Genomic DNA, 57,671 nt, shown 5'->3' with positions numbered 1-57,671 from the left:
ATCGACCTGGGCTGCGGCATCGGCGTGACCACCATCGGTCACGCGCATCCCGCAGTCGCAGCTGCCGCGGCCGAGCAGGCGTCGAAGCTCACCCACACCCTCTTCACCGTCACCCCGTACGAGAACTACGTGCGGGTGGCCGAGAAGCTCGCCGAGATCACCCCCGGCGACTTCGACAAGCACAGCATCCTGGTCAACTCGGGAGCAGAGGCGGTCGAGAACGCCGTCAAGATCGCTCGCAAGTTCACGGGCCGGCGGGCGATCGCCACGCTCGACCACGCGTTCCACGGCCGCACCAACCTCACCATGGCGATGACCTACCGCCCGTGGCCGGAGCGCGCGGGCATGGGTCCGTTCCCCGGAGAGATCTACAGCGTGCCGATCAGCTACCCCTTCCGCGACCCGGAGGGGATGACCGGCGAAGAGGCCGCCGAGCGCACCATCGACTACATCAACACCCACATCGGCGCCACCGAGCTCGCCGCCCTGTTCGTCGAGCCGATCCAGGGCGACGGCGGCATCATCATCCCGGCTCCCGGCTACTTCAAGCGGCTCTCCGAGTTCTGCACCGAGAACGGCATCGTGTTCGTCGCCGACGAGATCCAGGCGGGCATCGGACGCACCGGCACCTGGTACTCCATCGAGCACCACGGCGTCGTCCCCGACCTGGTCACGAGCGCCAAGGGCATCGCCGGCGGCTTCCCGCTGGCCGCCGTGACCGGCCGCGCCGAGATCATGGACGCCGTTCAGCCGGGCGGCATCGGCGGCACGTTCGGCGGCAACCCCGTCTCGACGGCGGCCGCACTCGCCGTGTTCGACGTGTTCGAGCAGGAGAACCTGCTCGAGGAGGCCAAGCGCGTCGAGAAGGCCCTGTGGGCCCGGATCGGCGACTGGGCCGAGAAGTTCCCGGTGGTCGGCGAGGTGCGCGGCAAGGGCGCGATGTTCGGCATCGAGCTCGTGAAGCCGGGCACCAAGACCCCCAACCCGGATGCCCTCAAGGCCGTGCTCGCCCACGCGACGGCCAACGGTGTCATCCCGCTCGACGCGGGCAGCTGGGACAGCGTGCTCCGTCTGCTGCCGTCCGTCATCATCAGCGACGAGCTGATCGACGACGCGGCGACCGTTCTCGAAGAGGCGCTCGCGCGCGTCAGCTGAGCGCGGCGTCGAAAGAATGCGGATCAGGCGCTGGCGGCTGCTCGTCGGGGTCGTGGCGGTCGCCACGGCCCTGTCCGTGCTCCCCGCGATCGGTGTGAGCGCCGGCGAGAAGGCGTCGTTCGACCCGGGCGACATCATCAGCGACGACAGCTTCTTCAATCCGAACGCGATGACAGAGGCCGATATCCAGCAGTTCCTCGACGACCGGACCTGCACTCCGAAGGACGGGGTGCCCTGCCTCGCCCGCTACCGGATGGACACGCCGGACACCCCGGCGTCGAAGGACCGCTGCACGGCGATCCGCGGCGAACGGGATGAGCGTGCGAGCAGCATCATCGCCCGCGTCGCGGCGGCCTGCACGATCAGCCCCCGGGTGCTGCTGGTGCTGCTGCAGAAGGAGCAGTCGCTGCTGACCGCGCCCAGCGCATCCGGTTATCAGAAGGCCACCGGCTACGCCTGCCCGGACACCGCGGCCTGCGACCGCAAGTACTTCGGATTCTTCAACCAGGTGTACCGGGCGGCCTGGCAGTTCAGGGAGTACACCGTGCATCCCACCGACTGGCGGTATCAGGTCGGCGAGAACCGCATCCAGTTCCATCCCGACGCGACGTGCGGCACGAGCCGCGTCACTGTGGTCAACCAGGCGACAGCGAACCTCTACAACTACACGCCGTATCAGCCGAACGCTCAGACGCTGGCGCGTCCGGCCGGCAAGGGCGGCGCCTGCGCGACCTACGGCAACCTGAACTTCTCGCGGCTCTACAACCAGTGGTTCGGCTCGCCGCTCGCCGTGCGCTTCGCCGGCTGGCTGCCCTCGTGCCTCACGTACGTCGGTGGGTTCGGTTGCCCTCCGATCGCCCCCTTCGGCCGGATGTGAGCGCGCACATACCCACCAGGGAATACGCACGCGACTAGTCTCGTACGCGTGACGAAGACCGAACCCGACGAGGGGCCGAACGCAGTGAAGCGTCCGGGCTTCACGTATCTGTTCGGTCGAACGGTCATCGGCCCCATCGCCAGGCTCGTCTACCGGCCCACCGTCATCGGTCGCAAGAACGTGCCGCGGGAGGGGGCGATCATCCTCGCGAGCAACCATCTGTCGTTCATCGACAGCATCGTCATCCCGCTGATGGCGCCGCGCCGGGTGCAGTTCCTGGCGAAGTCGCACTACTTCGAGGGCACCGGCTTCAAGGGGTGGCTCTCGCGCTCATTCTTCACCGCGATCGGCGCCGTCGGCGTTGAGCGCGGAGCCGGTCAGGCTGCTCAGGACGCCCTCGACCAGTCGAAGCGCATCCTCGATACCGGCGCTGCGTTCGCCCTGTATCCCGAAGGAACGCGCTCGCTCGACGGCCGCCTCTACAAGGGGCGGACCGGTGTCGGCTGGCTCGCGCTCACGACGGGCGCCAAGGTCGTGCCCGTCGGCCTCATCGGCACCGACCAGCTGCAGCCCGTGGGAACCAAGATCCCGCGGGTCAGGAAGTTCACCGTGGCATTCGGCGAGCCCATCGACGTCAGCCGCTACGGGCCGGCCGAGTCCGGTCGCGCTCGGCGTCAGGCCACCGACGAGATCATGGCCGCCATCCACGGCCTCACGGGCCAGGAGCTCGCGGAGAAGTACAACGAGGCTCCCCCGGCCGGCGCGGTCGAGCGCGTGAAGCGCGCCCTGCGTCCCGAGCGGCTCTAGCGGGTCTAGCGGGCTTAGCGGGCCGCTGCGTCTCGCTGCTGGTCCACCGGTTCGGCGTCGTCCTGCTTGGCGCGGTAGGTGCGCGCCTTCTGCCTGTTGCCGCAGACGCCCATGCTGCACCAGGTGCGCGAGCCGTTGCGGGACACGTCGTAGAACGCCCAGCGGCAGTCCTCCGCCCCGCACAGCTTCACGCGCCCGAACCGGCCCTGGATGCTGAGGATCAGGGACGAGGCGACCGCGGCCTCCGCTGCCGTGTGGGCCGCGAGTCCGACGCTGCGCTCTCCGCAGGTCGTCTCCAGCCCGACGGACGGGAGGTCGGCCTCTTCACCGTCGACGACGGCTCGCAGAGCATCCCGCACGCGCTTCGCCTCGGTGCGGTCGCCCGCGTCGACCCCGTGCTGCTCGGCCCAGGCGGCGAATCCCGGGGCGTCGTCGATCGCGTCGATGCCGTCTTCCACGTCGAGCGTGTTGAGGAAATCGACGAGCAGGTCGGCGCCCAGCTCGGGAGCATTCGTACGCATGTAACCATTGTAACTCAATAGCGGGTTACGGTAAGCTCTAACCATCAAAACAAGTTAGGTGGTTATCATGCATCCGCTCACACTGTGGCTGACGAGCATCGCCGAACTGGGCGAGCGCGAGCGCGACCGTGCGATGGAGCGCCGTCAGCGCGAGTCGCGCGGCGACGAACTCACTCCCCTGGCCCGCGACGGCCGCTGGGCAGCCGCCATGCACCGCTGGGCAGAACGCTCGGGCGTGGCGGAGGCCGCGGCTCCCGCCGCCACGGCGCAAGCTCCGCTGGCGCCGATCTCCGCCGCCCCGATCTCCACGGTGCCCACGGCGCGTCTAGGCTGCGCCTGACCCACGCCCACAACAATCGAGTCCGGGAGAAATCGCCGGCGCCGCGAGGCGGACCGCGATTTCTCCCGGACTCGATTGCGTCGGCCGCCGGTCAGGCGAGGACGAGGATCTCGGGGGCGTGCTCGACGGTGAAGTTCATCGACGCGGCGATGAAGCACTTCTCGGCCGCGGGTGCGTGCAGCGCTGCGGCGAGCTCCGCCTGAGCGGGGTCAGCGACCGTGACTCTCGGGCTCAGCAGCACGCTGGTGAAATGGCCGCCGCCGTTCGAGGTCTGCTCCATGACCCCGGTCGCCGCATCCGTGTATCCGACGACCACGACGCCGGCCCGCGCCGCCTCGGCGAGGTAGCTCAGCATGTGGCACTGGCTGAGGGCGGCGAGCAGCAGCTCCTCGGGGTTCCAGCGGTCACGGTCGCCGAAGAAGACGCGGTCGGCCGACCCCTCGATCGGATGCTTGCCCTCCACCGAGACCACGTGGTCGCGCCCGTAGTCCTTGTAGCCGCTCGTGCCGCTGCCGCGGTTCCCTGTCCACTGAAGGTCGATCGCATAGCGGTGGTCGAGGTTCATTCTTCGATTCTCGCACCCCGGCTAAACTCGAGTCATCATGACTGACACTGTGAGCACCGCTGCGCCCGTTTTCTCCGTCGCGCAGGAACGTCGAATCGTCACCGCCATCCCCGGCCCGAAGTCGCAGGAACTGCACGCGCGACGCCTGGCCGTCGTGCCCGGCGGGGTGTCCTCGACCCTGCCGGTGTACATCGCCAAGGCGAACGGCGCCGTGCTCGTCGACGTCGACGGCAACCAGTTCGTCGACTTCGGCGCCGGCATCGGGGTCACGACGGTCGGCCACACCGAGACCGCCGTCGTCGAGGCCGCCGCGAGCCAGCTGCAGGACGTCATCCACACGCTCTTCACCATCACTCCGTACGAGGAGTACGTGCGGGTCGCCGAGCTGCTCGCCGAGCACACCCCCGGCGATCACGCCAAGAAGACCGTGCTCGTCAACTCGGGCGCCGAGGCGGTCGAGAACGGCGTCAAGATAGCCCGCAAGCACACCGGTCGTCGCGCCGTCGCCGTGCTGGACCACGCGTACCACGGTCGTACGAACCTCACGATGGCCATGAATTTCAAGGCCATGCCGTATGCCACCGGCTTCGGTCCGTTCGCCGGCGATGTGTACCACGCACCGAGCTCCTACCCGTACCGCGATGGGCTGAGCGGCGCGGAGGCGGCCGCACGCACGATCGGCTACCTCGAGAAGGTCATCGGCGCATCCGACCTCGCGTGCCTCGTCGTGGAGCCCATCCAGGGCGAGGGCGGCTTCATGGTCCCGGCCGACGGCTACCTCCCGGCCCTCCAGGAGTGGTGCACCGCCAACGGCGTCGTGTTCATCGCCGACGAGATCCAGAGCGGGATGGCCCGCACCGGCGCCTACTACGCCAGCGAGCACTTCGGTCTCGTCCCCGACCTCGTGCTGAGCGCGAAGGGCATCGCCGGTGGCCTGCCGCTCGCCGCCGTCACGGGACGCGCCGAGATCATGGACTCCGCCCAGCCCGGCGGTCTCGGTGGCACGTTCGGCGGCAACCCGGTCGCCGCGGCGGCCGCCATCGCCGTGTTCGAGGAGATCGAGAAGAGCTCGCTGCTCGGCGAGGGCGCACGCATCGAGAGGGCGCTGAAGCCGGCCCTCTTCGAACTTCAGAAGAAGTACGACATCATCGGCGACGTGCGCGGGATCGGAGCGATGCTCGCCATCGAGCTCGTGCAGCCCGGCACCGCCTCCACGACCAAGGAGCCGAACGCGGCCGCCGTCTCGGCCATCGCCGCGTACGCGGCCGAGCAGGGGCTGCTGGTGCTCACCGCCGGAACCTGGGGCAACGTGCTCCGGTTCCTGCCCAGCCTCGCGGTCTCCGACGAACTGATCGCCGACGCCGTCTCGGTGCTCGACGACGCCTTCGCCGCCCTGTGAGCGCCGCCGTCTTCAGCGCCGCCGACGCCGTCGAGCTCGCGGTCGTCGAGCGCAGCGGTTTCGTCGAGTCGCGTCACGTCGGCTCGGCGATCGTGCTCGGACCCGACGGCTCCGTCGCCCGCTCGCTCGGGGCGCCGTCGGCGCCGGTCTTCCCGCGCTCCAGCATGAAGCCGTTCCAGGCCATCGCGATCATGGGTTCCGGGGTCTCACTCGACGGCGCCGCCGCGGTGCTGGCCACCGCGAGCCACGCCGGCACGCCTGCCCACCTCTCGGTCGTCCGCGGACTGCTCGCCCAGGCCCAGCTGCCGGAGAGCGCGCTCAAGTGCCCGAACGACTGGCCGCTCGACTCGGCGTCGCGCGACGACGTCATCCGGGCGGGCGAGCACCGGCAGCCGATCTACATGAACTGCTCCGGCAAGCATGCGGCGATGCTGCTGGCCTGCGTCGTGAACGGCTGGCCCACCGAGAGCTACCTCGACCCGCAGCATCCGATGCAGCAGCAGGTGCGCGACGTCGTCGAGCGCCTCACCGGAGACAAGGTCGTGGCGACCGGCGTCGACGGATGCGGTGCTCCCGTCCACGCGATGGCGCTCTCGACGCTCGCCCGTGGCATCCAGCGCATCGCCACCGCCTCCGACGGTTCGCCCTTCGCCCTGTACCGCAACGCCGCGCTGCTGAAGAACGCCGTGCTGGCCAACGGCTGGGCGATCGACGGCCCTGGACGCGCGAACACCGTGGTGATCGACGAGCTCGGCGTCTTCGCCAAGCTCGGGGCCGAGGGCGTCATGGTCATGGCCGCGCCCGACGGCACCACCGTCGCACTCAAGGTCCTCGACGGCAGCCTGCGTGCGGCGACCATCGTCGCCCTTTCGCTGCTGGCCGACGCCGGCGCCGTCGACCGCAGCGCCGTCGACGCGGTCGCACCGCAGCTCGACCTCGCCGTGCTCGGCGGCGGCGAGCCGGTCGGAGAGATCCGCGCGACCTACGCCGCCTGACGGACCCGACCGCAACGGCCCGGCACTGAACGTGCCGGGCCGTGCGGTTTCGGGGGTCTACCGGATGCGCGCGAGCCGTTTCGCGCGGGCCGCCGAAGTGAGCTGCGTGATCAGCACGACCAGGATCGTGATGATGAAGACAGCCGACGCGATCACGTTCGCCTGCGCCGGGATGCCGCGCGACGCCGCGATGTAGATGTACATCGGGAAGGTCGTCACCGCCCCCGCGTTGAAGTTCGTGATGATGAAGTCGTCGAAACTCAGCGAGAACGACAGCAGCGCCGCCGCCAGGATGCCCGGCAGCAGCAGCGGGAAGGTGATGCGCCAGAACACCGCGATCGGCGAACCGTAGAGATCGCGTCCCGCCTCCTCGAGTGCCGGGTCGAGGCTGGCGACGCGGGCCTTCACCGTTACGACGACGAAGCTGATGCAGAACATCACGTGGGCGATGACGATCGTGCCGAAGCCCTTGTTCACGCCGAGGCTGAGGAACTGGGCGGCCAGACCGGCGCCGAGCACGACCTCGGGGCTCGCCATCGGCAGGAACAGCAGCAGGCTCGTCTGCGAGCGGAACCGGAACCGGTACCGCATGAGCGCGATCGCGATCATGGTCCCGAGAACGGTCGCGATCACCGTGGCGATGATGCCGATGATGATGCTGGCCGCGAACGCGTCGCAGATCCCGGCCGCGTCGCACACGTTCGTCCAGTTGTGCCAGGTGAACCCGCGCCACGCGATGTTGTTCTTGAGAGACGCGTTGAACGAGAAGATGAACGTGTAGATGATCGGGATCATCAGGAACGTCAACGCCAGGAAGGCGTAGATGCCGAGACCGAGACCCTTGAACCGGAAGCCTTTCACAGCAGGTCCTCCGTTCCGCTGCGCTTCACATAGAAGCCCACGATCACCAGGATGACCGCCATCAGCACCACGGACATCGCGGCCGCGGTCGGGTAGTTCTGCAGCACCAGGAAGTTGCTCTCGATGACGTTACCGATCATCGACGTGTCCGCACCGCCGAGGAAGTCCTGCGACGCGTTGATGTAGTCGCCGGCCGCCGGGATGAAGGTCAGCAGGGTGCCCGAGACGATGCCGGGCAGCGACAGAGGCAGCGTGATCTTGCGGAAGGTGGTCCACGAGCTCGCGTACAGGTCGGATCCGGCCTCGAGGTACCGGGTGTCCAGGCGCTCGAGCGTCGTATACAGCGGCAGGGTCATGAACGGGATGAAGTTGTAGGTCAGACCGAAGATGACCGAGAACGCGGTTCCGGTGACGTGTGCATCCGGTGGCAGGATCGAGAGCGCCTTCAGCGTGCTGGTGAAGAACGAGTCGTCGGAGAGCAGCTGCTTCCAGGCCAGGGTGCGCAGCAGGAAGCTGATGAAGAAGGGGGCGATGACCAGGGTCATCAGCAGGTTCTGCACCAACGGGAAGCGCCGCACCTTGACACCGATGAAGTACGCCAGCGGATAGCTGATCAGCAGGGCGGCCGCGGTGGCGATGGTCGCATACACGAACGACCGGATGATCTGCGGCCAGTACTCGGCGATCGACTCGGTGTAGTTCTCCCACCGGAACGCCGCCTGATACTGACCGATGTCGCCGTCGACCACGGGGGCCTGGAACGAGGTGATGATCAGCGAGACGAGCGGCGTGAGGAAGAACAGCACCAGGTAGAGCACGCCGGGCAGCAGGAGCACGAGTGCGATCCCGCTCCGGCGACGCTGCGCCGGCTCCTGCTCCGTTCCGGGCGGGGCGGCGGTCGTGAAGGCGGCGAGGGCCATCCTCAGGCCTCCTCGAGCTCCGAGAGAAGGCGTTCCTTGGCCTGCGTGGCGATCATGTCCGTGTCGGTGTCGTCGGAGAAGCGCCCGTCGGCCGGCGGCTCGTCGGCGAGCACGAAGGTGTGCTGCGCATCCCAGGCGACCCACACCTCGGTTCCGAGCGCGACGACCGGGCCCGACGCCATGTTCTGGGCGAAGACGACGACGCTGCCGAGACCGGGGATCGCGACGATGTACTGCGTGCTCACTCCGCTGAACGAGACGTCGATCACGCGGCCGGGGCCGAGCTGGTTGCGGCCGGCCGGGACGGCCTCCGCGGTTTCGTGCAGGGTCAGCTTCTCGGGGCGGACGCCCACCGTCACCGAGCCCGTCGTGCGCTGCGCGCGGGCCTTCGGAACGGAGATGCGCTGGCCGGCCACCTCGACTCCGATCGTGTCGCCGCCGCCGTCGAGCACCGGTCCGACGAAGAGGTTGGACTGTCCGAGGAAGTTGGCGACGAACACCGTGGCCGGCAGCTCGTACAGCACCTCGGGCGCGCCCATCTGCTCGATCGAGCCCTTGTTCATCACCGCGACGGTGTCGGCCATGGTCATGGCCTCCTCCTGGTCGTGGGTCACGTGCACGAACGTCAGGCCGACCTCGGTCTGGATCGACTTGAGTTCGAGCTGCATCTGGCGGCGAAGCTTCAGGTCGAGCGCGCCGAGCGGCTCATCGAGCAGCAGCAGGGCCGGGCGGTTGACCACGGCCCTCGCGAGCGCGACGCGCTGCTGCTGACCGCCGGAGAGCGACGCGGGGCGGCGCGCGGCGAGATGGTCGAGCTCGACCAGGCGCAGGGCCTCGTGCGCCTTGGCGACCGGATCGCTGATCCTGCGCCGCCGCAGCCCGAAGGCGACGTTCTCGAGGATCGTCATGTGCGGGAAGAGCGCATAGCTCTGGAACACGGTGTTGACCGGCCGCTGGAACGGCTTCGTGTTCGTCACGTCCTTGCCGCCGATCAGGATGGAGCCCTCCGTCGGCTCCTCGAGTCCTGCCACCAGTCGCAGCGTTGTCGTCTTGCCGCATCCGGACGGCCCGAGCAGGGCGAAGAACGACCCGGCCGGAATGGTGAGGTCGAGGTTCTCGATCGCCGTGAACCCCGGAAAACGCTTCTTGATCCCGACCAGCTGCAGGTCGGCGCCGGACTCGGCGAACACTCCCCTGGCCATCAGGCGCCCAGGATGACTTTCTGGAACGCCGTCTGATACTTCTGCTCCTCGGCCGGGGTGAGGGTGCGGAAGATGTGCGCGTTCGCCAGCGTGGAGTCATCGGGGAAGATGAGTTGGTTGTCCGCGAGGTCGGGGTCGATCTTGACCGCCGCCTCCTTCGCGCCCACCACCGGCGTGATGTAGTTCACCCAGGCGGCGACCTCGGCGGCCACCTCGGGCTCGTAGTAGTAGTTGATCAGCTCTTCGGCGTTCGACTTGCGGGTCGAGCCGATCGGGATGACGAAGTTGTCGCTCCAGAGGGTTCCGCCCGCCTCCGGCAGGATGAACTCCCAGTTGTCGCCGGCCTCGGCGTTGAGCTGGGTGATGTCGCCCGACCAGCAGATCGCGGCGAGCGTGTCGCCGCTCTTGAGGTCGTTGAGGTACGAGTTGCCCTTGATGTTGCGGATCTGGCCGTCGCTGACCTCTTTGGTGATCTTGTCGATGGCCTTGTTGTAGTCGTCGTCGCTGAACTTCTTCGAGATGTCGACGCCCTGCTGCAGCATGAGCAGGCCCATGGTGTCGCGCATCTCGCTGAGCACGCCCACCTTGCCCTTGAGCTCCGGCTTCCAGAGATCGTCGACCGACTTCAGGCCGCCGGGGACCTTGCTCTTGTTCCAGCAGATGCCCGCGAACCCGCTCTGCCAGGGCAGCGACTTCTTGCGACCGGGGTCGAAGTCCGCGTCCTGCAGCGCCGGCGTCAGGTTCTTCTTGTTGGGGATCTTCGCCTCGTCGAACGACTGCACATAGCCGAACCGGATGAGACGCGCGATCATCCAGTCGGTGAGGCAGACCGTGTCGGCGCCGATGTCCTTGCCCAGTGCGAGCTGGTCTTTGACCTTCGCGTAGTAGGTGTTGTTGTCGTCGACGGCGACGTCGTACTTCACCGAGATGCCCGTCTTCTTCTCGAAGGCCTCGAGCGTCGGGTACTTGCCCGCGTCGTCCTGGTCGAGGTAGGCCTGCCAGTTGGCCCAGGTCATGGACTTGTTCGACGACGACTGGTCTTTGGCCGCGGTGGGCTTGCTGGACGCGCCACCGGTCGAGCAGGCAGCGAGGGCGAGGGCCGCCGCGCTCGCTCCGGCGCCGGCCAGAATGCTGCGTCGCGTCACCTGCGACTGCGCAACCTGTACGAGCTTCTGGATCATCGGGTCTTGCGGAAGCTGCCTGGGTTTCACTGTGGTGCTCCTTCGGGGTCGAACACGATCACACAACATTCGCTCTGACGAGGGCCCGCGCCGTCGCGGTGGGATGATCCTGGCATACGACGAAGCGATGCGCAGCAGTTAGGGAGCAAATCGGCCATTTGGAAACACAATCTTTACGAAATCCGTTCCGTTCCGCCCATTCCGCGCGGGAAACCGCAGAACGGGCAGTCCACTGGGCGGCAGTACCGACCTCCACTGCCGAGTGCGCTGGCGAAATCGACGATTTCGTCACACGGAATTTACGAAATCAGCAGCCGATTGCACGAAATCCGGTCGAAATCGTCGGTCGGTTGCGGCTAGGGTGAGGTGCGAACCACCCACGTCGACGTGTTAGGAGCCTCATGAAGGTCGCGATCCCCCGCGAAATCAAGAACAACGAGTTCCGGGTGGCGATCACACCGGCCGGGGTCCACGATCTGGTGGCGAACGGTCACGAGGTGTTCGTCGAGACGGAGGCCGGGGTCGGCTCGTCCATCCCCGACGAGCTCTATGTCTCCGCCGGCGCGACGATCCTGCCGGATGCCGCGAGCACCTGGCAGATCGCGGATCTCGTTCTGAAGGTCAAGGAGCCGATCGAGAGCGAATACGGCTACTTCCGTCCCGGTCTCGTGCTGTTCACCTATCTGCATCTCGCCGCGGAGGAGTCGCTCACCCGCGCCCTCATCGACGCTCAGGTCACCGCGATCGCCTACGAGACGGTGCAGCTTCCGAACCGCGCCCTCCCCCTGCTCGCTCCGATGAGCGAGGTGGCCGGCCGGCTCGCGCCGATCGTCGGCGCCAACACGATGCTGAAGCCGAACGGCGGCCCCGGGCTGCTGGTGCCCGGCGTCCCGGGAACCCACCCCGCCGTCGTCACCGTGCTCGGCGGCGGTGTCGCGGGCACGAACGCCATCGGCGTCGCCGTCGGCCTCGGCGCCGAGGTCACCGTGCTCGACACCAACATCGCGCGGCTGCGTGAGCTCGACGCTCTGTACGCGGGCCGCATCAAGACCATCGCCTCGAACAGCTTCGAGATCGACAAGGCGGTCGTCGCCTCCGACCTCGTGATCGGTTCGGTGCTGGTGCCCGGCGCGAAGGCGCCCAAGCTGGTCAGCAACGAGCTGGTGTCGCGCATGAAGCCAGGGAGCGTGCTCGTCGACATCGCGGTCGACCAGGGCGGCTGCTTCGCCGACTCGCACCCCACGACGCACGCGGACCCCACGTTCACCGTGCACCAGTCGCTGTTCTACTGCGTCGCGAATATGCCCGGCGCGGTCCCGCACACCTCGACCTACGCGCTCACGAACGCCACGCTCCCGTATGCGCGCGCGATCGCGAACCGCGGCTGGCGTGACGCGCTCGCGGCGGACCCGTCACTCGCACTCGGGCTCAACACCCACGCGGGCCGGGTCACCAATGCCGCGGTGGCCGACGCGCACACCCTCACGGCGGCGACCCTGGAGTCAGCGCTCTCCTGAGCGGCTCAGCCGGGATGCCCGGGCGTCCGTCGCCCGTTCGTCAGCTGACATCGAACCACTGATCGCCGATCTCGACCCGCGTCCCGCGCGTCACCCGGTACCGGCGTCCGGCATCGCATTGGCGCGCCTCTGCACCGAGCGGCCGGGCGACCGTGCCGTTGCCGGAGTATCGGTCGCAGATCCAGAGCTCCCCCGCCTCGATCCCGAACTCGAGATGCGTCTTCGAGACCGATCGCGTCGGGTCGTTCACTGCGACGAGCTGGTCGACCTGCTCGCCCGGCTGGGTGATCGGGCGTCGGCCGATCAGGCCGGACCCGCCGACCTCGATGCTGTCGCCCGTCGAGAAGCTGAGCGTGTAACGCGCCGGCGGGGCTTCGACGGGCGGCGCCGACTCGATCGGCACGATCGTCATCGCCTGGGTCTCCGGCAGACCGTCGTCGTCGAGGAAACGACCGGCGACGGCCGGCTTCGGCAACGGCTCGACGATGGTCGTGTCCGACGGCCGCGAGTCCGCGATCGACGGCGGGCGCACGCGCGTCGCCGTCACGGAGCTTCCACACGATGGGCAGAACAGCGTGCCCTCGGCCAATTCGCTGCCACACACCCGACAGGTCACGGTCTGCCTTTCTTTCTGTTGGTACCCCACCCACGGTAGCCGAGGGATCGCAGGGAGATCGCAGCGACGAACCGTTTCCAGCGGGTCTCCCGCTTGGCCAGCGCATGTCGCAGATCGTCGACGGCACGCCAGACGGAGTCGGCCTCGGCCGGTGACGGAGCCGTCGGGCTGAACACCGCGCGGTCGGCGACGCCGGCGAGGGCCGCGGCCCGGGAGCCGCCGATCGTCGTCGCCATCTCACGGCGGGTCGCCGCCGGCGGAGGATCGTAGCCGTGGTCGAGCGCGGCGTCCGCGAACTCGCGCCAGCCGCCGGAGATCCGCTCCAGCGCCGTCGGGGCCGACCGCCGCAGCGTGCGACGCCGCCATTTGGCTCCGATCACCGCGAGGAACGGCGCGGCGAGCACCGCGAGCACCAGCAGCACCCAGCCGACGATGACGAGCACGCCGAGGATGGTGTCGAGAACGGGATTGGGGGGTTGCTGATCCGACGTGTCGACCTGCGCCTGCGGCGGCTCCTCGCGCTGGGTGGGCGTGTCGTCGACCGGGGGCTGCACGTTGGTCTGGGGGCGCGAGATCTGGGTGGGCTGATCCGGCTTCTTCGGAGGCACGGGCCGCACCGGCGGCGTGGGATCGACAGTGACCCAGCCGCTCTGCCTGGTCTGCACCTCGATCCATGCTGAGACGTCCGACCCGGTGAGGGTCGCCGACTGTCCGGCGGCGGTGACCTCCGGGGCGACGAAGCCGATGACGACGCGCGCCGGGAAGCCGAGCTGCCTCGCCATCAGCGCCGCGGTCACCGCGTACTGCTCCTGGTCGCCGAGCATCGGGATGTCGGTCAGCAGCTCCGTGATGCGGTCGGCGCCGTGGCCCGAGCGGCTCGGCGGCTCGTCCGGAGCGATCCCGTGGCTGATGTAGCCGTTCTCGGCGAGGCCCTTCAGCGCGGCAGCGAGACGGGCGCCGGTGCCGGTCACTCCTGCGGTGTACTTCTGCAGGGTCTGCTGCAACTCGTCGGGGACGACCGTCGGCTTCGGCACCTCCGCGCTGCCGGGGGTGGTCTTCGCCAGCTGATCGCCGGTGAACTGCGGCTTCACGACGGTGTCCAGCGTGTAGCTGTCGCCGGCGCGGAGCCCGCGGGTCACCGCGGCGGTCCCGGTCACGTCGTTGTAGAAGAACGAGTCGGTGAGGTCGCTCGCGTCGGACCCGGCGAACGTCACCTGCTCCAGCTGGCCGCTGCCGGGCACCCAGGGGCCGGTGTAGCCGCGCACCGTGACGTCGAGGCGGTAGGCGGTGCCGCCGGCCCTGGGCTGATCGAGCCGGTACGGCATCCTGGTGAACGATCCGGACGCGCTGGTGACGTCGTCGGTGCCCACCGAGTACGTCACGCCGTCGTAGGTGTCGAGAGTCGCGATCCGGATGCGCCGGTCGGCGGGGATGCCCCGAACGGTCAGCATGGGCTCCTCGGCCTTCGCCGGCTCGAGATAGGCACGGAATCCGCTCAGCGGGCTCGGATAGGCGCGCGGGTCGAACGGCTGCTCGACAGCGGTGCGCACCACCTGCCGGTCGTTGTGCGCGGGCAGCAGCACGCTCGCAGCGGTGCCCGCGACACCCGCGACCACCAGGATGACCGCGGCCCCAGCGACCGTGCGCGCGCCGACGAAGCGACGCTCGCGCGGCGACTCGACCGCCATCCCGCTCTGTTCGGCGAGACTCCTGATCGCCTCCGACCGCCGTTGCCAGCGCAGCCACATCGTCCAGGCCAGCAGCACGGCCAGCAGAGTGAGGCTGAGCCAGAGCGGCACGGGCGCGGTCGCCGAGCCGAGCAGCACCCCGGCGAGCAGCAGCACCATGGGCGGGATGGCGCCGAGCTCTCCGTGCCGAGCGCGCAGGCCGATGGACGCCGAGACGACGATCGAGAGCAGTGTCAGGATGAACGCCGGCACCAGGAGCGCCTGGTACGACCCGACGGGCAAAGAGATCGTGACGAGCTGCTTCCAGCTGAGCCAGGTCGCCTGCACCAGATCGACGAAGCCCGGCCAGGTCGGAAGCAGGCCGCCGGTCGAGGCCTGCCCTGGCACCGCGAGCTGCACGCCGGCGCCGAGGAACACGACGACCACGAGGAGGGCGATCACGATGCTCGGCCACCGGAAGACGGCCCCGAGCACGGCGATCGCACCGCCAAGCAGCAGGGTCCCGCCCAGCATCACGACGAACGCGGCCGACTGGTAGACGCCCCAGAACGACCAGGCGGCGAGCGCGGTGGCCGCGAGGGAGAACAGCATCGTCACGACCGCGGGTCGCACGCGCATCCGGTTCATCTCAGGCCGCCATCCGCTTGGCGAGGCTCTTCTGCAGGTCTTCGAGGAACCCGATGGTGAGCACGCTCAGCTCCGTGACGCGGCGGAGAGAGGGAACCGCTCCGGCCGAGCAGACGACGGCGACGACATCCACGCCGAGCGGGAAGTGCAGGGAGGCCGCGCGCAGCTGGGCGGCGGTGACGCTCGAACCGCAGATCAGGAAGGCGATCGAGATTCCGGCGGCGCCCTCGGAGGCGACACGGGCGAGCTCGGTGATGCGCAGCGCGGTCTGCGCCAGCTCGACGCCGGCGAGGTCGTCGAGGAGCCGCCCGCGGTTGACGGTGCTCACCCGCCGCACGCTGTGCACCGCCCGCTTCGCGAAGTCGGGCGTGAGAGCGCTCGCCACCACCGAGAGGGTGCGCGAGTCCGTGAGAGCGCGGACGCCGAGGGAGCCGGTGGCACTCACGGCGAGCTCGAACTCCTCCTCATCCGCGTAGTCCGACGCCGACAGGCTGAGCGCGACCAGCAGGTGGCTGCGCCGGGTCTCCTCGAACTGCCGCACCATGTAGCTGCCGGTCTTGGCCGTGCTCTTCCAGTGGATGTTGCGACGCTCGTCGCCGGGGACGTACTCGCGCAGTGCGTGGAAGGCGACGTCGCTCGCGGTGAGGTCGCGCGTCGGTGCGCCCTCGAGGTCGCGTACGAAGCCCGTGCTCATGCTCGGGATGGCGATCGTGCGCGGATGAACGAAGAGATCGAGCGACTCGGCCCAGACCACCTCGCGCCGCAGCAGTCCGACGGGGTCGGCGCGAACGGTCCGCACCGGTCCGATCGGCACGATGCCGCGACGCGTGGTCGGCACCAGGAAGACATCGGTGTGCTCGTCGCCGCGTCCCAGCGACGGCGAGGCGAACTCCGCGAGGCCGTGACCGACGGGCACCTCGACGCGCACACCGGGGAGCCGCCGCCTGGTGGGGTTCCTGACGGTCACCTCGCCCGGCGCCTTGTCGCCGACAACGACTCTGTTCGCGGGCAGAGCCAGATGCACCTGATAGGCGTTGCGACCGGCCAGGTAGACCGTGGCGACGACGATCATCGCGACGGCCGTCCAGCCGATCACCACGGCCTCGGTCCAGCCGAACAGGTAGCCGGAGAGAAGGGCGAGCACGGCGACGGCGATCATCGACCAGCCGAGGGCGGTGATCAGGCCGCTCAGCCAGCGCCAACCGGTGGCGACCGCCGACCACAGCACGCGCGTCGAACGCACCAGCCACACGATGGCGTCCGCCAGCCTCCCGTCGCGGGTGCCGACGATACGTGCGCGTGCGTTGGTGAGCTCGACCTGGGTTCGACTGACGGTGTTCGTCACACGGCGGGCCGATCAGTCGGCGGCGGTGTCTCGATGAGGATCTGGGCCACGACGCTCGAGGTGGTGACACCCTCGAACTCCGCCTCGGGGTCGAGCACGAGGCGGTGCGCGAGCACCGGCTCCGCGAGGGCCTTCACGTCGTCGGGCGTCACGTAGTAGCGGCCCAGCGACGCGGCCATCGTCTTCGACGCGCGCAGGAGCGCGAGCGCGCCGCGCACGCTCACGCCGAGGCGCACCTCGTCGGCCGTGCGGGTGGCGTCGACCAGCCGGGAGACGTAGTCGTTGATGCTGGCATCGACGTGCACGGTGCGCGCCATCGTGCCCATCTCCACGACCGTCGTCGCCCCGATGACCTCCGGCACGATCACTTCGTGCGCCTTGCGGTCGGAGCCTTCGAGGATGCGCAGGGTGGCCTCGTGGTCGGGGTAGCCGATCGAGGCCTTCATGAGGAAGCGGTCGAGCTGCGCCTCCGGCAGCCGGTAGGTGCCCGCCTGCTCGATCGGGTTCTGGGTCGCGATCACCATGAAGGGGGCGCCCACCATGTGGCGCACGCCGTCGACGGTGACCTGCCCCTCTTCCATGACCTCGAGCAGGGCGGACTGCGTCTTCGGGCTCGCCCGGTTGATCTCGTCGGCCAGCACGATGTTCGCGAACACCGGTCCGCGGTGGAACTCGAACGCCCCGCTGCGCTGGTCGAAGATGTTGACGCCGGTGATGTCGCCGGGCAGCAGATCGGGCGTGAACTGCACGCGGTTGCTCGTGCCGCGCACGCTCTCCGCGATGGCGCGGGCGAGGGAGGTCTTGCCGGTCCCGGGGAAGTCCTCGAGCAGCAGGTGGCCCTCGCTGAACAGCGCCGTGAGCGCCAGCCGGATGATGTGGCTCTTGCCGAGCAGCACGACATCGATGTTCGACACGAGACGGTCGAACACACCGGAGAACCAGGTGGCCTGCTCAGGGGTCATGGTCATGCTCTGGTTTCTCTCCGTCGTCTGCGTGAACGTCTCCACACTCACCTCACTCGTCAAGGTTGCTGTCCATCAGTATGCCGGGTCGGCGGCCCGTCACCCTGTTGGTCCGTAGTCGCGGGTGTAGGTCTGCCCGTTCGCACCGACGGAGATCCGGAGCACCGGCTGCACGCCGTCCGGGACGACGCAGCTCGCCGTGCTGCCGGCCGCCGGCATCGGATACTGCACGCCGTCGCCGCAGGTGTAGGTGACCGAGTCGTACGAACCCGTCGGCCACCCGGTCCAGGTGAACGTTCCGAGGTTCGTGACGGGGTCGGGGGCGAAGTTGAAGCCGTCGATGTTGGCGCTGGCCGCAACTCCCAGATGCTGGCTGTACGTATCGCCCTGCGGGCTGCAGAGCCGTGACCCGCCCTCGTAGACCTCGCAGATCCGGTCGATCCGCAGGGTGAGATCCACTCCGTAGTGGCTGTTCGTGCCGCTCAGCACACCGTTCGTGGCGTTCAGGGAGCCGGCCTCGCTGCTGCCGTCGGCGCCGAGCAGGTGGTAGAACACCTGGGTCGTGCCGCTTCCGCTCCCCGCGGCGTAGGCCAGGTTCTCGAGGTTGAAGTCCCAGATGCCGGTGCCGTTGGCCACCAGCTGCCCGGAGACGGTGGCGCCGGTGGCCATCGCGGGCGCTCGGCGCGGGGTCGCGCTGACGACGGCGCTCGGCGTGCAGCCCTGTCCGTTGTAGGCGTAGACGATGAACGAGTAGTTGTGGTTCGCGCTCAGATTCGAGAACGACATCGAACTGCCGTCGGTGCCGGTCAGCCCCGAGCCGACCTGAAGCTGAGGGTTTCCGCTCTCGACACCCGTGACGGTACACGAGGGTGCAGTTCCGCCCTCGTAGTAGCCGGCGAAGTAGCGCGAGATCGACGCGCCGTTGTCCGAGAAGACGCCGGGCCAGCTGAGGGTGGCCGTGGTTCCGTCCGTCATGCTCGGCGTCGCCACCGGCGCGGTGCCCGTCTGCTGGGGCGGCCCGGCAGGCACGCCGCTCCCCTGCGTCTGGTTCCATGTCGTGCGGCCAGCGTAGAAGTCGTTGCGCGACGAGATCGCGTAGCCGATGGACGCACCGTTGGCGATGCCCGCATCCGTGACGTTCAGCGAGTAGGCGGTGCCGACCGCGTCCCCGCGTGCGACCGAGAGCGACGAGGTCACGCCGCCGACCGAGACCAGGTACGAGGTGATCGGGCTCGAACCCGGGACGGTCGCCGGCTTGGTCCAGGTGAAGCGCAGCCCGTGGTCGAGCGGCTGGGCGGAGACACCGCTCGGCGCGGCCGGGATGACGTCGGACCACACGCTCTCGGCGTACGGCGTCGGATCCGACAGCCCGAGCGCGTTGCGCGCGGAGACGGCGACGGTCACGGCGTTGTCAGGACCGTTGCCCGGCGTCGGGATGGCGCAGGTGGTGGTGGTGCACGTGGTCGTCGAGACCAGCTGACCGGTGGCGCTGCGGGTGACTGTGACGTCGAAGCCGGTGATCGGCGAGTTGTTGAAGGCGCCGGGGATCCAGGAGAACGTGAGCGAGCGGTCGGCGAAGTTCAGCACCTGCACGTTCGACACCGGCGCCGGCCGGTCCTGCACCGAGATCGCGACCGTCCCCCAGGCGTATCGGTCGGGATCGCCCGTCGCGTCGGCGACCTCGTACTGCAGAGTCGTGTCCGCCGGCTCGGCGTCGGCGGCGACCGTGACGCTCAGGGTGGACTTGTCCGCGCTCGGCGTGATGACGACACCGGCCGGCACGTTACCGCTGCCCAGGCCGCGCACTCCGATCACGCGCAGCGGCTTTCCGGGGAACGGGTTCGTCGCCTCGTCGTTCGCGAGCACATCGACGACGGTGGTCTTGCCGCGCGGCGCGATGACCTTGTCGGCCGCCGGGCTCGCGATCGGTCGCGTCGACGGCACGACGTTGAGGTCGATGCGCCCGGCCTGTCCGGTGTTGACCGCGTCCTTCACCCCGATCGCGATCGAGGGATGCGCGCCCTTCGCCGTTCCCTCGTCGACCGAGATCGTGAGCTTCTGCCCAGTGAGCGTCGCGCTGGCGCCGACCGGCTTCGGGTCCTGAATGGTGAACTCGAGCTCGCCGCGATCCTTCTCGTACGGGTAGCTGGTCAGCTTGGCGAGGTCGACCGTCTTCGACTGGCCCGGCTCGAAGTCGATCAGCGCCCCTGTGAACACCGGTGGCTGGTTCTGCCGCGCCGTCACCGTGATCGGCAGCACGATCGTCGCGACGTTGCCCTTCGGATCGGTCGCCGACGACCCGTCGGTCACCTGGAACGAGATGGACGCCGGCCCGAAGTACCGTGAGCTGCTCGTGAACTGCAGCGTGTCGTCGTTCACGACCAGGTCGTCGCCGTTGGCGTGCGTCGCGCGCACGGTCGCGGCGTCCGTCAGTCGTACCGAGCGGTTGCCGACGGCGACGATGTAGTCGTTCAGATGGATGGTGAGCGTCTTCTCACTGGCCACCTGGAGCCGGGTCGTGCCGCGTTTCACCTGCGGCAGGGCGTCGTCGTAGCCGGGCACCCGCACGAACGCGTAGCCGGAGATCGACGCGTCGTCCGGATTGGAGACCTTGAACGGGATGATCTGGCTCTTCGCCGTGACCGCGACCCGGATGCGCTTGCCGGCCGTCACCTCGGCATTGTGACCGTAGCCGGGCACGACCTGGAGGTCGAGCGTCGACACCGGACCGTCGGCGAAGAACACGTTCGCGAGCACGTTGACGTTCACGTGGTCTTTGCCGAGGATGTCGGAGAGCCCGAGCACCGTGTCGTCGGCGACAGGGCGCGCGAGCGGGGCATCCGCGCTCACCGTGACCCTGATGAAGTTCTCGCTCGATCCGCCCCGCTCGTTCTGGATCGTGTAGAGGAAGCTGTACGTGGCCTCGGCCTTGGGCGCCGTGACCACCACGAGGTCGCCCTTGATCGTCGCCTTGGCCTTGCCGTCGAGCGACCGCACCTGGGTCACGCCGAGCGGGCTGCCGTCGGGGTCGCTGTCGTTCGCGAGAACCTGGATGGAGAGCGTCTTGCCCGGTCGCACCTTCACGTCGTCCTCGACCGCGACCGGGTTGCGCGCGCCGTCGACCCGCGACGCGATGCCGACGCGCACCGTGCCGGTCGCCCTGGCGCCGAGCGCGTCGACCACGGCGTAGGTGAAGGTGTCGGTCCCCGCGGCGTAGTCGCCCGCCTGGTAGTCCATCCAGTCGGGTCCGGATGCGATGACGGCGCCCTTCTGCGGGTTGGTCTCCTGCCCGATGAACTGCACCGAGTCGCCATCCGGGTCGATCCCGGAGAGCGGGACGGTCACCCGCACCACGTCGCCCGCGAGGACGCGGGAGGTCACCGTCTTGGGAACGGGCGGATTGTTCGTCGCCTCGTCGCGCTCGCGCACCGAGAGCGTGACGTCGGCCGTCGCCCACTGGCCGTCCTCGCCCACCACCCGGTAGGCGGCCGTGAAGTTGCCCGGTTTCGACGGCGCCAGGTAGCGGAGCGAGTCACCGCTCGCGAACAGCAGACCGGCGCCCGCCGGCAGCGGCGTGGCCAGCTTCGGGTCGAGGGTCAGCTTGTCGCCGTCCGGCTGCACGTCGTTGGCGAGCACCGGGATGTCCACGACGTCGCCCACCCGCACCGAGACCGCGTCGGGCGCGGCGATCGGCGGCTGGTGCACGGTCAGGGGAGGCAGCTGTACGACCGTGACCGTTCCGACGGCCTCGGCGAGACCGTTGCTGAGCCGGTAGTGGAAGTCGATCGGTCCGTCGAGCGGACGGTTCAGCGTCACGCGGAGGGTGCGCTGACCGAGGATCTCGACGCGCACACCGGCCGCCACCGGCGGCGGCGTGACGCCCGTGACCAGGAGGACGCCGCCGGAAGGGTCGATGTCCGTGGAGAGCACATCGACGTCCTGGGTCGTCTGCTCGCGGATGAAGGCGGTGTGCGGCACGGCGATCGGCGCCGTCTTCGCCCCCGGAGGCGCCTTGACGTCGATGCGCACGGTGCCCGTCGTCGTGATCACGCCGTCCGTCACCGTGTACTCGATGTTGTGCGATCCGACCTGGGCGCTGTCGAACCGGAAGCTCCCGCCCTGGTAGTCGGGCGTGAGCGTCGCGTCGGCCTTCGTCGGGACATTGCTCAGTCGCACGGTGCCGGTGCCGCCGCGCACGTGCGCGAGCGGCTGCACGGTCACCTCCTGATCCTGGTACGCCAGCACGGCGAACGGATCGGCGATGATCGGCACCTGGCCGGGCGGCCGCACGGTGACCGCGAGGCTGCCCGTGCCCTGGGCACGGGCGTCCGAGACGATCAACGAGACGTCCTTGAGGCTGCCGCCCTGCGCGTGGTCGGAGAAGGCCACCTGACCCTGAGGGGTGAAGGTCACCGTGTCTGGCGCGGCGACGGTCGCGCCGGCGAGGAAGAACGAGTCGCCATCCGGGTCGTAGCAGTCGCCGAGCACCTGGCTGCTCACCCGTCCTCCCGACTGCACGACGGCCTTCGCCGTCCTCGCGCAGACCGGGGGCGAGTTCTCGGTCGGCGTGCGCACCGAGACGACCACGTGGGCCGAGGCCGTTCCGCCTCGGCCGTCGGAGATGGTGTAGTCGAAGGCGATCGATCCGTGTGCGGTGTCCGGCAGCGTGATCTGCAGCTGCTGGTTGCTGTTCGTCAGCTCGATCGTGCCCTGCTCGGCCGGGATCGCGGTGAAGGAGTCGATGACCAGCACGTCACCGTTGGGGTCGTAGTCGTTGAGGAGCACGGGGAGCGGAGTGACGCGTCCCGGCCGTGCTCCGAACGCATCGGCGACCGCGACGGGCGGCTGCTGCTGCTTCTGATACTGCGGCGCCGTGTCCTGCTTGCGCTGGTCGACGAGCTCCTTCGTGGTGTTCTTGGTGACGAGTTCGTCCCAGTTGTCGATGCGGGCGTTCCCGCTCTGCACCGCCCAGGCGACGCCCGACTTCGTGTCGTTCACCACGACGCGGTCGCCGTTCGCCCGGAAGGTCAGTGCTGCGGCGCTCGGCACCTGGCTGAGCGTTCCCGGCTCGTCCGATCCGCCCCCGGTGCAGGTGCGCCAGGTCTCCCCGCCCGTCCACGCCGTGTACGTGCAGTTCCCGACCGTCACCGGGGCGGCGGGCGCACCGGTGGCCGCCGTGAATGGTTTGGACGGCTTGCTCCCGTCGAGCGGCACGCGGACGGCGCCGGAGGTCGTGGCCAGCCAGACCGCGCCGTCGGAGACGCCGGACTGCTGCAGCACGGCGGTCTCCCCCGTGGCGATCAGCGACGAGAGGTCGACGGAGCGACCGGGCAGGTAGAGCATCCGCTGGTCGGGATCGAACACCGCCCAGGTGGTCCCGGCCACTGTGATGGCATCGTTGGCGCCGTCACCGCGCGCGGGGACGGCCACCGACGTCGTCGCCGGCTCGTCTCCGCTCGTGTCGATGCGGGTGAGCTTGTTCGTGCCGGGGAGGAACGCGTAGAGCACACCGTTGCGATCCATCGTCGTGACCGCCTCGCCGCCCAGGTCGATCGTTGCCGCTGAGCCCGCGTTGAAGTCGCCGAGCTGCTTCACGGTGGTGAGCCAGAGCTGGCCGGTGGTCTCCGAGACGAGGGCCACATGGTCGCCGGCGAGGTGCACCTGGGGATCGCGTGGCGGAAGGGCGACGCTCTTGCCCGCCTCGCTGGTGGCCGGATCGACGACGGCGACGGTGTTCGTCTCCTTGTCGATGAGAAGCACGTTCGCGCCGTCCTGCGCGACATCGAGAGCCTCCCCCGTTCCCGAGACGACCGAATTGAGCTTGTCGATCTCGGTGTTCGCGCGGCCGAGGGACTTCTTGGCGTCGCTCGCCACCCACACCGCCGCGTCGTTGAGGTCCATCCGCTGCGCGCTGTAGCCACCGGAGACGACCGCCAGCGTGGTGAGGAGGGCGACGACGGCCGTGCCGCTCGTCGCTGTGGCGACGAGCGATTTGTGGGCGGCGAGCCAGGACATCACTGCCCGGCCGCCCTCTCCACGCATTTCTGGCCGCTCGGCTGCCCCGTCTTGCCGTCGCGGTTGACCGTCACCGTCACGCAGACGGTCTCGCCGGGCTTCGCGTCCACACGGAACTCCGTCGCGTGCTGCACGCTCGGCGGCTGGTCACCGACCGCCACCTGGTACGTGTCGTCGGCCTGGAGACCGGGATCGGACCAGGTGAACACGATCGTCTCGCTCGACACACGCCCGGAGAGGTCGCGCACCGTGGGGATCTCGGAGTTCGCCGACACCTTCACGAGCACCAGCACCGCCGTGATCGCGAGGGCGACCACGAGCACCGAGCAGACGACGACCGAGAGCACCAGCGCCCTCGACCAGCGCGCGGGAGGCGCGGCGGCGACCACGCCGGGAGAGCTGCCGAGGCTCTCGCGCACGACCGTGCGGGTGGGCGCCCGCGTGACCGTCTGCGAGGAGGACTGCCGGCGCCGGCGACGGCCGCCGGCCGGGTCGACGGAGACGACGCCCTTGATGCGGGTGCGATCCTCCGGGTCGTCGGCGGTGGCGAGCGCCCAGTCGTCCATCGCCACCTCGATCGGCGTCTGCGGCAGGCCCAGCTCGGTCTCGACGCCCTGCAGTTCGCGGATGAACTCCAGCACGGTGCGCTGCCGGGCGGAGGGCTTCTTCGACATGGCGCGCATCAGCACCTGCTCGAGGCGCGGGGGCACATCCGGTCGACCGATCGGCTGCGGCCGACCCTTGGTGATGCGCTGGATGAGCTCCGACGAGGTGTTCTCGCGCCCGGCGAGCTCGAACGGCGAGCGACCGGCCAGCAGGGAATAGATCGTGGCGCCGAGGGCCCAGACCTCGCTCGCGATGGTCCCGCTCGTCTCATCGAGCAGCACCTCGGGAGCCGACCACGGGATGGAAAGGCCGATCGCCTCGGTGACGTCGGCCTCGCCGAGCGTCGCGGCGATGCCGAAGTCGCTGAGCACGGGATGCCCGTACGCCGTCGTCAGGATGTTGGACGGCTTGATGTCGCGGTGCAGCACGCCCGCCCGGTGCGCCGTCTCGACCGCGCTCGCGATGCGCACGCCGACGCTGAGCGCCTCGGGAACGGAGAGCGGCTCGGTGCGGTAGCGCTGGCCGATGGCGGCGGAGCACAGCTCCATCACCAGGTACGGCCGCCCGTCGGCCGAGACGCTCGCCTGATAGACGGTGAGGATCGACGGGTGGGTGCTGAGCTGGGCCATCAGGTTGGCCTCGGCCTGGAACATCTGCTTCACATGGCTGGTGACCACTTCGGCCAACATGACCTTGACGGCGACCTGGCGACGCGGCATGTTCTGCTCGTAGAGGAAGACGTCGGCGAATCCGCCGGAGCCGAGAACGCGCACGTAGGAGAAGCCGGGGAGATTCGGCGGTTGTGAGGGCAGGCGCCGCGCCATATCGCCTCCCGGTTCGACTCGTGCACCCGCAGATGCTGGTTTCGTGGTCTCAGGTCCGCCTCGCGCCGCCGCACGGGCCCCTCGGCAATCGTTCCCCTATTCTAGGCAGCGCTCCCTGGGCATCCGGGGCTCTGGGCCCGGACTGGGGGCACCACGGAGACCCCCAACTCGGGGGCCATGAAGGGTCGTCTCAGTGCCGGCGCGCTGCTCGACGCGCGACGCCGAGACGGTGCGAACCGCTCTCCGGGGTGGCGAGCACATCGACGACGACCACGGTCACATTGTCGCGGCCGCCGTTGCCGAGAGCGGCGTCCATGAGCTGCTGGGCGGCGTCGAGCGGCGACGACCCCTCGCCGAGGAAGTGCCGGATGCCGTGCTCGGTCAGCTCCTTGGTGAGTCCGTCGGAGCAGACCAGGAGGCGGGAGCCGGCGACGATCGGGAGCAGGAAGTAATCGGGGACGGGGTCTTCGTTGAAGCCGACGGCGCGGGTGATCACGTTGCTGTGCGGATGGACCTCCGCCTCGGCGGGCGTGATGGCCCCGGCGTCGAGCAGCTCCTGCACGATCGAGTGGTCGAGCGTGAGCTGCTCGAGGGTGCCGTCGCGGTAGCTGTACACCCGGGAGTCCCCGATGTTGAACACGAGCCAGTACGGGTTGCCGTCGACCAGGGTGAGCGCGATGCCGGTGACCGTCGTGCCGGTGCCGAGGTCGGTGTGCCCGACGCCCCGGCCCATGTCGTCGACGGCCGCCCGCAGTGCCGAGGTCAGCGCCTCCTCGTCGACGAAGTCCACCCGCACCCGCTCCGCGAGCCTGGTCACGACCGCGGCGCTGGCGAAGTCGCCCGCCTTGTGGCCGCCCATCCCGTCGGCGACGGCGAAGATCGGCGACCGGGCGACGAGGCTGTCTTCGTTGACGGACCGCCGGTAGCCCTTGTCGCTCAGCGCCGCCCACGCCAGGCTGATGCGCGCGTCGGGGTCACCAGGCACGACCACGGTGTGGCGTCTGTTGCTGCGACCGATCTGGGTCACTCGCGTCCTCTTCTTGTCGAGTCAGGCGAATCGTCGATCACGGTTCGTCCCTGGCGGCAGTGATCTCGATGATATTACCGTCGCCGATCTCGACCTGCGTGCCGGGCAGCACGACCACGGACTCGCCCGGACGCACCCGTGAGGCCTCTCCGCCGGCCGGAGTCACGGTCGTGCCGTTCGTGGAGCGCAGGTCGGTGACGACCACGGCGTCCCCCACCTGCTCGATCTGCACGTGGGTCGACGACACCTCGTGCGCGGGCGAGACGACCGCGACGAGCCGCGGTTCCTCCCCGCTCGAGACACGGAGCATGGCCGGTCGCCGGCCGACGAGCACGGGCCGGTCGAGGGTCAGGATGTCCCCCGATCCGACGCGGACGGCGAAGCGGCCCGGCGCCCGCACCTCGACATCCGGATGGTCGGCGACGGTGTCGTCGACGACCCCGGACTGCGCTTCCCCGTTCGGCGTGTCGGATGGCGCTTCGATGTCGAAAGCGCCGGGGAGCTCGTGCGCGGCGGGCTCGATCGCCTCCACCGGAGGCACCTCGCCATCGGCGGCAGGGAGCGCGCCGGCGTGGTCGAAGAGGCTCGCCCCGCGCGGGCGGATCACCGTGTCGTCGCTCGGCACGGCCTCCGTGACGGCGGCTCGGGCGGAACCCGGTGTCGCCGGTGCGGAGGCGATCGGGCTGAGCGACCACGCCAGCAGCTCCCCGTCGACGACGCCGCTGCCGAGCGGCAGCGATCCGGCGCTCGCCCGCGCGACCGGCGCGGTCGGGAGATCGTCGCCGCCGAGGACCAGGCCGGTCACCGACCGGAACTCCGCGAGCACCCACGGCTGAACGCCCGCCGCCCCGAATCGGCGCGATCCGCCGATGGAGAAGACGTCGATCACGGCGGCGCCGCGCACGACGGCCGTCACCAGAACCTCGTTCTTCGCGTTCGGCTCCGCGAGCTCGGCGACCGCGAACGACCGCACCGCATCCGGACCGGTCAGCGGGAACGCCCCGACGACCGACTCGATGGTCGCCAGCTCCGAACCGGCGAGCCACCAGACGGCGTCGAGGATCTCATCGGAGACCGTGCTGTCGAAGACCGCGACGAAGCGCAGTCCCGCGACGAACAGCCACCGGGACGGCGCGCCGGCCGGCGCGTACCTGGTGAAGCCGGGAGCCACGTTTCGGTATCCTCCCGAACTCAGACGATGGGTTACGAGCCGATGTAGCTCATCACATGCTTGATCCGAGTGTAATCTTCGAACCCGTAGGCGGAGAGGTCCTTGCCATAGCCCGAGTGCTTGAACCCGCCGTGCGGCATCTCGGCGACCAGCGGGATGTGCGTGTTGATCCAGACGCAGCCGAAGTCGAGCGACTTGGCCATCCGCATCGCGACGGAGTGGTTCTGCGTCCACACCGACGAGGCCAGCCCGTACTGCACGCCGTTGGCGAACCGCAGCGCCTGCGCCTCGTCCGTGAACTTCTGCGCCGTGATCACGGGGCCGAAGATCTCGTTCTGCACCGCCTCGTCGTCCTGCACCAGGCTGTCGATGATCGTGGCCTCGTGGAAGTAGCCGCGGTCACCCTGCCGGTGACCGCCGAGGGCGACGTTCGCATGGTCGGGGAGGCGGTCGATGAACCCCTGCACCCGCACCAGCTGGTCGGCGCTCGACAGGGCGCCGAAGAGGATGTCCTCGTCGTTCGGGGCGCCGGTCTTGGCATTGTCACGTGCGTACTCGGCGAGCGCGGCGACGAACTCGTCGTGCACACCCTCCTGCACGAGAACGCGGGTGGCCGCCGTGCAGTCCTGGCCGGCGTTGTAGAAGCCGGCCGTCGCGATCCCCTCGGCCGCCGCGGCGATGTCGGCGTCGTTGAAGACGATCACCGGCGCCTTGCCGCCCAGCTCGAGGTGCGTGCGCTTGAGGTCGAGGGCCGCCGTCGCGGCGACCTCCATGCCGGCGCGCACCGATCCGGTGATCGAGACCATCTGCGGGGTCGGGTCCGATACCAGCGCCCGGCCGGTGTCGCGGTTGCCGGTGACGACGTTGAAGACGCCCGGTGGGAAGAACTCGGATGCGATCTCCGCCATCAGCAGGGTCGAGGCCGGCGTCGAATCGCTCGGCTTCAGCACGACCGTGTTGCCGGCGGCGATCGCCGGCGCGATCTTCCAGATCGCCATCATCATCGGATAGTTCCAGGGAGTGACCTGACCGATCACGCCCACCGGTTCGCGGCGCACGAACGAGGTGTGGTCCTTCATGTACTCACCCGCCGACTTGCCCTCGAGGTTGCGGGCGGCGCCGGCGAAGAAGCGCACCTGGTCGACCATCGGCTCGACCTCGTCGGCCACGATGCCGCCGCGCGGCTTTCCCGTGTTGCTCACCTCGACGTCCGCCAGCTCCTCGGCGTTCCGCTCCAGCGCATCCGCGAACCGGAACAGGGCCAGCTGGCGCTCCGACGGCGTGGTGTCCCCCCAGGTCGCGAACGCCCCGGACGCGGCGCGGAAGGCGTCGGCCACGTCTTTCTCCGTGGAGACCGGGGTGGTGGCGATGACCTCCTCTGTCGCGGGGTCGATGATGTCGAGCCGCTCCGTCGCGGTCGATTCGACGTAGTCGCCGCCCACGAAATTCTTCAGTTCCCGGATGCTCATGGCCGTCCCTTTCTGCGTGTTCCGTTGCGTTCGCGCACAAGCTACCCGATGTAGCTCATGACGTGCTTAATGCGGGTGTAGTCCTCGAACCCGTACATCGACAGGTCCTTGCCGTAACCCGAGTGCTTGAATCCGCCGTGCGGCATCTCCGCGACGATCGGGATGTGCGTGTTGATCCAGACGCAGCCGAAGTCGAGGTTCTTGGCGAACCGCATCGCGCGGCCGTGGTCGGTCGTCCAGACGGACGACGCCAGCCCGTACTGCACACCGTTCGCCCAGCGCAGCGCTTCCGCCTCGTCGCTGAACTTCTGCACGGTCTGCACCGGACCGAAGATCTCGTTCTGCACGGCCTCGTCGTCCTGACGGAGCCCCGAGACGATCGTCGCCTCGTAGAAGTAGCCGCGGTCGCCCTGGCGGTGGCCGCCGAGCGCGACGTTCGCGTGATCGGGCAGCCGATCGATGAAGCCGCTGACCTGCGCGAGCTGGGCGGCGTTGTTGACCGGGCCGAACAGGATGCCGTCCTCATCCGGCGCGCCCGTCTTCGCGTTCACCCGGGCGTACGCGGCGAGCGCGGCGACGAACTCGTCGTGGATGCCCTCCTGCACGAGCAGCCGGGTCGCGGCGGTGCAGTCCTGGCCGGCGTTGAAGTATCCGGCCGCCACGATGCCCTCGACGGCCTGCTGGATGTCCGCGTCGTCGAAGACGATCACGGGCGCCTTGCCGCCGAGCTCGAGGTGCACGCGCTTGAGGTCGAACGACGCCGCTCGCGCCACCTCCATGCCCGCACGCACGGAACCCGTGATCGAGATCATCTGCGGGATCGGGTTGTCGGTCATCGCGGCACCCGTCGTTCGGTCACCGGTGACCACGTTCAGCACACCGGCCGGCAGGAACTCGGCGGCGACCTCGGCCAGCAGCAGGGTCGACAGGGGCGTGGTGTCCGACGGCTTGAGAACGGTGGTGTTGCCGGCGGCGAGCGCGGGCGCGAACTTCCAGACCGCCATGTTGAGCGGATAGTTCCAGGGGGTGACCTGGCCGACGACGCCGATCGGCTCGCGGCGGATGAACGAGGTGTGATCCCGCATGTACTCGCCGGCCGAGCGGCCCTCGAGGTTGCGCGCCGCACCGGCGAAGAACCGGATCTGGTCGACCGACAGCAGGATCTCGTCGTCGACGAGGGTCGCGCGCGGCTTGCCCGTGTCCTGCGACTCGGCGTCGGCGAACTCCTCGGCGCGCTGCTCCATCGCGTCGGCGATCCGGAACAGGGCCAGCTGGCGCTCCCCCGGAGTCGTCTCGCCCCACTCCGCGAATGCATCCTGGGCGGCACCGTAGGCATCGGCGACGTCGTCGGCCGTCGACACCGGAGAGGTGGCGTACACCTCTTCTGTCGCGGGATCGATCAGCGGGATGCGCTCGCTCGCGCGGGAGTCGACGAAAGCGCCGTTGACGAAGTTGCGGAGTTCACGCGTGGGCATCCCAGAGGTCATGCCGGGAGTCTACTGATTTCGATAGCGAAAAGGACAGATTCGTGCGGATTCCCTTGCTCAGTGGCCTTTGCACTGACAGAATCGCTCCATGACCACCCCTCGGGCAGCGAACTCCGCCAAACCCATGCAGATCGACGACGTCTCGAAAGCGATCATCGAGCAGCTGCAGGTCGATGGACGGCGATCGTACGCCGAGATCGGCAAAGCCGTCGGTCTCAGCGAGGCTGCTGTGCGCCAGCGCGTGCAGAAGCTGACCGAGTCGGGGGTCATGCAGATCGTCGCCGTCACCGACCCGATGCAGCTCGGCTTCTACCGCCAGGCCATGATCGGCGTGCGGGTGACCGGCGACACGCGGCTGGTGGCCGACAAGCTGGCAGCCATGCCGGCCGTCGACTACGTGGTCCTCACGGCGGGGACGTTCGACATCCTCGCGGAGGTGGTCTGCGAGAACGACCTCGATCTGATCACGATGCTCAACTCCGAGATCCGGACCCTCGACGGCGTGCTGTCAACCGAGACGTTCGTCTATCTCAAACTCCACAAGCAGTTCTACAACTGGGGAACACGATAACGATGACAACCGTAGAAACGTTCGGCGAACCCATCACATCCAACGAGGCGGACCTGCAGGCCAAGGCCCGCGACCACCTCTGGATGCACTTCGCCCGGCAGTCGGTGATGGAAGACGGCCACGGCGTGCCGATCATCACCAAGGGCGAGGGCCACCACATCTGGGACTCCCACGGCAAGCGCTACATCGACGGCCTCTCGGGGCTCTTCGTGGTCAACGCCGGCCACGGTCGCAAGCGTCTCGCGCAGGCCGCGGCCAAGCAGGCCGAGGAGCTGGCCTTCTTCCCGATCTGGTCGTACGCGCATCCGAACGCCATCGAGCTGGCCGACCGGCTCGCGCACTACGCGCCCGGTGACCTCAACCGGGTGTTCTTCTCCACCGGCGGCGGCGAAGCCGTCGAGACGGCCTTCAAGCTCGCCAAGTACTACTGGAAGCTGCAGGGCCGGCCCACCAAGCACAAGGTGCTCTCCCGTGCTGTCGCCTACCACGGCACCCCGCAGGGCGCACTCGCCATCACCGGCATCCCGGCCATGAAAGAGATGTTCGAGCCGCTGACGCCGGGCGGCTTCCGCGTGCCGAACACCAACTTCTACCGCGCGGGCGAGATGGGCGCACCGACCGACGACATCGAGGCGTTCGGCGTCTGGGCGGCGAACCGCATCGAGGAGATGATCCAGTTCGAAGGTCCGGAGACGGTCGCGGCGATCTTCCTCGAGCCGGTCCAGAACTCGGGTGGCTGCTTCCCGCCTCCCCCCGGCTACTTCCAGCGCGTCCGTGAGATCTGCGACAAGTACGACGTTCTCATGGTCAGCGACGAGGTGATCTGCGCCTTCGGCCGCATCGGTCACATGTTCGCCTGCGACGAGTACGGCTACGTGCCCGACATGATCACCTGCGCCAAGGCGATGACGAGCGGCTACTCGCCGATCGGCGCCACCATCATCAGCGACAAGCTGTACGAGCCGTTCAAGCACGGCAACACGTCGTTCTACCATGGCTACACCTTCGGGGGACATCCGGTCTCGGCCGCCGTGGCGATGGAGAACCTCGACATCTTCGAGGAGGAGAAGCTCAACGAGGGGGTCCGCGAGAACTCGCCGCTGTTCCGCGCCGAGCTCGAGAAGCTGCTGGCGCTCCCGATCGTCGGCGATGTCCGCGGCGACGGGTACTTCTTCGGGATCGAACTGGTCAAGGACAAGGCGACGAAGGAGACGTTCGACGACGACGAGTCGGAGCGCCTGCTGCGCGGCTTCCTGTCGAAGGCGCTGTTCGATGCCGGCCTGTACTGCCGGGCAGACGATCGAGGCGACCCCGTCGTGCAGCTCGCTCCGCCGCTCACCATCGGGCCGGAGGAGTTCACCGAGATCCGCCAGATCCTCGAGTCGGTCCTCACCGAGGCGTCCAACCACCTCTGATCGCCCGCACCATCGAGTCCGAAGCTCCTGCGTCGAAATCGCCCGATTCGACGCAGGAGCTTCGGGCTCGTTGTTTTCTCCGCAGTGACGACGGGCATGAGCGCACACTCGTGCGCGCACGGGTGAGGAGTGACGGATGAGTTCGGTGCAGCAGAGCTACTGGTTCGATTCGATCAGCGAGGCCGAGCACGGGTTCCGGCCGCGGCCGGGGCTCACGAGCGACGTGGAGGTCGACGTCGCGATCGTGGGCGCGGGGCTGACCGGTCTCTGGACCGCGTACTTCCTGCAGCAGCACGACCCCTCACTGCGGATCGCGGTGCTGGAGAAGGAGGTCGCCGGCTTCGGCGCCTCCGGTCGCAACGGCGGCTGGTGCTCGGCGCTCTTTCCGAAGTCCGCCTCGGCGTTGGAGGCCAGGTACGGTCTCGACGGCGCCGTTGCACAGCGCCGGGCGATGGTCGACACCGTGGACGAGGTCGGTCGCGTCGCCGAGGCCGAGGGCATCGACTGCGACTACGTGCGCGGAGGGACGGTGACCTTCGCACGCTCGCGCGCGCAGCTCGCCGCCGCTCGGGCTGAGTACGCCGAGTCGGAGCGCTACGGCGTCGACCAGGTGTCGCTTCTCGGCACAGAGTCGGTGCGCTCCCGCTACGGCGTGCCGGATGCCGTGGCCGCGACCTTCACGCCGGCGTGCGCCCGCGTGCATCCGGCCAAGCTGGTGCGGGGACTCGCCCGCGTGGTCGAGCGCGCCGGCGCGACGATCTACGAGGGCACCGAGGTGCTCTCCTGGTCCGACGGTGTCGTGTCGGCGATCGCGGGCGGCACCGCCCGCACCGTGAGGGCGGGCACGGTCGTCAACGCCACCGAGGGCTACGGCGCGGCGATCAAGCAGGTCGGCCGGCGCATCCTGCCGCTGTACTCGCTGATGATCGCGACCGAGCCGCTCAGCGACGAGACGTGGGACCGGATCGGCATCGAGCACGGTCAGACCTTCGCCGACTTCCGCCACCTGATCATCTACGGTCAGCGCACCGCCGACAACCGCTTCGCCTTCGGAGGGCGGGGCGCGGTCTACCACCTGGGCAGCACGATCAGTCCCGCCTACGAACAGGTGGCCCGCGTGCGCGAGCACCTGCGCCACGCGCTCGCCGCGCTGTTCCCGGATGCGGCGGGCGCACGGATCACGCACCACTGGGGCGGCCCCCTCGGCGTCCCCCGCGACTGGCACGCGAGTGTCGGCCTGGACCGGACGCGACGGGAGGCCTGGGCCGGCGGTTACGTCGGCGACGGCCTCAGCACGACCAACCTCGCCGGGCGCACCCTCGCCGACCTGCTCACCGGGACCACCAGCGAGCTCACCCGGCTCCCCTGGGTCGGGCACCGGTCGCCGCGCTGGGAGCCGGAGCCGCTGCGCTACGTAGGCGCCAACACCGGGCTGCTCGGTGCGGAGGCAGCCGACCTCGAGGAGCGGCTGACGGGCAACCCCTCGATCGTCGCCCGCCTGCTGGCGCCGCTCACCGGGCACTGACCGAACGCGCGGAACCCCCGGCCCGGTGAGCCGAGGGTTCCGTGCGTCGTCGCGTCAGGCGTCGTGGTCTCGTGTCCTCGTGGCCTCAGGCTTCGTCGGAGACGGGCGCGGCGAACTGCGCGTTGTACAGCGTGTAGTACGCGCCGCCTGCTGCGAGCAGTTCGGCATGCGTGCCCTGCTCCACGATCCGTCCGGCCTCCATCACCAGGATCAGGTCGGCGTCGCGGATGGTCGACAGCCGGTGCGCGATCACGAAGCTGGTGCGGTCGCTGCGCAGCGCCGCCATCGCCTTCTGCACCAAGACCTCGGTGCGGGTGTCCACCGAACTCGTCGCCTCGTCGAGGATGAGCACGCTGGGCCGCGCCAGGAAGCCCCTGGCGATGGTCAGCAGCTGCTTCTCCCCCGCCGAGACGTTGCCGCCCTCATCGTCGAGCACCGTGTCGTAGCCGTCGGGGAGCGAGTGGACGAAGCGGTCGACGTACGTCGCCTTGGCCGCGTCGAGGATCTCCTCCTCCGTCGCATCCGGACGCCCGTACGCGATGTTCTCGCGGATCGTCCCGTTGAACAGCCAGGTGTCCTGGAGCACCATGCCCATCCGGCTGCGCAGGTCGCGCCGGGTCATCGACGCGATGTCGACGCCGTCGAGCGTGATCCGCCCCGAGTCCAGCTCGTAGAACCGCATCATGAGGTTGACCAGTGTCGTCTTGCCCGCTCCCGTCGGGCCGACGATCGCGACCGTCTGACCCGGCTGGGCGACGAGCGAGAGGTCCTCGATCAACGGCTTGTCCTCGACGTACCGGAACGACACGTCCTCGAACGCCAGCAGTCCCTTGGTGCCCTGCGGGCTCTCGGGCTCGGCCGGGTCCGCCGACTGCTCGTCGGCATCGAGCAGCTCGAACACGCGCTCCGAGCTCGCCACACCGGACTGCAGCAGGTTGGCCATCGACCCGAGCTGGGTGAGGGGCTGGGTGAACTGCCGCGAGTACTGGATGAACGCGGTCACGTCACCGAGCTGCATCACGCCGCTGGCCACCTGAAGGCCGCCGACGACAGCGATCACGACGTACATCAGGTTCCCGACGAACATCATGGCCGGCATGATGATGCCAGAGATGAACTGCGCGCCGAAGCTCGCCTCGTACATCTCCTCGTTCTTGAGCCGGAACTGCTCCTCGACCTCGCGGTGACGGCCGAAGACCTTCACGAGGGCGTGGCCGGTGAAGGCCTCCTCGATCTGGCCGTTGAGCTCTCCGGTGTGCTTCCACTGCGCCACGAACAGCTTCTGCGAGCGCTTCGCGATCACGGTCGTGATGATGAGCGTGAGCGGGATCGTGATGAGCGCGATCACGGCCAGCAACGGGGAGATGATGAACATCATCACGATGACGCCGATCACCGTGAGCAGCGAGGTGAGCAGCTGGCTCATCGTCTGCTGGAGGGTCTGCGAGATGTTGTCGATGTCGTTCGTCACACGGCTGAGGAGCTCACCGCGCTGCATCCCGTCGAAGTACTTCAGCGGCAGACGGTGGAGCTTGGCCTCGACGTCCTGGCGCAGGCGGTAGACCGTGCGCTGCGTGATGCCGTTGAGCACATAGGCCTGCAGGTAGCTGAACAGCGACGACGCGATGTAGAGCGCGAGCACCCACATGAGCACCATGCCGACAGCGGTGAAGTCGATGCCGGCACCCGGAGTGAACGTGGTTCCGCTCAGCAGGTCCGCGATCTGGGTCTGCCCGGAGGCCCGCGCACCGGCGATCACCTGCGCCTGGGTCATCCCACTCGGGAACTGGAGCGAGATCGCGCCGGCGAAGACCAGGTTGATGGCGTTGCCGAGCAGCTTCGGCCCGAGCACGGCGAAGACCACGCTGATCACGGCGAGCAGGGTCACGAAGGTGAGCCCGATCGCCTCGGGGCGCAGGCGGCCGGCGAGACGCTTGGCGGAAGGACCGAAGTTCATCGACTTCTCGACCGGTCCGCCCATCCCGCCGAACGGGCCCCCACCACCGGGACCGCGGCGAGGCGGTGCCGGCCGGACGGGTGCGGCTTCCTGGGTTTCGGTGTCGTCGCTCATGCTGCTTCCTCCGCGGTGAGCTGCGACGAGACGATCTCTGCGTACGTCTCGTTGTTCTGCAGGAGTTCTTCGTGGGTGCCGCGTCCGACGACACGGCCGTCGTCGACCACGATGATCTGGTCGGCATCGATGATCGTCGAGACGCGCTGGGCGACGATGATCATCGTGGCGTCGGCGACGTCGCGGGCGAGAGCCGCCCGGAGCCTGGCGTCCGTCGCGGTGTCCAGTGCGGAGAACGAGTCGTCGAAGACGTAGATCTCCGGGCGCTTGACCAGGGCTCTGGCGATGGCGAGACGTTGGCGCTGGCCGCCCGAGACGTTGGTGCCTCCCTGAGCGATCGGGGCGTCGAGTCCCTGGTCCATCCGCTCGACGAAGTCCTTCGCCTGGGCCACCTCGAGGGCGTGCCACAGCTGCTCGTCGGTGGCGTCGGGCTTGCCGTACCGGAGGTTGCTGGCGACCGTGCCCGAGAAGAGGTAGGGCTTCTGGGGCACGAGGCCGATGCGCGACCAGAGCAGGTCCGGGTCGAGTTCTGCCACGTCGACGCCGTCGACCAGCACGATGCCGCTCGTCGCGTCGAACAGGCGCGGCACCAGGTTGATCAGCGTCGTCTTGCCTGCGCCGGTGCTGCCGATGATCGCGGTGGTCTTGCCGGTCTCCGCGAGGAAGGTGATGTCGCTGAGCACGGGCTGCTCGGCACCGGGATACGAGAAGCTCACATCGACGAACTCGACGGTGCCATGGGATTCCAGCTGCATGATCGGGTTGTCCGAGGCGTGCACCGACGACTCCGTGTTCAGCACCTCGCTGATGCGTTCGGCGCAGACCGCCGCGCGCGGCACGAGGACCGCCATGAAGGTCGCCATCATCACGGCCATCAGGATCTGCATCAGGTACTGGAGGAACGCCGTGAGGGTACCGATCTGCATGGAACCGTCCTCGATGCGGAAGCTGCCGAACCAGATCACGGCGACGCTCGAGACGTTGAGCACGAGCATGACGATCGGGAACATCAAAGCGAACAGACGACCGGCGCGCAGCGCGGTGTCGGTGACCTCGTCGTTCGCCGTGCGGAACCGGCTCGTCTCGATGTCCTCGCGCACGAACGCCCGCACCACCCGGATGCCGGTGAGCTGCTCGCGCAGCACGCGGTTCACCCGGTCGATCCGCTCCTGCATCTTGCGGAATAACGGGACCATACGCGTGATGATCAGGCCGACGGCGACCAGCAGGATCGGGACGCTCACCGCGATGAGCCAGGAGAGCTGGATGTCCTGCTGCATGGCGAGGATGATGCCGCCGATCGCCAGGATCGGCGCAGAGATGAGCAGCGTGCAGGTCATCAGCACGAGCATCTGCACCTGCTGCACATCGTTCGTGTTGCGGGTGATGAGCGACGGGGCGCCGAACTTCGTCACTTCGCGCTCGGAGTACTCGCCGACCTTGTGGAAGATCGAGCCGCGCAGGTCACGGCCGACCCGCATCGCGACCTTGGCGCCGAAGTAAACGGCCGTGATCGAGCATCCGACCTGCACGAGCGTCACGCCGAGCATCCCGAGCCCGACCCACAGGATGTAGTTCGTGTCACCCTTGGCGATGCCGTTGTCGGTGATGTCGGCGTTCAGGGTGGGTAGCCAGAGCGACAGCAGCGACTGCGCGAGCTGGAACACCACCACGCCGATGAGCAGTGGCCAGTGCGGCCGGAGGAACCGGCCGAGGAGTTTGAGAAGCATGTGGTCCCTTAGTGTGCGGTGGTTTCGGTGATGCTGACGGATGCGGTGGTGCCGGCGGATGGGGTGGCGCTGACGTCGGCCGTGGCGCTGACGTCTGCCGTGGCGTCTGTGAGGTGTGTGAGGGCTGTGAGGTCTGCCTCGCCGATGACGGAATCGATGACGGCGTCGGCGGGCTCCGCTCTCGGGGTGACGACGGCGAACGGCTTGCCCGCGACACCGATGAGGGTGATGTCCGCGAGCTCGTCGACCCCGAACTCGATGCCCTCGTTCAGCGCAGGGAAGGCCGAGGCGAAGCTGATCATACGCAGGATGTAGGCGATGCGATCCGGCGGCCAGTTCAGCTGGTCGGCATCCGGGGCGAGAATACGCGCGATGATCGCCGCGAACTCGTGCCGTTCCTGCTTGACCGGAGGTCGCTCAGGGCCGATCACGGCCATGATGCGCATAACACTCTCGAACCGCTCGCGCAGCAGGTAGATGATCGCCCGCACCTTGTGCTGCAGCGGGAGCACCGGGTCGATGGAGCGCAACGCCTCGCGAAGCGGCTCGGGGTCGAGGTACTTCTCGATGGCGGCCTGCACGAGCGTCTCCTTGTCGCCGAAGGCACGGAAGATCGTGCCCTCGGCGATCCCGGCCGCCTCGGCGATCTGCTTCGAGGTCACGCCGCGGCCGTGCACGAGCAACAGCGGGATGACGGCATCGATGATCATCGCCTGCCGGTCTTCCACGGAAAGCGGTTGGGCGCGCCGCGGCCGCTCCTTCTCTTCGTTCTCCACGCGAGCACTCTAGTCGGAGTGAGTGCTCACTCACAAGGACGTTTCCGTTCGCTCAGGGCGAACTCGGGACCGCTCCCGCTGCCGCTTCGCGGACATCCACGCAATCGAGTCGGGGATTAATCACGCCCCTGCGCCGAGAGGTGCGATTAATCCCCGACTCGATTGATCCGGCGGTCCAGATCAGGTCAGGTCAGAGCAGCGCGAGTCAGGAGAAGATCGCAGTGATGGCGGCGATCTCCTCGGGCGTGGCGCGCCACGACGTCGCCGCCTCGGCGTTCTGCACGATCTGCTCCGGCTTCGTGGCGCCGGCGATGACGCTCGTGAGGCCGGGCTGCGCCAGCAGCCACGCGAACGTCGCCTCGAGCATCGTCACGCCGCGCTCGTCGCAGAACGCCTGGTATTCCTCGATGACGTCCCACGGCGCGTTGTCGACCAGGTGCTTGCGGATCATCATGATCCGGCTGTCCGACGGGCCACCCTCGCGGGAGAACTTGCCGGTGAACAGGCCGTTGTAGAGGGGGAAGTACGGAAGGAAGCCCATCCCGTACGCGTTCACCGCCGGAAGCACCTCCTTCTCCGCGTCGCGCACCAGCAGGCTGTACTCGTTCTGGGACGAGATGAACTTGGGGTGGCCGTGGAGCTCGGCTGTGAACTCCGCCTCGGCGATCTGCCAGCCGGCGAGGTTGGAGTGGCCGATGTACCGGATCTTGCCCTCGGTGATCAGGTCGTCGAGCGTCGCGAGCGTCTCCTCGATCGGCGTCGCGGGGTCGGGCTGGTGCAGCTGGTAGAGGTCGATCCAGTCCGTGCGCAGCCGTCGCAGCGACGACTCGACCGCGAGCCGGATGTACCGGCGCGACCCGCGGACGCCCCAGTCGGGCCCGTTCACCCCTGCCATGTCCATGCCGAACTTGCTGGCCAGCACGATCCGGTCGCGCTTGCCCTCGAGGGCCTTGCCCATCAGCGTCTCCGAGAGCCCGCGTTCTGCACCGTAGATGTCCGCCGTGTCGAAGAACGTGACGCCCGCGTCGATCGCGGCGTCGATCACCGCGTCCGTTCCTGCCTGCGATTCGGATGCGGTGCCGACGCGTCCGAAGTTGTTGCAGCCGAGGCCGATGGTCGAGACGACGAGTCCCGAGTCTCCGAGCGTGCGGTAGTCGATTTCTGCCATGTTCCGAGTCTATTTCGGCGCACCCGCGGACGGTGACCGTCCTCCACAGCACGACGAGCGTAGAGGTTGTCCCCAATGTCCGATTTCCGCGAGTGGATGTCGGATGGGCCCCCTACAGTCGAACCATGAGCACTTCCTTCGCCTATCTCACGCGCATGAGCAGCCCCATCGGCCGCCTCGAACTCACCAGCGATGGCCAGGCCATCACGTCGCTCTCGATCGAGCGCGACGGCCACCTTCCCCTCGAGGAGCACCAGGAACGCAGCAACGACGTGCTCGAGCGCGCCGTGAAGCAGCTCGGTGAGTACTTCGCCGGCGATCGCAAGAACTTCGAGCTCCCGGTCAGCTTCGGCGGTTCCGCATTCCAGCGCTCCGTCTGGGAGAGACTCGGTTCCCTCGAGTACGGGCAGCTCACGTCGTACGGCGAGCTCGGGCTCGAACTCGGCCGCCCGACGGCCGGTCGCGCGATCGGCGGCGCGGTGGGCGCCAACCCGATCCCGATCATCATCGGCTGTCATCGAGTGCTGTCGTCCACCGGCAAGATCACGGGCTACAGCGGAGGCGAGGGCATCCCCACGAAACTGTGGCTCCTCACGCACGAAGGGATCATGCTGGCGGCATGAGCGCACCCATCGACGACAGCTCGCCCGCCTCCCCCGAAACGACGACCGGCTCACTCGAGGGCCCGGCCACCACCACCACCGCCACCTCCCCCGATTCGACCGATGCACCGGATGCCGCCGCCACACCACGCGCCTCCGTGATCGTCGGCGACGACGGGCTCGCGCGCTGCTCCTGGGCCGCGACCGATCCCGAGTACCGCCGGTACCACGATGAGGAATGGGGTCGCGAACAACACGATCCGCGCGCGCTCTACGAGAAGCTGTGCCTCGAGGGCTTCCAGGCGGGCCTCTCCTGGATCACGATTCTGCGGCGCCGCCCGGCGTTCCGCGAAGACTTCTACGGTTTCGACGTGGAGCGGGTCGCCGCGATGACCGAAGCCGACGTCGAACGCCTGCTGCAGGATGCCCGCATCATCCGCCATCGCGGCAAGATCGAGGCGACGATCGCCAACGCGCGCGCCACGCTCGCCCTCGATCGACCGCTCGAAGAACTGATGTGGAGCTTCGCTCCGCCGGCCGCAACGACGCCGCGCCCGCGAGGCTGGGGCGACGTCCCCGCCGTCACCGTGGAATCGACCGCGCTCAGCAAGGAGTTGCGCCGCAACGGCTTCCGCTTCGTGGGGCCGACGACCATGTACGCGCTGATGCAGTCCACCGGCATGGTCGACGACCACTTCGAGGGATGCTTCCGGGCCGAGTGATCTCGCGCCGAGCCGCGGCGCAGTGTGCAGTGGACTCCGGCCGGCCCCTACTGCGCCGACCCGCCAGAAAAGGCGGGCCGACGCAAAGAGGGTCGGGCCGACGACGGCACTCATTCGGAACGCTGGATTCTCGCTCGCAAGGCCCCCTCCGCACGTGCCCGACCGCAGGCGGAACAGAGACCTCACGCATCCGAACGTTCACAATCGGCGTGAGGGGATTCACGCCGGGTTACCGTGACGTCGGCCCGACAGATCGGCGGGGGTGAGCGCATCTCAACGTCGAGAGCGCCAAACCCACCTCGGCTGGATGCTCCTCCTCTGGCTCGCATTGCCCGATACGAAGCTGTGAGAGCTTCACCTGGTGTGAGCTTATCTCACTTTTGCCGGGTGCACTACCGATTCACGCAAAGACTTGCGCGCCTGCAGTCTTGGGCGGCAGCCCAATTCGGGGGGTCCCCGAGACCGTCGCCGCGACCGGCCGGGATCAGCGCAGAGCCGCCATCAGGGAGCCGCGCTCCCCCGTGACCTCGGGCACGACGAGCTCCAGGTCGCCGACCCCGCCGGCGGAGGCCGGGCCACCCGTCGAGAGGCTCAGATCGTAACCCTCCGAGCGCGCCCAGTCGAGCAACTCCGCTGTGCCCGCGAAGTCGATCCCGCACTGGACGAGCGCACGGGCGAACAGCCCCTTCGCCTGCTTGTTGAAGTGATTGAGCGCCCTCGTGTTGCCGGACTCGTCCCTCGCGAGCACCCGCACATAGTGCACGTGCTCGCGCACCGGGGTCGGCCCGAGGGCGGCATACCCCTCCGAGCGCAGATCCAGGATCAGGCCGGGGCGAGCGGCGAGCAGGCCACCGACGACGGGCGCCCACCGCTTCTTCAGCGTGGGAGCGCCACGCTCGAGCGACAGCCGCGAATCGAACGAGAGACGATAGGCCGGGATCAGATCGTCGGCACGCACCAGCCCCAACAGCGCCGAATGCACCGCGAGAGACGAGTGCGCGAATGCGCGGGACTCCTCGGACAGCGAGGGGGCGTCGAGGGCGTCGTACAGCACCCCGGTGTAACGCTCCAGCGCGGGCATCGTCGCGGAGCTGCGGATCGCGCGATTGCGGTCGACCTCGCCGGCCTGCTTCGGGCCCAGCTTGAGGGCCCGGATGCTCGCCTCGCGGTTGCGGGACAGCTTCGCCACGGCCGCGAGCACCTCGCGTCGCACGCGCGAAAGCTCGCCGAAGCCGAGGCCGTCGAGGGCGAGCGGCTCTCCCGCTCCCCCGTCGCGCTTGGTCTCGGAGGGCGGTAGAAGGATGAGCACGCTAGCCCTCCAGGAAGGCCAGCGCGATCTCGACGTTCTCGCCGAGCGGCGCCGCCGTATCGATGGTGACGCGGGGAAGCGACGCGCACGCGCCCTTCCACTCGGCGTACTCGTCGATGCTCTGCTCGACGGCGTAGACGCTCGGCACGACCCGGCGCTTGGAGAGTCGCTCGTTGTGGAGTTCCTCGTCAGAGCAGACGACCTCGATCACGCGCAGCTTCACGTCCGACCGCGCAGCCAGGTCGCGCCACTGCAGACGGGCCGGCTCCACGGCGTTCACCGCGTCGACGATCACCGAGTGACCGGCGAGCAGCACCTGCTCGGCCATGGTCTCCGCAACCAGATAGGCCGCGAGCCCGGTGGGCTGGTCCGAGTCGATCCCGGCCTTGAGGATGGACGCCTCGATCGGATCCACCGATACGGTGGTGGCGCCCATGCGGGCACCGAGGATCTCGGCGAGCGTCGACTTGCCCGAGCCGGGGAGCCCGGCCATGGCGATCAGAACGGGGACGCGCACGTCCCCGAACTGTCGATCGATCGGCCCTGCCGCGTCCGCCAACTCAGACCAGCTCTGCCTGACGCGCCACCACGGTGACGGTGTTGTTCTCGACGGAGAGGAAGCCGTCGTCGGCTTGCGCCTTGATCGACTCCCCTCCGTTCAGGGTCACGCGCACCTCGCCGGAGGCGAGGATGGCCAGCAGCGGTTCGTGGCCGGGGAGGATACCGATCTCACCCTCGACCGTCTTCGCGACGACCATGTTCGCCTCGCCCGACCACACTTCGTGGTCGGCGGCGACGACGCTGACGTTGAGGACAGCCATTATCAGCCGTTCTCCTTCTGGATCTGAGCCCACTTCTCTTCGACGTCCGAGATCGAACCGACGTTGAAGAACGCCTGCTCGGCCACGTGGTCGTACTCGCCCTTGGCGATCGCGTCGAACGACTCGATGGTGTCCTTCAGCGGAACGGTCGAACCCTCGACGCCCGTGAACTTCTTGGCCATGTAGGTGTTCTGCGAGAGGAACTGCTGGATGCGGCGCGCACGCGACACCGTGATCTTGTCCTCTTCCGAGAGCTCGTCGACACCGAGGATGGCGATGATCTCCTGCAGTTCCTTGTTCTTCTGGAGGATCTGCTTGACGGTGGTCGCCACGCGGTAGTGGTCCTCGCCCAAGTAGCGGGGGTCGAGGATGCGGCTGGTCGAGGTCAGCGGGTCGACGGCCGGGTACAGGCCCTTCGACGCGATCTCACGCGACAGCTCGGTGGTGGCGTCGAGGTGGGCGAACGTAGTCGCCGGCGCCGGGTCGGTGTAGTCGTCGGCGGGCACGTAGATCGCCTGCAGCGAGGTGATCGAGTGACCACGCGTCGAGGTGATGCGCTCCTGCAGAACGCCCATCTCGTCGGCGAGGTTCGGCTGGTAGCCCACCGCGGACGGCATGCGGCCGAGCAGCGTCGAGACCTCGGAGCCGGCCTGCGTGAAGCGGAAGATGTTGTCGATGAAGAGCAGCACATCCTGCTTCTGCACATCGCGGAAGTACTCCGCCATGGTCAGGGCCGACAGGGCGACGCGCAGACGCGTTCCCGGCGGCTCGTCCATCTGGCCGAAGACGAGGGCGGTCTTGTCGAAGACGCCCGCCTCCTCCATCTCGTGGATCAGGTCGTTGCCCTCACGGGTGCGCTCGCCGACACCGGCGAAGACGGAGACACCGCCGTGGTCCTGGGCGACGCGCTGGATCATCTCCTGGATGAGCACGGTCTTGCCGACACCGGCACCGCCGAACAGGCCGATCTTGCCACCCTGCACGTACGGGGTCAGCAGGTCGATGACCTTGATGCCGGTCTCGAAGAGCTGGGTCTTCGACTCGAGCTGGTCGAACTTCGGGGGCTCGCGGTGGATGCCCCAGCGCTCGGTGATCTCGACGGTCTCGCCGGGCTCGAGGTTCAGGATGTCACCGGTGACGTTGAACACCTTGCCCTTGGTCACATCGCCGACCGGCACCGTGATCGGGCCGCCGGTGTCGCGCACCTCGCCGCCGCGGACGAGTCCGTCGGTCGGCTTCAGTGCGATGGCGCGCACGAGGTCGTCACCGAGGTGCTGAGCGACCTCGAGGGTGATCTCGGTGGACTGCTCACCGATGGTGATCGTGGTCTTGAGGGCGTTGTAGATACCCGGGATCGAGTCGTGCGGGAACTCGATGTCGACGACCGGGCCGGTGACGCGGGCGATGCGCCCCACGCCGGCGGGCTGCTCGGTCGAAGCCTGGGCTTCGGCGGTTGCGGTAGTCATGTGTCTTCTCTTCTCGTTCTACTAAACGTGGGACCCGGTCACTTGGCGGAGGACAGTGCGTCCGCGCCGCCGACGATCTCGGAAATCTGCTGGGTGATCTCGGACTGGCGAGCGTTGTTCGCCAGACGGGTGTAGTCGGTGATGAGCTTGTCTGCGTTGTCGCTCGCGGCCTTCATCGCCTTCTGCGTCGCGGCGTGCTTCGACGCAGCCGACTGCAGCATCGCGTTGAAGATGCGGCTCTCGATGTACACCGGGAGCAGCGAGTCGAGAACGGTGCCGACATCCGGCTCGAACTCGTACAGCGGCAGCACCTGCTTGTTGTCGGGCTCCTCGACGCCTTCGACGACCTCCAGAGGGAGGAGTCGCACGACCTCGGGCTCCTGCGTCAGCATGCTGATGAAGCGGTTGTAGATCACGTGGATCTCATCGACTCCGCCGTCGGATGCATCGCGCAGGAACGACTCGAGGATCGCGTCCGCGATCTCCTTCGCCTGCTCGAATTCCGGGGCATCCGTGCCGCCGGTCCACACCCGCTCGAACGCGCGACGACGGAAGCTGAAGTATCCGCTCGCCTTGCGTCCGATCAGGAAGTAGACGACATCCTTGCCCTGGCTGCGCAGCAGCTCAGCGAGCCGCTCCGACTCCTTCAGCACGTTCGAGTTGAACGCCCCGGCGAGTCCGCGGTCCGAAGAGAAGATGACGATCGCAGCGCGCTCGATCTTCTCCGGCTCGGTGGTGAGGACGTGCTCGACGTTCGAGTACGTCGCCACGGCCGAGACCGCGCGCGTGATGGCGCGGGCGTACGGCGTGGATGCAGCGACCCTCGCCTGCGCCTTCTGGATGCGTGAGGCGGAGATCAGCTCCATGGCCCGAGTGATCTTCTTGGTCGTCTGGGCAGACTTGATCTTCTGCCGGTAGACCCGAAGTTGCGCTCCCATGTATCTCCTACATACCTATCTGCTGTGCCGACGGAATGCCGTGGCTCAGCGCTTCGCCTTGACGATCTGCTCCTGGTTGACATCTTCCTGAGCGATGGCCTCGAACTCTTCGCGCCCGACCGAGGCGAGGGGCTTGCCCTCACCGGTCTGGAACTCGAGCTTGAACTTGTCGATCTCCGAACCCAGCGTGTCGACCGTCTCGTCGGAGAGGACGTTGGTCTCGCGCAGAACGTCGAGGACGTTCGAGTTGCGGCGCAGGTGGTCGAGCAGTTCGGACTCGAAGCGCAGGATGTCTTCGACAGGGACCTCGTCGAGCTTGCCGTTGGTTCCGGCCCAGATCGAGACGACCTGCTCCTCGACGGGGAACGGCGAGTACTGCGGCTGCTTGAGCAGCTCGGTCAGGCGGGCGCCACGAGCGAGCTGACGGCGGCTGGCCTGGTCGAGGTCGGAGGCGAACATCGCGAACGCCTCGAGCGAGCGGTACTGGGCCAGCTCGAGCTTGAGCGTTCCCGAGACCTTCTTGATCGACTTGACCTGAGCGTCGCCACCGACACGCGAGACCGAGATTCCCACGTCGACCGCCGGACGCTGGTTGGCGTTGAAGAGGTCGGACTGCAGGAAGATCTGGCCGTCGGTGATCGAGATCACGTTGGTCGGGATGTACGCCGAGACGTCGTTCGCCTTCGTCTCGATGATCGGCAGACCGGTCATCGATCCGGCGCCCAGCTCGTCGGACAGCTTGGCGCAACGCTCCAGCAGACGGGAGTGCAGGTAGAACACGTCACCGGGGTACGCCTCGCGTCCCGGCGGACGACGCAGCAGCAGCGAAACGGCGCGGTAGGCCTCCGCCTGCTTCGACAGGTCGTCGAAGATGATCAGGACGTGCTTGCCGCTGTACATCCAGTGCTGGCCGATGGCCGAGCCGGTGTACGGCGCGAGGTACTTGAAGCCGGCGGGGTCGGAGGCCGGAGCCGCGACGATGGTGGTGTACTCCATCGCGCCGGCGTCTTCGAGGGCACCCTTCACCGAGGCGATGGTGGAGCCCTTCTGACCGATCGCGACGTAGATGCAGCGGACCTGCTTGTTCTCGTCGCCCGACTCCCAGTTGGCCTTCTGGTTGATGATCGTGTCGATCGCGATCGCCGTCTTGCCGGTCTGGCGGTCACCGATGATCAGCTGGCGCTGGCCACGGCCGACGGGGATCATGGCGTCGATCGCCTTGATGCCGGTCTGCAGGGGCTCGTGCACACTCTTGCGCTGCATGACGCCGGGCGCCTGCAGCTCGAGCTCGCGGCGGCCTTCGGTCGCGATCTCGCCGAGACCGTCGATCGGGTTGCCGAGCGGGTCGACGACGCGGCCGAGGTAGCCGTCACCGACGGGCACCGAGAGGACCTCGCCCGTGCGGGTCACCTCCATGCCTTCGACGATCCCGTCGAACTCACCGAGGATGACGACACCGATCTCGTTCTCGTCCAGGTTCTGGGCCAGGCCCGCGACACCGTTGGAGAAGCGGATGAGCTCGTTCGCCATCACGCCGGGGAGACCCTCGACGTGCGCGATGCCGTCGGACGCGTCGATGACGTGCCCGATCTCGGTGGTGTCCGCCTTGGACGGCTCGTAGTTGGAGACGAAGTCCTTCAGCGCATCCCGAATCTCATCGGGGCTGATCGTTAGTTCTGCCATCGTTGTTCCCTATCTGTGCGGGACTTGGACGTCCCTCAATGCCTGTGTTCGGCAGGAGACCGTGCGGTCAGCCCACCAACTGAAGTCGTAAATCGTGAATGCGCGAAGCGATGCTGCCGTCGATCACATCGTCGCCGATCTGCACGCGCAGGCCACCCAGCAGGGTGGCGTCGACGATCTGGTTGATCTTCAGCCGAGTGCCGTACCGCTGGGAGAGGACGGACTCGAGACGCTTCTCCTGCGCGGCGGGAAGCGACGCGGCGGTGTAGACGGTCGCGACCGTGAGCTCGGACTGGGCCGCAACGGTGTTGGCGGCTGCGCGGAGCGCTTCACGGATGCTGCGTCCACGCGGCTGCAGCACGAGCTGGCGCACGATCGCCGCGGTCTGCGGGGAGGCCTTGCCCTCCAGCAGCCGGTCGACGAGCGCGGCCTTGGCTGCCGGATCGGCCAGCTTGCTGCGCAGCGCGAGTTCGAGCCCTGCGTTGGAGGTCACGGCGCCTCCGAACGTGAAGAGCTCCGACGCGATGTCGATGTCGGCGGGTGCGGACTTCGCGATGGCGCGGATCCCGAGCTCCTCGATCGCGGCGAGCACGTCGGTCGCATTCGACCACCGCTCACGCGCGACCGCGACCAGCAGGCCGAGCGCCGGCTTCGACACCTTCGGGCCGAAGACGCTCGTCACGAGCGCCGCCTTACCTGCCGGGTCGGCCGAAGGGTCGCTGATGACCGAGCGGAGCTGGGCGGAGTCGGCGACGACTCGTCCTGCGGCGAACAGGTCTTCAGCCGTCGCCAGATCGGCCTTGGTCTCCGCGTCGAGAGCCGACACGGACCGGGCCAATGCTTCTCTGGTGGCGCTTCCCATTACTTGCTCGATCCTGCCTTCTCGCTGGCTTCGAGGTCGGCCAGGAACCTGTCGACGATCGCCTGCGAACGCTTGTCGTCATTGAGGGCTTCTCCGACGACGCCGGAGGCCAGGTCGATCGCGAGCGATCCGACCTCACCGCGCAGCGACACGACGGCCGCCTGGCGCTCGGCCTCGATCTGCGTCTGAGCCTGAGCGGTCACGCGCGCGGCCTCGGCCACGGCGTTGTCCTTGGCCTCGGCGACGATCTTCGCGCCATCGGTGCGGGCCTGCTCGCGGATCTTGGCAGCTTCGGTGCGCGCGTCGGCGAGCTGGGCGGTGTACTCCTCGAGGAGTGCCTCCGCCTTGTGCTGCGCCTCGTCGGCCTTCGCGATGTTGCCTTCGATCGCCTCTGCACGCTCATCGAGCAGCTTCTTCATGCGCGGAAGCACGAGCTTCCAGAAGAAGACGAAGATGATGATGAAACAGATCAGCGAACCGACGATGTCGTACCACTCAGGGATGAGCGGATTAGGCGATTCTGTAGCAGCTTTCACCACGGAGTGGATCATGCTTCCTCCTTACTGACTGAGAAAAGAGGACTTAGACGAAGATGAAGTAGGTCGCGATACCGATGAACGCCAGCGCCTCGGTGAAGGCGATACCGATGTACATCAGAACCTGGAGACGACCGGCGAGCTCGGGCTGACGAGCGACACCCTCGATCGTCTTGCCGACGACGATACCCACACCGATGGCGGGGCCGATGGCGGCGAGGCCGTATCCGACAGTGGCAATGTTGCCGTTGATAGCAGCGATGTCCACGTTATGTGTTTCCTTCCGTGATGGCGGTCAGCGCGGGCGCGCTGACCGTTGTTAGTGTTCCTCGGCGACTGCGAGCTGAATGTAGACAGCCGTGAGCAGTGCGAAGACGTAGGCCTGCAGTACTGCGACCAGGATTTCGAAGAGCGTGAAGACGAATCCGAACGCGAGCGTGCCGAATCCGAAGAGCGTCCACCAGCTCCCGGCCGTGAAGAAGAAGAACGCTGTCGCGCTGAAGAACAGCACGAGGAGGAGGTGGCCGACGACCATGTTCATGAGAAGTCGGAGCGTCAGCGTGATCGGGCGCAGGATGAAGGTCGAGACGAACTCGATCGGCGTCACGATGATGTAGAGGGCCTTCGGCACGCCGGGCGGGAAGAGCGCGTTGCGGAAGAAGTTCGACGGGCTCTTCTTGATGCCGGCGTAGATGAACACCACGTAGGCGACGACCGCGAGCACCAGCGGAACGCCGATGACCGAGGTTCCCGCGATGTTCAGGAACGGGATGATTCCCGTGAGGTTCATGAACAGCACCATGAAGAAGATGGTGGTGATCAGCGGAAGGAAGCGCTTGCCGTCCTTCTTGCCGAGCAGGTCTTCTGCGATGTTCACTCGCGTGAAGTCGAGACCCATCTCCACGACCGACTGGAAGCGGCCGGGAACGATCTTCATGCGGCGGGTGCCGAGCCAGAAGACCAGGATGATGGCGAGCACCGCGATGAACCGGATGACCATGATCCGGTTGACCTCGAAGCCACCGATGGAAAAAATTGCGGGCGGGAAGAACTCATCGATCGACGGACCGTGGAAGCTACCGTCATCGGAGCTTGCGGTCTGGACCAGCAGGTTCACAGCGTTAGCTAACAGCGCTATCTCCTGTTTCGGGGCGTCGAGCTAAAGCTCTCGCGACGACGAACATGTGAACACCTTCACAATCGCACCGGCAGAATTCGCTCGGGCAGGTGTGGGGTGGGGGAACTTCGATAACTCTACAAGAGATTTTGCAGGGTAACGAATCGGATACGGCTTACGGCTTTTCCCCAGGCAGTTGCGCATCGCTGACATACGGGATGCGCGATCGGAACACGACCACCATGTCGACGACGAGCGATCCGATGACGCCCACGATCAGGCTCAGGAAGAGCACGATCGGGTTGATCCAGGGCTGATTACGCAGCAGGACGGCGAGCACGATGAACAGCGCGAACTTGAGCAGCCAGCCGCCGAGCACGATGCCGAAGAACAGACCGACGAAGAGGTCGCTCCCGATGAATCGATTGGCGATGAGGATGCTGAGCGCGGTGATGCTCAGGAAGACGACCGCCATCAGCGTGCCGATGAGCGCGCTCGTGACGCCGATCCAGCCGGCGAACACTCCCCCGAGCACCGCGCCCACCACCGCGATCACGATCGCGAGGATCGCGCCGTACTTCAGCACGTCTTTGAAGACGGCCGTCGAGGTGGGCTGTGCAGGCGTAGCCGGGCGCGCCGGCTTTGGCTGGCCGGCCGAAGGCGTTCCGCTCTCGTGGTCGGTCATGGGATCTCCTTGGTGCTGGGCGGGGTGGTCTCGAGTTCTGGCTTCTCGCTGGCGGCGTCGAGCTGGTCGTAGTGCGCCGTCGCATCCGCTTCGTGGGTGCCGGCCGGTGCGAGCTCGGCGGCCGCTTCGTTCGCCTTGCGCCGGCTCAACGGCGCGAGGGTGAACGCCGTGCAGATAACGAGACCGACGGCGACGAAGACGATGGCCATCCAGTAGGGGTCGAAGAAGAACAGCAGGCAGCCGATCGACAGCACAGCGGTCCACGCGTAGAAGATGAGCACGGCATGCAGGTGGCTGTGCCCCATGTCGAGCAGGCGGTGGTGCAGGTGCTTGCGGTCGGCGCTGAACGGCGACTTCCCCGCCCGCAGGCGCCGGATGACGGCGAGACCGAAGTCGAGCAGCGGAACGATCAGCACGGCGAACGGCAGGATGATCGGGATGAAGGCCGGCACCAGCGACGAGCGGCCGAGCGTCGGGAGCACCTCGGGATTGATCGTGCCGGTGACGGAGATCGCCGAGGTGGCCATCAGCAGTCCGATCAGCAGGGCGCCGGCATCCCCCATGAACATCTTGGCCGGATGCCAGTTGAGGGGAAGGAACCCGGCGCACGCCCCGACCAGGATGGCCGCGATCACGCCGGCCAGGCTGAAGTAGTTCTGCGGGCTGATCTCGCGCTGCAACAGGTAGGTGTAGACGAGGAAGGTGCCGTTGGCGATCAGGGCGACACCGGCGACCAGGCCGTCGAGCCCGTCGATGAAGTTGATGGCGTTCATCACGAGGACGATCGCGAAGAGCGTGATGATGATGCTCATCACGGGCGAGCCGACGGTGAGACCGCCGATCGGCAGCGAATAGATCTGCACGCCCAGCCAGGCGACCAGCCCGGCCGCGACGAATTGGCCGGCCAGCTTCGTCATCCAGTCCAGGTCCCAGATGTCGTCGGCGACGCCGATGACGACGATGAGCAGCGACGCGCCCAGGATGGCGAGGATCGGGCCGGAGTCGGAGAAGATCAGCCCGAGCACGCCGAACTGGCTGGAGAGCAGGTAGGCGACGCCGAACGCCACCAGGATGCCGAGGAACATGGCGATGCCGCCGAGCCGCGGGGTGGGGCGCGTATGCACGTCGCGCTCCCGGATCTTGGGGTACAGGCGGTACTTGAGGCTCAGCTTGTAGACGACGAGCGACATCCCGAAGGTGATGACGGCCGAGATCAGGGCGAGGGCGAGGAGGAGGGTCACGACTCACGCATCCGACGGGGTCTCAGTGGATGCCGGCTCCGCTGCGTCGCTCGGCGCCAGCTGGTCGCCGACGATCGCGCGGATCTGCTCCTCTGAGACGACCCCGTGGCGCAGGATGCGCAGCGGGCCCGTTCCCGCCGCGAGCGCCGTGGCGTCGATGATCGTGGACGAGGAGTCCTTGCCCTCGACGCGGTCGTACGCCGCGCCGGCCTCTCCCCCGTCGAGATAGACCTGGACCGAGTCGCCGAGCATCGCTTCGGCTTCCGCCGCCGTGCGCGCCGCCGACCGGCCGGTGAGGTTCGCGGACGAGACCGCGAGCGGGCCCGTCTCAGAGAGCAGTTCGAGCGCGATCGTGTCGCTCGGCATGCGCAGGGCGACGGTCCCACGGGTCTCCCCCAGATCCCAGACGAGCGACGGCTGGGCCGGGAGGACGACGGTGAGGCCGCCCGGCCAGAATTCCTGGACGAGGTCGGTGACCGCCTGAGGAACCTCCTCGGCGAGCGCCGCCAGGGTCGGGATACCGGGGATCAGCACCGGGGGCGGCGACTGCCGTCCGCGCCCCTTCGCGTCGAGCAGGCGCTGCACGGCGGCGGGGTCGAACGCGTCGGCGGCCACTCCGTACACGGTGTCCGTGGGGATGACGACGAGCTCGCCGCGGCCGATGGCGGCGCGCGCGAGCCGCATGCCGGTGAGGAGTTCGGAGTCGACCGAGCAGTCGTAGATGGTTGCCATGTCGGCACAATGATAGTTGAGCGATCAGGGGGTTCCCTGTCGGTGGGTCGATACTGGAGGCGATGGATGTCTACTTCTTCGACTGCGACAAGACCCTCTACGACTACGACTTCCACGAGCGCCTGCCGAAGCTCGCCCAGCTCGGCGGCGTCAGCCAGTACCGACTGGCGTCGACCTGGTGGGCGGGCGGGCATGAGCGCGCGGCCGAGATCGGCGAGTACGCCACCACCGAGGAGTACCTCGAAGCCTTCGCCGAGGTGACGGGGGCGAAGCTGACGCTCGAGCAGTGGCAGCAGGCCCGCAAGGCCGCGATGACGCCGATCACGGGCTCGATCGCCGCCCTGCATGAGGCAGCGACGCTCGGCACCGTCTCCCTGCTCTCGAACAACCCCATCCCGTTCAAGGACTCGCTCCCGGTGCTCGCGCCGGAGATCATCGACGTGTTGCAGGGCAACGACCTCGTCTCCGCCGTGCTCGGCGCCCGCAAGCCCGAGCGCCGCATCTACACGCGCGCACTCGGCCGTTTCGGCGTGGTGCCGGGGGACGCCATCCTGTTCGACGACTCGCTCGCGAATGTCGAGGGCGCGCGCGAGGCGGGCATGCACGCGTTCCACTTCACGAAACGCGACGACGGGACCTTCGACACCGAGGGCCTGGTGGAGGCCATCCACGCGTTCGCGGAGCGCGACCGCTGATGCTGTTCGTCTTCGACATGGACAACGTGCTGTACGACTACGACTGGCGGCACCGGATGTCGGCGATGACCGAGCTCACCGGCCTGGAGCTGACCGAGCTGCGCGACCGCTGGTGGAACGCCGAGGGCGAAGGCGCCGCCGAGGCGGGCGCGTTCCCGACGCCGGAGGCGTACCTCGACGCTCTCTCCGCCGCCCTCGAGGTGGACCTGTCGGTGAGCGACTTCCTGCGCGCCCGGGGCGGGGCCATGACGCCCTGGCCGGGATCGCTCGCCGCCGTCGAACGGGCCGCCGAGCTCGGGACGGTCACACTGCTGACCAACAACGGTCCCCTCGTCGAAGCGCATCTCGCCACGCTGGCCCCCGAACTCGTCCCCCTGTTCGGACGCGACCACCTCTTCTCATCGTCGCACTACGGCGCCCGCAAGCCGGACCCGGTGGTCTTCGAGCGGGTGCTCGAACGCTATGGGGCGGATGCCTCGGAAACGTTCTTCGCCGACGATCTGCCCGAGAACGTGGCCGGCGCGCGGTCCGTCGGGATCTCGGCCCACCTGTTCCGGAATCCGGAAGGGCTGCTGGCGGCGGTCGACGACTTCGCCGTGTCCGTCGCGGCCTGAGCGCGGCGGGACGCCGCCCTCTCCGCTGGAGGCGGGGAGCGACGGCGTCCGACCCGTTGCCGGGCCGTCCCGGTTGGGGCGCTTGGCCCGGGTGACCCGGGTTCAGCCGGTCAGCGGCGTCCTGCCTTGCGGCGGAACAGCCAGGCCGCCCAGATGTAGGCGCCGATGGTGATGGCCAGGCACCAGCCGACCGCCCACCACGCGCGGTCGCCGATCTCGGTGCCGAACAGCAGGCCGCGGATGGTCTCGATCACCGGCGTGATCGGCTGGTTGTCGGCGAACCACTGCAGCCATCCGGGCATCGTGTCCGTCGGGACGAAGGCGCTCGACAGATAGGGCACGAAGAGGAGCGCGAATCCGTAGCCGCTCGCCGCCGCTGCGGTCCGGGCGGCCAGTCCGATGGCCGCGTACAGCCAGGTGATCGCGAGGATGAACAGGGCGATCATCCCGATGGCCCCCAGCCACTGCGCCGGCCCGGCCGTCGGCCGGAACCCGACGAGCAGGGCGACGCCGATCACGACTCCGGTCGCGAGCAGGTTGCGGGCGAGGCTGGCGACGACGTGCCCCGTGATCACCCCGTTCGCGCGCAACGGCATCGTGCGGAAGCGGTCCACGATCCCGTTGCTCATGTCGTCCGCGACATCCACCGCCGTGCTGGAGGAGCCGAAGCCGGCGCAGAGCAGGATGATGCCGGGCACCACGTAGTTCACGTAGTCGCCGCCGCTGTCGATCGCGCCACCGAACACGTAGGTGAAGAGCAGCATGAGCATGATCGGCAGAACGATCGCCATCGTGAGCGCTTCGACGTTGCGGAGCGTGTGCCGGATGCTCCTGCCGACGAACACCGCCGTGCTGGTGAGGGTGGAGACGGCGCGGTCGGCCGGTGCGGCGATCGCGGTGCGGGTGTCGGTGCGGGTGTCCAGTGCGACGCTCATCGGATGACCTCCAGTTCGGAATCGGTGCGGGATGCGTGGTCGCTGAGGGATGTCCGGTCGGTGAGGGCGAGGAACACGTCATCCAGGCTCGGCTTGCGGATGCTCACGCTCGAGCCGGGCACGCCGGCCGCGTCGAGCCGGTCGATGGCTTCGCGCAGGCCGTGGACGGTCCCGTCGGTGGGGAGCTCGCGGACGATCTCGTCGGCCGCGTCGCGCAGCTCGACGACCTCGCCGCCGATCCGCGCCTTCAGTTCGGCCGCGGTCCCTTCGGCGACGACGACGCCGCCGTCGATCACCGCGATTCGGTCGGCCAGCTGGTCGGCCTCCTCGAGGTACTGCGTGGTGAGGAAGATGGTGATCCCCTGCGCTGCGAGTCCCAGGATCATGTTCCACAGGGTCTGCCGGCTGCGGGTGTCGAGCCCCGTCGTCGGCTCGTCGAGGAAGATAACGGGCGGCGTCGCGACCAGGCTGATCGCCAGGTCGAGTCGTCGGCGCATGCCCCCCGAGTACGTCTTCACGCGCTTGCGTGCGGCGTCGGCCAGGTCGAAGCGCTCGATGAGCTCGGCGGCGCGCGCACGCGCATCCGGTGCGTTGTAGCCGGAGAGCCGCGCCATCATGCGCAGGTTCTCCTCGCCGGTGAGCACTTCGTCGACGGCCGCAGACTGCCCGGTGAGGCTGATCGCGCCCTTTACCCCCTCCGGATCGCGGACGACGTCGTGGCCGGCGACGCTGGCCGTTCCCGCGTCGGGGTGCACGAGGGTGGACAGGATGTTGATGAGCGTCGTCTTGCCTGCCCCGTTCGGCCCGAGGAGCGCGAAGACGGTTCCGGCCTGCACACGCAGTCCGATCCCGTCGAGCACGCGCTGATCGCCGAACGACTTGCGGAGGTCGGTGACCTCGATGGCGATGGTGCTGGCTGCCATGATCGTTCCCTTCTGGTCTGGATTGTGTCGGTTCTGGGTGATTCTGGGTGGTTCTGATCTGGGTGGTGCTTCTGCGTATGTCGCAAACTGTTTACGTCGCATACGGTTTTGTTTAAGTAATACACAGTTCTAGGATGAGTGTCAACGACCGATCAGAAAGGCGGCCCGAATGGCCGACGCCGTCGAAGAAGCGCTCCCCCGCGCCGTCGCCCTGAGCTGGGGCGTGGCCGAGCGACCGCAGCGCGGACCCAAACGCGAGCTCAGCATCGAGCGCATCATCGAGACGGCGATCGAGATCGCCGACACCGAGGGCCTCGGCGCCGTGTCGATGAGCCGGATCGCCACCGCACTGGGATTCACGACCATGTCGCTCTACCGCTACGTCACCAGCAAAGACGACGTGCTGCTGCTCATGCAGGACGCGGTCTGCGACATCCCGATCCCGCCCGACGACGAGGTGATCGACTGGCGGGCCGGACTGCGCGGGTGGGCCGCCGCCTCGATCCACGTGCTGCAGGCGCATCCGTGGTTCGCGGACATCCCGATCTCAGGCATGCCGCTGATGCCGAACAACCTCGCCATCCTCGACTGGGGGCTGCGCGTGATGAAGGACCTCCCGCTGAGCGAGCCGGAGAAGATGTCGACGGCGCTGCTGCTGAGTTCGTACGCGCGCGCCGTCGGCGTCGTCGAACGAGACGTGACGCAGGCCCGCGCCCGAGAGGACACGCCGGCTCAGCGAGGAGAGGCCTTCACCGAGGCACTGTCGGAGCTCGTGACCGACGAGCGCTTCCCGTACCTGGCTCCGTTGGTGCGCTCCGGGGTGTACTCGGACGCGGAGGGCGAGGACGAACAGGACGACTTCGCCTACGGCCTCGAGCGCATCCTCGACGGGATCCAGCATTACGTCGACGCCAAGGCCACCGGTGCGCCCGTGGTGGCCTACGAGCCCCGGCCGGAGCCGATCCCGCACGACAAGGCGGTGCGTGAGGCCGCGAAGGCACGGCGGGAGGCGGAGGGGCGGCTGCGCGAGGCGCGCAAACGGGAGCGCGAGGCGATCGCCCGGGTTCGTGAGCGCGAGCGGAACGCGGCGGAGAAGGCGAAGGAGCGCGACGCGAAGGCGGCGGAGAAGGCCGCGAAAGAGGCCGAGAAGGCGGCCAAGGAGGCTGCGAAGGGGTGAGGGGTGCGGTCCCGCAGAGACCGGCCTCCACAGAACGCAGAGCTTGCGCGTTATCCACAGGATAAATAGCTGATCAAAGCCGCTTTTGCGGGCTTCGAATGTCAGTGGTCCGTGATGGACTGGGTCCATGACCACCCCGACACCGGCCGCGGCGCTTCGCGAGGCGCTGCTTCCGGCGACCGCTCCGGAGGCGCTCGGGCGCGACGACCTCCTCGCCGCCGTCGCGACCGTCGGCGACGCGCAAGCCGTGCTCGACGCAGTGAAGCTGCGCATCGCCGCCGAGCTGGTTCACCGATCGGCAGCCCCGGGTGACTCCAACCCCACGATGCGTGCCGGCCACGCGTCCCCGGCCGCCCTCCTGGCGGAACGGTGGCGAATTGCGATGCCGGCCGCCCGTCGGCTCTGCCTGGTGGGCGACGCCGTCTCGGCGAGCACCGGCCCGGCGGGCGAAGACGTTCCGGCCGCGTTTCCGGCGCTCGCTTCCGCGCTCTGCGCGCCCCTCGATGAGGCTCTCGATTCATCGCAGGGTTCATTGTCCGCACCCATGCCCACGCCCACGCCCACGCCCACGCCCACGATCGGCGTTGAGCAGGCGGCGGTGATCGTGCGGGAGCTGTCTTTGGCGGCGCCCGCGTGTTCGCCGGATGCGCTGGCGCTGGGTGAGCGGGTGTTGGTCGACAATGCTCCCGATCTGACGGTGGCGCAGTTGCGGGGGTTGGCGGTTCAGGTGCGGGACCGTCTCGACGATGACGGCATCCTGTCGAGGGAGAAGCGTCGCCGCCAGCGCCGGTCGTTGACGATCTCGACCACCGCCGACGGCATGACCCACGTCGACTGGTATCTCGATCCGGAGTCCGCCGGGTATGTGGTCACCGCCATCGACGCAGCCGTCGGGCGCGACCTGCGCGCGGTCCGCTTTCGCGACCCCGACGCTGCCACCGCCGACCCGGATGGTTCCCACCGCGCCGACGTTTCGCACAACTCAGACGGTTCGGACGCGTTGCTGGAGTCTCGGAGCATGGCGCAACTGCGGTCGGATGCAGCCACCGAGGTCTTCCGGCACCGCATCAGCTGCCCGCGCACGAACTCCGACGCGGTCACCGGCACCGCACCGGTCACGGTCGTCGTGCGGATCGGTCTGGAACAACTCCGAAACGGGCACGGCACCGGACAGCTCGAC

At 68.2% G+C, this 57,671-nt stretch carries 51 protein-coding genes (1 of these 51 running past the window's edge); 16 read left to right on the top strand and 35 right to left on the bottom strand.

Translation table 11 applies throughout. The features are described from left to right. The 3 genes in view from PKE84_RS14975 to PKE84_RS14965 are tightly spaced (at most 48 nt apart) and all read left to right on the top strand, a layout consistent with a single transcriptional unit that may run on beyond the window. Positions 1-1,155, top strand: partial view of an aminotransferase class III-fold pyridoxal phosphate-dependent enzyme gene (locus PKE84_RS14975; RefSeq protein WP_271178071.1) — the 3' portion only. The gene continues 183 nt to the left of window position 1, outside the view; 1,155 of the gene's 1,338 nt are visible here — the last part of the coding sequence; its start codon lies beyond the left edge, outside the window; it ends in the stop codon at positions 1,153-1,155. Positions 1,156-1,171: 16 nt separating this feature from the next. Continuing rightward, a complete protein-coding gene (locus tag PKE84_RS14970) occupies positions 1,172-2,032 on the top strand; it encodes a LasA N-terminal domain-containing protein (RefSeq protein ID WP_271178070.1) in 861 nt (286 codons plus the stop codon). A 48-nt stretch (positions 2,033-2,080) separates the two neighbouring features. Beyond that, positions 2,081-2,839: a lysophospholipid acyltransferase family protein gene (locus PKE84_RS14965; RefSeq protein WP_271178069.1), complete on the top strand. Its 759-nt coding sequence runs from the start codon at positions 2,081-2,083 to the stop codon at positions 2,837-2,839. Positions 2,840-2,853: 14 nt separating this feature from the next. Here PKE84_RS14965 and PKE84_RS14960 read toward each other — a convergent pair whose 3' ends face one another. Then, positions 2,854-3,360 carry a CGNR zinc finger domain-containing protein gene (locus PKE84_RS14960; protein WP_271178068.1) on the bottom strand — a complete coding sequence of 169 codons (507 nt, stop codon included), beginning with the start codon at positions 3,358-3,360 and terminating at the stop codon, positions 2,854-2,856. A 67-nt stretch (positions 3,361-3,427) separates the two neighbouring features. Here PKE84_RS14960 and PKE84_RS14955 point away from each other — a divergent pair, with 67 nt between their 5' ends. Beyond that, a complete protein-coding gene (locus PKE84_RS14955) occupies positions 3,428-3,700 on the top strand; it encodes a hypothetical protein (protein ID WP_271178067.1) in 273 nt (90 codons plus the stop codon). A gap of 91 nt (positions 3,701-3,791) precedes the next feature. Here the strand turns inward: PKE84_RS14955 and PKE84_RS14950 are convergent, their stop codons facing one another. Further along, the gene (locus PKE84_RS14950) at positions 3,792-4,265 is read right to left on the bottom strand and encodes an OsmC family protein (RefSeq protein ID WP_271178066.1); all 474 of its coding nucleotides are present in this window, start codon (positions 4,263-4,265) and stop codon (positions 3,792-3,794) included. 37 nt (positions 4,266-4,302) lie between these two features. Here PKE84_RS14950 and gabT point away from each other — a divergent pair, with 37 nt between their 5' ends. Both gabT and PKE84_RS14940 read left to right on the top strand, forming a co-directional pair. Beyond that, the gene (gene gabT, locus PKE84_RS14945) at positions 4,303-5,664 is read left to right on the top strand and encodes a 4-aminobutyrate--2-oxoglutarate transaminase (protein WP_271178065.1); all 1,362 of its coding nucleotides are present in this window, start codon (positions 4,303-4,305) and stop codon (positions 5,662-5,664) included. Beyond that, positions 5,661-6,659: an asparaginase gene (locus PKE84_RS14940; RefSeq protein WP_271178064.1), complete on the top strand. Its 999-nt coding sequence runs from the start codon at positions 5,661-5,663 to the stop codon at positions 6,657-6,659. The genes gabT and PKE84_RS14940 overlap by 4 nt, the downstream gene beginning before the upstream one ends. Before the next feature lie 57 nt (positions 6,660-6,716). Here the strand turns inward: PKE84_RS14940 and PKE84_RS14935 are convergent, their stop codons facing one another. The 4 genes from PKE84_RS14935 to PKE84_RS14920 are packed head-to-tail and all read right to left on the bottom strand — an operon-like array spanning position 6,717 to position 10,853. Next, on the bottom strand, positions 6,717-7,520 hold the full coding sequence (locus tag PKE84_RS14935) for an ABC transporter permease (RefSeq protein ID WP_271178063.1): 804 nt from the start codon (positions 7,518-7,520) through the stop codon (positions 6,717-6,719). Beyond that, positions 7,517-8,440: an ABC transporter permease gene (locus PKE84_RS14930; RefSeq protein ID WP_271178062.1), complete on the bottom strand. Its 924-nt coding sequence runs from the start codon at positions 8,438-8,440 to the stop codon at positions 7,517-7,519. Before PKE84_RS14930 ends, PKE84_RS14935 begins: the two co-directional genes overlap by 4 nt. A 2-nt stretch (positions 8,441-8,442) precedes the next feature. After that, positions 8,443-9,642, bottom strand: coding sequence for an ABC transporter ATP-binding protein (locus PKE84_RS14925; RefSeq protein ID WP_271178061.1), 1,200 nt, complete (start codon positions 9,640-9,642; stop codon positions 8,443-8,445). Beyond that, positions 9,642-10,853, bottom strand: coding sequence for an ABC transporter substrate-binding protein (locus PKE84_RS14920; RefSeq protein WP_271178060.1), 1,212 nt, complete (start codon positions 10,851-10,853; stop codon positions 9,642-9,644). The genes PKE84_RS14925 and PKE84_RS14920 overlap by 1 nt, the downstream gene beginning before the upstream one ends. Positions 10,854-11,224: 371 nt before the next feature. On the opposite strand from PKE84_RS14920, the gene ald reads away from it, so the two are divergent. After that, positions 11,225-12,340, top strand: a complete 1,116-nt coding sequence (gene ald, locus PKE84_RS14915) for an alanine dehydrogenase (protein WP_271178059.1) — start codon at positions 11,225-11,227, stop codon at positions 12,338-12,340. A gap of 40 nt (positions 12,341-12,380) precedes the next feature. Here the strand turns inward: ald and PKE84_RS14910 are convergent, their stop codons facing one another. From PKE84_RS14910 to PKE84_RS14865, 10 genes are all read right to left on the bottom strand, one after another. Continuing rightward, entirely contained in the window at positions 12,381-12,887 is a 507-nt protein-coding gene (locus PKE84_RS14910) for an FHA domain-containing protein (protein ID WP_271178058.1), read from the bottom strand. 65 nt (positions 12,888-12,952) lie between these two features. Further along, positions 12,953-15,262, bottom strand: a complete 2,310-nt coding sequence (locus tag PKE84_RS14905) for a transglutaminase-like domain-containing protein (RefSeq protein WP_271178057.1) — start codon at positions 15,260-15,262, stop codon at positions 12,953-12,955. A gap of 10 nt (positions 15,263-15,272) precedes the next feature. Further along, entirely contained in the window at positions 15,273-16,616 is a 1,344-nt protein-coding gene (locus PKE84_RS14900) for a DUF58 domain-containing protein (RefSeq protein ID WP_271178056.1), read from the bottom strand. After that, entirely contained in the window at positions 16,613-17,584 is a 972-nt protein-coding gene (locus tag PKE84_RS14895; RefSeq protein ID WP_271178055.1) for an AAA family ATPase, read from the bottom strand. Before PKE84_RS14895 ends, PKE84_RS14900 begins: the two co-directional genes overlap by 4 nt. Before the next feature lie 93 nt (positions 17,585-17,677). Further along, complete coding sequence (locus PKE84_RS14890; protein ID WP_271178054.1) at positions 17,678-23,593, bottom strand: Ig-like domain-containing protein; 5,916 nt, start codon at positions 23,591-23,593, stop codon at positions 17,678-17,680. Next, a complete protein-coding gene (locus PKE84_RS14885; RefSeq protein ID WP_271178053.1) occupies positions 23,593-25,023 on the bottom strand; it encodes a serine/threonine-protein kinase in 1,431 nt (476 codons plus the stop codon). The genes PKE84_RS14890 and PKE84_RS14885 overlap by 1 nt, the downstream gene beginning before the upstream one ends. A 190-nt stretch (positions 25,024-25,213) precedes the next feature. After that, positions 25,214-26,050: a PP2C family protein-serine/threonine phosphatase gene (locus tag PKE84_RS14880; RefSeq protein ID WP_271178052.1), complete on the bottom strand. Its 837-nt coding sequence runs from the start codon at positions 26,048-26,050 to the stop codon at positions 25,214-25,216. A gap of 37 nt (positions 26,051-26,087) precedes the next feature. Next, a complete protein-coding gene (locus PKE84_RS14875) occupies positions 26,088-27,221 on the bottom strand; it encodes an FHA domain-containing protein (RefSeq protein WP_271178051.1) in 1,134 nt (377 codons plus the stop codon). A 32-nt stretch (positions 27,222-27,253) separates the two neighbouring features. Next, the gene (locus PKE84_RS14870; protein WP_271178050.1) at positions 27,254-28,690 is read right to left on the bottom strand and encodes an aminobutyraldehyde dehydrogenase; all 1,437 of its coding nucleotides are present in this window, start codon (positions 28,688-28,690) and stop codon (positions 27,254-27,256) included. A gap of 41 nt (positions 28,691-28,731) precedes the next feature. Next, positions 28,732-30,165, bottom strand: a complete 1,434-nt coding sequence (locus tag PKE84_RS14865; protein WP_271178904.1) for a gamma-aminobutyraldehyde dehydrogenase — start codon at positions 30,163-30,165, stop codon at positions 28,732-28,734. A 100-nt stretch (positions 30,166-30,265) separates the two neighbouring features. Between PKE84_RS14865 and PKE84_RS14860 the strand changes: the two genes are divergently transcribed. From PKE84_RS14860 to PKE84_RS14850, 3 genes are all read left to right on the top strand, one after another. Further along, positions 30,266-30,748, top strand: a complete 483-nt coding sequence (locus PKE84_RS14860) for an Lrp/AsnC family transcriptional regulator (protein ID WP_271178049.1) — start codon at positions 30,266-30,268, stop codon at positions 30,746-30,748. A 2-nt stretch (positions 30,749-30,750) separates the two neighbouring features. Next, positions 30,751-32,163, top strand: a complete 1,413-nt coding sequence (locus PKE84_RS14855; RefSeq protein ID WP_271178048.1) for an aspartate aminotransferase family protein — start codon at positions 30,751-30,753, stop codon at positions 32,161-32,163. Between the two features lie 136 nt (positions 32,164-32,299). After that, entirely contained in the window at positions 32,300-33,688 is a 1,389-nt protein-coding gene (locus tag PKE84_RS14850) for an NAD(P)/FAD-dependent oxidoreductase (RefSeq protein WP_271178047.1), read from the top strand. Positions 33,689-33,773: 85 nt separating this feature from the next. Here PKE84_RS14850 and PKE84_RS14845 read toward each other — a convergent pair whose 3' ends face one another. The 4 genes from PKE84_RS14845 to PKE84_RS14830 form a co-directional block, all read right to left on the bottom strand. Beyond that, complete coding sequence (locus tag PKE84_RS14845) at positions 33,774-35,759, bottom strand: ABC transporter ATP-binding protein (RefSeq protein ID WP_271178046.1); 1,986 nt, start codon at positions 35,757-35,759, stop codon at positions 33,774-33,776. After that, positions 35,756-37,489: an ABC transporter ATP-binding protein gene (locus tag PKE84_RS14840; RefSeq protein ID WP_271178045.1), complete on the bottom strand. Its 1,734-nt coding sequence runs from the start codon at positions 37,487-37,489 to the stop codon at positions 35,756-35,758. Before PKE84_RS14840 ends, PKE84_RS14845 begins: the two co-directional genes overlap by 4 nt. Positions 37,490-37,497: 8 nt before the next feature. Continuing rightward, entirely contained in the window at positions 37,498-38,265 is a 768-nt protein-coding gene (locus PKE84_RS14835; RefSeq protein WP_271178044.1) for a TetR/AcrR family transcriptional regulator, read from the bottom strand. A 205-nt stretch (positions 38,266-38,470) separates the two neighbouring features. Then, complete coding sequence (locus tag PKE84_RS14830; RefSeq protein ID WP_271178043.1) at positions 38,471-39,433, bottom strand: aldo/keto reductase; 963 nt, start codon at positions 39,431-39,433, stop codon at positions 38,471-38,473. A gap of 125 nt (positions 39,434-39,558) precedes the next feature. Here PKE84_RS14830 and PKE84_RS14825 point away from each other — a divergent pair, with 125 nt between their 5' ends. Then, entirely contained in the window at positions 39,559-40,056 is a 498-nt protein-coding gene (locus PKE84_RS14825; protein ID WP_271178042.1) for a methylated-DNA--[protein]-cysteine S-methyltransferase, read from the top strand. Next, positions 40,053-40,757 carry a DNA-3-methyladenine glycosylase I gene (locus PKE84_RS14820; RefSeq protein WP_309297490.1) on the top strand — a complete coding sequence of 235 codons (705 nt, stop codon included), beginning with the start codon at positions 40,053-40,055 and terminating at the stop codon, positions 40,755-40,757. Before PKE84_RS14825 ends, PKE84_RS14820 begins: the two co-directional genes overlap by 4 nt. Before the next feature lie 484 nt (positions 40,758-41,241). Here the strand turns inward: PKE84_RS14820 and PKE84_RS14815 are convergent, their stop codons facing one another. From PKE84_RS14815 to PKE84_RS14755, 13 genes are all read right to left on the bottom strand, one after another. Beyond that, complete coding sequence (locus tag PKE84_RS14815) at positions 41,242-42,066, bottom strand: YaaA family protein (RefSeq protein ID WP_271178041.1); 825 nt, start codon at positions 42,064-42,066, stop codon at positions 41,242-41,244. 1 nt (position 42,067) lies between these two features. Further along, complete coding sequence (locus PKE84_RS14810) at positions 42,068-42,583, bottom strand: P-loop nucleotide/nucleoside kinase family protein (protein ID WP_271178040.1); 516 nt, start codon at positions 42,581-42,583, stop codon at positions 42,068-42,070. A gap of 43 nt (positions 42,584-42,626) precedes the next feature. After that, a complete protein-coding gene (locus PKE84_RS14805; protein ID WP_271178039.1) occupies positions 42,627-42,887 on the bottom strand; it encodes a F0F1 ATP synthase subunit epsilon in 261 nt (86 codons plus the stop codon). 2 nt (positions 42,888-42,889) lie between these two features. Beyond that, the gene (gene atpD, locus PKE84_RS14800; protein ID WP_271178038.1) at positions 42,890-44,353 is read right to left on the bottom strand and encodes a F0F1 ATP synthase subunit beta; all 1,464 of its coding nucleotides are present in this window, start codon (positions 44,351-44,353) and stop codon (positions 42,890-42,892) included. Between the two features lie 38 nt (positions 44,354-44,391). Next, positions 44,392-45,291, bottom strand: coding sequence for a F0F1 ATP synthase subunit gamma (locus PKE84_RS14795; RefSeq protein ID WP_271178037.1), 900 nt, complete (start codon positions 45,289-45,291; stop codon positions 44,392-44,394). Between the two features lie 45 nt (positions 45,292-45,336). After that, positions 45,337-46,974, bottom strand: coding sequence for a F0F1 ATP synthase subunit alpha (atpA, locus tag PKE84_RS14790; protein ID WP_271178036.1), 1,638 nt, complete (start codon positions 46,972-46,974; stop codon positions 45,337-45,339). Positions 46,975-47,041: 67 nt separating this feature from the next. Then, the gene (locus PKE84_RS14785) at positions 47,042-47,836 is read right to left on the bottom strand and encodes a F0F1 ATP synthase subunit delta (RefSeq protein ID WP_271178035.1); all 795 of its coding nucleotides are present in this window, start codon (positions 47,834-47,836) and stop codon (positions 47,042-47,044) included. Beyond that, positions 47,836-48,387: a F0F1 ATP synthase subunit B gene (locus PKE84_RS14780; RefSeq protein ID WP_271178034.1), complete on the bottom strand. Its 552-nt coding sequence runs from the start codon at positions 48,385-48,387 to the stop codon at positions 47,836-47,838. The genes PKE84_RS14785 and PKE84_RS14780 overlap by 1 nt, the downstream gene beginning before the upstream one ends. A gap of 31 nt (positions 48,388-48,418) precedes the next feature. Next, positions 48,419-48,640 (bottom strand): ATP synthase F0 subunit C, encoded by a 222-nt coding sequence (atpE, locus tag PKE84_RS14775; protein ID WP_064111451.1) that lies wholly within the window; start codon positions 48,638-48,640, stop codon positions 48,419-48,421. A gap of 51 nt (positions 48,641-48,691) precedes the next feature. Further along, positions 48,692-49,489: a F0F1 ATP synthase subunit A gene (gene atpB, locus PKE84_RS14770; RefSeq protein ID WP_271178033.1), complete on the bottom strand. Its 798-nt coding sequence runs from the start codon at positions 49,487-49,489 to the stop codon at positions 48,692-48,694. A gap of 175 nt (positions 49,490-49,664) precedes the next feature. Next, positions 49,665-50,174 (bottom strand): Cg1360 family ATP-synthase-associated protein, encoded by a 510-nt coding sequence (locus PKE84_RS14765; protein ID WP_271178032.1) that lies wholly within the window; start codon positions 50,172-50,174, stop codon positions 49,665-49,667. Next, positions 50,171-51,415, bottom strand: a complete 1,245-nt coding sequence (locus PKE84_RS14760; protein ID WP_271178031.1) for an MraY family glycosyltransferase — start codon at positions 51,413-51,415, stop codon at positions 50,171-50,173. The genes PKE84_RS14765 and PKE84_RS14760 overlap by 4 nt, the downstream gene beginning before the upstream one ends. A 3-nt stretch (positions 51,416-51,418) precedes the next feature. Then, complete coding sequence (locus PKE84_RS14755; RefSeq protein ID WP_271178030.1) at positions 51,419-52,147, bottom strand: L-threonylcarbamoyladenylate synthase; 729 nt, start codon at positions 52,145-52,147, stop codon at positions 51,419-51,421. Positions 52,148-52,209: 62 nt separating this feature from the next. Between PKE84_RS14755 and PKE84_RS14750 the strand changes: the two genes are divergently transcribed. Beyond that, positions 52,210-52,842: an HAD-IA family hydrolase gene (locus PKE84_RS14750; protein ID WP_271178029.1), complete on the top strand. Its 633-nt coding sequence runs from the start codon at positions 52,210-52,212 to the stop codon at positions 52,840-52,842. Further along, positions 52,842-53,456 carry an HAD-IA family hydrolase gene (locus tag PKE84_RS14745; RefSeq protein ID WP_271178028.1) on the top strand — a complete coding sequence of 205 codons (615 nt, stop codon included), beginning with the start codon at positions 52,842-52,844 and terminating at the stop codon, positions 53,454-53,456. Before PKE84_RS14750 ends, PKE84_RS14745 begins: the two co-directional genes overlap by 1 nt. A gap of 110 nt (positions 53,457-53,566) precedes the next feature. On the opposite strand, the gene PKE84_RS14740 is transcribed toward PKE84_RS14745, so the two are convergent. Together PKE84_RS14740 and PKE84_RS14735 are read right to left on the bottom strand one after the other, a co-directional pair. After that, positions 53,567-54,391, bottom strand: coding sequence for an ABC transporter permease (locus tag PKE84_RS14740; RefSeq protein ID WP_271178027.1), 825 nt, complete (start codon positions 54,389-54,391; stop codon positions 53,567-53,569). Further along, positions 54,388-55,314, bottom strand: a complete 927-nt coding sequence (locus tag PKE84_RS14735) for an ATP-binding cassette domain-containing protein (RefSeq protein ID WP_271178026.1) — start codon at positions 55,312-55,314, stop codon at positions 54,388-54,390. Before PKE84_RS14735 ends, PKE84_RS14740 begins: the two co-directional genes overlap by 4 nt. A gap of 169 nt (positions 55,315-55,483) precedes the next feature. Between PKE84_RS14735 and PKE84_RS14730 the strand changes: the two genes are divergently transcribed. After that, positions 55,484-56,491 carry a TetR/AcrR family transcriptional regulator gene (locus PKE84_RS14730; RefSeq protein WP_271178025.1) on the top strand — a complete coding sequence of 336 codons (1,008 nt, stop codon included), beginning with the start codon at positions 55,484-55,486 and terminating at the stop codon, positions 56,489-56,491. A gap of 127 nt (positions 56,492-56,618) precedes the next feature. Next, positions 56,619-57,671, top strand: a 1,053-nt coding sequence (locus tag PKE84_RS14725) for a DUF222 domain-containing protein (RefSeq protein WP_271178024.1), incomplete at its 3' end; no start/stop codon positions are given.

Origin of the sequence: Leifsonia poae (assembly GCF_027921845.1) — a bacterium.
GTDB classification, from domain to species: domain Bacteria; phylum Actinomycetota; class Actinomycetes; order Actinomycetales; family Microbacteriaceae; genus Leifsonia; species Leifsonia poae.
The sequence above is the reverse complement of the archived record's forward strand: the minus strand, read 5'-3'. Positions and strand labels throughout refer to the sequence as shown.

Coding starts and splice junctions, on each gene's coding strand:
- PKE84_RS14970 (WP_271178070.1), top strand. CDS start 1,172: ATGCGGATCAGGCGCTGGCGGCTGCTCGTCGGGGTCGTGGCGGTCGCC.
- PKE84_RS14960 (WP_271178068.1), bottom strand. CDS start 3,360: ATGCGTACGAATGCTCCCGAGCTGGGCGCCGACCTGCTCGTCGATTTC.
- PKE84_RS14955 (WP_271178067.1), top strand. CDS start 3,428: ATGCATCCGCTCACACTGTGGCTGACGAGCATCGCCGAACTGGGCGAG.
- PKE84_RS14950 (WP_271178066.1), bottom strand. CDS start 4,265: ATGAACCTCGACCACCGCTATGCGATCGACCTTCAGTGGACAGGGAAC.
- gabT (WP_271178065.1), top strand. CDS start 4,303: ATGACTGACACTGTGAGCACCGCTGCGCCCGTTTTCTCCGTCGCGCAG.
- PKE84_RS14930 (WP_271178062.1), bottom strand. CDS start 8,440: ATGGCCCTCGCCGCCTTCACGACCGCCGCCCCGCCCGGAACGGAGCAG.
- PKE84_RS14925 (WP_271178061.1), bottom strand. CDS start 9,642: ATGGCCAGGGGAGTGTTCGCCGAGTCCGGCGCCGACCTGCAGCTGGTC.
- ald (WP_271178059.1), top strand. CDS start 11,225: ATGAAGGTCGCGATCCCCCGCGAAATCAAGAACAACGAGTTCCGGGTG.
- PKE84_RS14905 (WP_271178057.1), bottom strand. CDS start 15,262: ATGCGCGTGCGACCCGCGGTCGTGACGATGCTGTTCTCCCTCGCGGCC.
- PKE84_RS14895 (WP_271178055.1), bottom strand. CDS start 17,584: ATGACCATGACCCCTGAGCAGGCCACCTGGTTCTCCGGTGTGTTCGAC.
- PKE84_RS14890 (WP_271178054.1), bottom strand. CDS start 23,593: ATGTCCTGGCTCGCCGCCCACAAATCGCTCGTCGCCACAGCGACGAGC.
- PKE84_RS14885 (WP_271178053.1), bottom strand. CDS start 25,023: ATGGCGCGGCGCCTGCCCTCACAACCGCCGAATCTCCCCGGCTTCTCC.
- PKE84_RS14870 (WP_271178050.1), bottom strand. CDS start 28,690: ATGAGCATCCGGGAACTGAAGAATTTCGTGGGCGGCGACTACGTCGAA.
- PKE84_RS14865 (WP_271178904.1), bottom strand. CDS start 30,165: ATGCCCACGCGTGAACTCCGCAACTTCGTCAACGGCGCTTTCGTCGAC.
- PKE84_RS14860 (WP_271178049.1), top strand. CDS start 30,266: ATGACCACCCCTCGGGCAGCGAACTCCGCCAAACCCATGCAGATCGAC.
- PKE84_RS14855 (WP_271178048.1), top strand. CDS start 30,751: ATGACAACCGTAGAAACGTTCGGCGAACCCATCACATCCAACGAGGCG.
- PKE84_RS14850 (WP_271178047.1), top strand. CDS start 32,300: ATGAGTTCGGTGCAGCAGAGCTACTGGTTCGATTCGATCAGCGAGGCC.
- PKE84_RS14845 (WP_271178046.1), bottom strand. CDS start 35,759: ATGAGCGACGACACCGAAACCCAGGAAGCCGCACCCGTCCGGCCGGCA.
- PKE84_RS14840 (WP_271178045.1), bottom strand. CDS start 37,489: ATGCTTCTCAAACTCCTCGGCCGGTTCCTCCGGCCGCACTGGCCACTG.
- PKE84_RS14830 (WP_271178043.1), bottom strand. CDS start 39,433: ATGGCAGAAATCGACTACCGCACGCTCGGAGACTCGGGACTCGTCGTC.
- PKE84_RS14825 (WP_271178042.1), top strand. CDS start 39,559: ATGAGCACTTCCTTCGCCTATCTCACGCGCATGAGCAGCCCCATCGGC.
- PKE84_RS14820 (WP_309297490.1), top strand. CDS start 40,053: ATGAGCGCACCCATCGACGACAGCTCGCCCGCCTCCCCCGAAACGACG.
- PKE84_RS14805 (WP_271178039.1), bottom strand. CDS start 42,887: ATGGCTGTCCTCAACGTCAGCGTCGTCGCCGCCGACCACGAAGTGTGG.
- atpD (WP_271178038.1), bottom strand. CDS start 44,353: ATGACTACCGCAACCGCCGAAGCCCAGGCTTCGACCGAGCAGCCCGCC.
- PKE84_RS14795 (WP_271178037.1), bottom strand. CDS start 45,291: ATGGGAGCGCAACTTCGGGTCTACCGGCAGAAGATCAAGTCTGCCCAG.
- atpA (WP_271178036.1), bottom strand. CDS start 46,974: ATGGCAGAACTAACGATCAGCCCCGATGAGATTCGGGATGCGCTGAAG.
- PKE84_RS14785 (WP_271178035.1), bottom strand. CDS start 47,836: ATGGGAAGCGCCACCAGAGAAGCATTGGCCCGGTCCGTGTCGGCTCTC.
- PKE84_RS14780 (WP_271178034.1), bottom strand. CDS start 48,387: ATGATCCACTCCGTGGTGAAAGCTGCTACAGAATCGCCTAATCCGCTC.
- PKE84_RS14765 (WP_271178032.1), bottom strand. CDS start 50,174: ATGACCGACCACGAGAGCGGAACGCCTTCGGCCGGCCAGCCAAAGCCG.
- PKE84_RS14755 (WP_271178030.1), bottom strand. CDS start 52,147: ATGGCAACCATCTACGACTGCTCGGTCGACTCCGAACTCCTCACCGGC.
- PKE84_RS14750 (WP_271178029.1), top strand. CDS start 52,210: ATGGATGTCTACTTCTTCGACTGCGACAAGACCCTCTACGACTACGAC.
- PKE84_RS14745 (WP_271178028.1), top strand. CDS start 52,842: ATGCTGTTCGTCTTCGACATGGACAACGTGCTGTACGACTACGACTGG.
- PKE84_RS14740 (WP_271178027.1), bottom strand. CDS start 54,391: ATGAGCGTCGCACTGGACACCCGCACCGACACCCGCACCGCGATCGCC.
- PKE84_RS14735 (WP_271178026.1), bottom strand. CDS start 55,314: ATGGCAGCCAGCACCATCGCCATCGAGGTCACCGACCTCCGCAAGTCG.
- PKE84_RS14730 (WP_271178025.1), top strand. CDS start 55,484: ATGGCCGACGCCGTCGAAGAAGCGCTCCCCCGCGCCGTCGCCCTGAGC.